Annotated in this window: 66 protein-coding genes and 1 pseudogene (1 of these 67 running past the window's edge); 21 read left to right on the top strand and 46 right to left on the bottom strand. The window is 62.8% G+C overall.

Annotated features, from left to right (window positions below):
* Nucleotides 1-1,630: the 5' portion of a DNA gyrase subunit A gene (gene gyrA / locus MAXJ12_RS19955; protein WP_008837780.1), read on the bottom strand. It extends 1,178 nt beyond the left edge of the window; the window shows 1,630 of its 2,808 coding nt (coding positions 1-1,630); it begins with the start codon at nt 1,628-1,630; its stop codon lies beyond the left edge, outside the window.
* Nucleotides 1,631-1,837: 207 nt separating this feature from the next.
* Nucleotides 1,838-2,689: a helix-turn-helix transcriptional regulator gene (locus MAXJ12_RS19950; RefSeq protein ID WP_008837779.1), complete on the bottom strand. Its 852-nt coding sequence runs from the start codon at nt 2,687-2,689 to the stop codon at nt 1,838-1,840.
* An 85-nt stretch (nt 2,690-2,774) separates the two neighbouring features.
* Here MAXJ12_RS19950 and MAXJ12_RS19945 point away from each other — a divergent pair, with 85 nt between their 5' ends.
* The 4 genes from MAXJ12_RS19945 to MAXJ12_RS19930 all read left to right on the top strand — a co-directional run bounded on the left by MAXJ12_RS19945 (nt 2,775) and on the right by MAXJ12_RS19930 (nt 6,240).
* Nucleotides 2,775-3,317 carry a hypothetical protein gene (locus MAXJ12_RS19945; protein WP_008837778.1) on the top strand — a complete coding sequence of 181 codons (543 nt, stop codon included), beginning with the start codon at nt 2,775-2,777 and terminating at the stop codon, nt 3,315-3,317.
* 14 nt (nt 3,318-3,331) lie between these two features.
* Nucleotides 3,332-3,709 carry a VOC family protein gene (locus MAXJ12_RS19940; RefSeq protein WP_008837777.1) on the top strand — a complete coding sequence of 126 codons (378 nt, stop codon included), beginning with the start codon at nt 3,332-3,334 and terminating at the stop codon, nt 3,707-3,709.
* A 91-nt stretch (nt 3,710-3,800) separates the two neighbouring features.
* Nucleotides 3,801-4,430: a MarC family protein gene (locus tag MAXJ12_RS19935; RefSeq protein ID WP_008837776.1), complete on the top strand. Its 630-nt coding sequence runs from the start codon at nt 3,801-3,803 to the stop codon at nt 4,428-4,430.
* A 70-nt stretch (nt 4,431-4,500) separates the two neighbouring features.
* On the top strand, nt 4,501-6,240 hold the full coding sequence (locus MAXJ12_RS19930) for an adenylate/guanylate cyclase domain-containing protein (protein WP_008837775.1): 1,740 nt from the start codon (nt 4,501-4,503) through the stop codon (nt 6,238-6,240).
* Between the two features lie 111 nt (nt 6,241-6,351).
* Here the strand turns inward: MAXJ12_RS19930 and MAXJ12_RS36895 are convergent, their stop codons facing one another.
* Nucleotides 6,352-6,654, bottom strand: coding sequence for a hypothetical protein (locus MAXJ12_RS36895; protein WP_139043957.1), 303 nt, complete (start codon nt 6,652-6,654; stop codon nt 6,352-6,354).
* Nucleotides 6,651-7,199: pseudogene (locus tag MAXJ12_RS19925) on the bottom strand (IS1 family transposase); the annotation flags it as partial. The pseudogene MAXJ12_RS19925 and the gene MAXJ12_RS36895, both read right to left, overlap by 4 nt.
* A gap of 287 nt (nt 7,200-7,486) precedes the next feature.
* Here MAXJ12_RS19925 and rnk point away from each other — a divergent pair.
* The 3 genes from rnk (at nt 7,487) to MAXJ12_RS19910 (ending at nt 8,935) form a co-directional block, all read left to right on the top strand.
* Entirely contained in the window at nt 7,487-7,927 is a 441-nt protein-coding gene (gene rnk, locus MAXJ12_RS19920; protein ID WP_008837773.1) for a nucleoside diphosphate kinase regulator, read from the top strand.
* Between the two features lie 121 nt (nt 7,928-8,048).
* Nucleotides 8,049-8,576 carry a MarR family transcriptional regulator gene (locus MAXJ12_RS19915; RefSeq protein ID WP_040586996.1) on the top strand — a complete coding sequence of 176 codons (528 nt, stop codon included), beginning with the start codon at nt 8,049-8,051 and terminating at the stop codon, nt 8,574-8,576.
* Nucleotides 8,577-8,605: 29 nt separating this feature from the next.
* Nucleotides 8,606-8,935 (top strand): YciI family protein, encoded by a 330-nt coding sequence (locus tag MAXJ12_RS19910; protein ID WP_008837771.1) that lies wholly within the window; start codon nt 8,606-8,608, stop codon nt 8,933-8,935.
* Nucleotides 8,936-9,091: 156 nt separating this feature from the next.
* On the opposite strand, the gene MAXJ12_RS19905 is transcribed toward MAXJ12_RS19910, so the two are convergent.
* Nucleotides 9,092-9,601: a single-stranded DNA-binding protein gene (locus tag MAXJ12_RS19905; RefSeq protein WP_008837769.1), complete on the bottom strand. Its 510-nt coding sequence runs from the start codon at nt 9,599-9,601 to the stop codon at nt 9,092-9,094.
* Between the two features lie 263 nt (nt 9,602-9,864).
* On the opposite strand from MAXJ12_RS19905, the gene MAXJ12_RS19900 reads away from it, so the two are divergent.
* Both MAXJ12_RS19900 and uvrA read left to right on the top strand, forming a co-directional pair.
* Nucleotides 9,865-10,137: a hypothetical protein gene (locus MAXJ12_RS19900; RefSeq protein ID WP_139043955.1), complete on the top strand. Its 273-nt coding sequence runs from the start codon at nt 9,865-9,867 to the stop codon at nt 10,135-10,137.
* Nucleotides 10,138-10,811: 674 nt separating this feature from the next.
* Nucleotides 10,812-13,733, top strand: coding sequence for an excinuclease ABC subunit UvrA (gene uvrA, locus MAXJ12_RS19895; protein WP_008837767.1), 2,922 nt, complete (start codon nt 10,812-10,814; stop codon nt 13,731-13,733).
* Nucleotides 13,734-13,757: 24 nt separating this feature from the next.
* Here the strand turns inward: uvrA and MAXJ12_RS19890 are convergent, their stop codons facing one another.
* A complete protein-coding gene (locus tag MAXJ12_RS19890; RefSeq protein WP_008837766.1) occupies nt 13,758-14,444 on the bottom strand; it encodes a hypothetical protein in 687 nt (228 codons plus the stop codon).
* A 202-nt stretch (nt 14,445-14,646) separates the two neighbouring features.
* Here MAXJ12_RS19890 and MAXJ12_RS19885 point away from each other — a divergent pair, with 202 nt between their 5' ends.
* On the top strand, nt 14,647-15,804 hold the full coding sequence (locus MAXJ12_RS19885; protein WP_008837765.1) for a Shedu immune nuclease family protein: 1,158 nt from the start codon (nt 14,647-14,649) through the stop codon (nt 15,802-15,804).
* 21 nt (nt 15,805-15,825) lie between these two features.
* On the opposite strand, the gene MAXJ12_RS19880 is transcribed toward MAXJ12_RS19885, so the two are convergent.
* The 3 genes from MAXJ12_RS19880 to MAXJ12_RS36885 form a co-directional block, all read right to left on the bottom strand.
* Nucleotides 15,826-16,122, bottom strand: a complete 297-nt coding sequence (locus MAXJ12_RS19880; protein ID WP_244421528.1) for a helix-turn-helix domain-containing protein — start codon at nt 16,120-16,122, stop codon at nt 15,826-15,828.
* Nucleotides 16,123-16,243: 121 nt separating this feature from the next.
* On the bottom strand, nt 16,244-16,510 hold the full coding sequence (locus MAXJ12_RS19875; RefSeq protein ID WP_008837763.1) for a type II toxin-antitoxin system VapC family toxin: 267 nt from the start codon (nt 16,508-16,510) through the stop codon (nt 16,244-16,246).
* 251 nt (nt 16,511-16,761) lie between these two features.
* Nucleotides 16,762-17,052, bottom strand: a complete 291-nt coding sequence (locus tag MAXJ12_RS36885) for a hypothetical protein (RefSeq protein WP_139043954.1) — start codon at nt 17,050-17,052, stop codon at nt 16,762-16,764.
* On the opposite strand from MAXJ12_RS36885, the gene MAXJ12_RS19870 reads away from it, so the two are divergent.
* The 4 genes from MAXJ12_RS19870 to MAXJ12_RS19855 all read left to right on the top strand — a co-directional run bounded on the left by MAXJ12_RS19870 (nt 17,051) and on the right by MAXJ12_RS19855 (nt 20,490).
* Nucleotides 17,051-17,677, top strand: coding sequence for a hypothetical protein (locus MAXJ12_RS19870; RefSeq protein WP_008837761.1), 627 nt, complete (start codon nt 17,051-17,053; stop codon nt 17,675-17,677). The genes MAXJ12_RS36885 and MAXJ12_RS19870 overlap by 2 nt on opposite strands.
* Before the next feature lie 234 nt (nt 17,678-17,911).
* Entirely contained in the window at nt 17,912-19,255 is a 1,344-nt protein-coding gene (locus tag MAXJ12_RS19865; RefSeq protein ID WP_008837760.1) for a S8 family serine peptidase, read from the top strand.
* A 34-nt stretch (nt 19,256-19,289) separates the two neighbouring features.
* Nucleotides 19,290-19,526, top strand: a complete 237-nt coding sequence (locus MAXJ12_RS19860; protein WP_040586993.1) for a hypothetical protein — start codon at nt 19,290-19,292, stop codon at nt 19,524-19,526.
* A gap of 157 nt (nt 19,527-19,683) precedes the next feature.
* Nucleotides 19,684-20,490 carry a DUF72 domain-containing protein gene (locus MAXJ12_RS19855; RefSeq protein ID WP_008837758.1) on the top strand — a complete coding sequence of 269 codons (807 nt, stop codon included), beginning with the start codon at nt 19,684-19,686 and terminating at the stop codon, nt 20,488-20,490.
* Nucleotides 20,491-20,505: 15 nt separating this feature from the next.
* On the opposite strand, the gene MAXJ12_RS19850 is transcribed toward MAXJ12_RS19855, so the two are convergent.
* The gene (locus MAXJ12_RS19850) at nt 20,506-21,156 is read right to left on the bottom strand and encodes a TetR/AcrR family transcriptional regulator (RefSeq protein WP_008837757.1); all 651 of its coding nucleotides are present in this window, start codon (nt 21,154-21,156) and stop codon (nt 20,506-20,508) included.
* A 77-nt stretch (nt 21,157-21,233) separates the two neighbouring features.
* Here MAXJ12_RS19850 and MAXJ12_RS19845 point away from each other — a divergent pair, with 77 nt between their 5' ends.
* Nucleotides 21,234-22,001 carry an SDR family NAD(P)-dependent oxidoreductase gene (locus MAXJ12_RS19845; protein WP_008837756.1) on the top strand — a complete coding sequence of 256 codons (768 nt, stop codon included), beginning with the start codon at nt 21,234-21,236 and terminating at the stop codon, nt 21,999-22,001.
* A gap of 36 nt (nt 22,002-22,037) precedes the next feature.
* Here MAXJ12_RS19845 and MAXJ12_RS19840 read toward each other — a convergent pair whose 3' ends face one another.
* Both MAXJ12_RS19840 and MAXJ12_RS19835 read right to left on the bottom strand, forming a co-directional pair.
* On the bottom strand, nt 22,038-23,987 hold the full coding sequence (locus tag MAXJ12_RS19840) for a hypothetical protein (RefSeq protein WP_008837755.1): 1,950 nt from the start codon (nt 23,985-23,987) through the stop codon (nt 22,038-22,040).
* Complete coding sequence (locus MAXJ12_RS19835; protein WP_008837754.1) at nt 23,984-25,513, bottom strand: bifunctional ADP-dependent NAD(P)H-hydrate dehydratase/NAD(P)H-hydrate epimerase; 1,530 nt, start codon at nt 25,511-25,513, stop codon at nt 23,984-23,986. The genes MAXJ12_RS19840 and MAXJ12_RS19835 overlap by 4 nt, the downstream gene beginning before the upstream one ends.
* Before the next feature lie 331 nt (nt 25,514-25,844).
* Between MAXJ12_RS19835 and MAXJ12_RS19830 the strand changes: the two genes are divergently transcribed.
* Together MAXJ12_RS19830 and glnA are read left to right on the top strand one after the other, a co-directional pair.
* Nucleotides 25,845-26,183, top strand: a complete 339-nt coding sequence (locus MAXJ12_RS19830; protein WP_008837753.1) for a P-II family nitrogen regulator — start codon at nt 25,845-25,847, stop codon at nt 26,181-26,183.
* A 52-nt stretch (nt 26,184-26,235) separates the two neighbouring features.
* On the top strand, nt 26,236-27,645 hold the full coding sequence (glnA, locus tag MAXJ12_RS19825) for a type I glutamate--ammonia ligase (protein ID WP_008837752.1): 1,410 nt from the start codon (nt 26,236-26,238) through the stop codon (nt 27,643-27,645).
* A 71-nt stretch (nt 27,646-27,716) separates the two neighbouring features.
* Here glnA and MAXJ12_RS19820 read toward each other — a convergent pair whose 3' ends face one another.
* The gene (locus MAXJ12_RS19820; RefSeq protein ID WP_008837751.1) at nt 27,717-28,382 is read right to left on the bottom strand and encodes a hypothetical protein; all 666 of its coding nucleotides are present in this window, start codon (nt 28,380-28,382) and stop codon (nt 27,717-27,719) included.
* Between the two features lie 164 nt (nt 28,383-28,546).
* Here MAXJ12_RS19820 and MAXJ12_RS19815 point away from each other — a divergent pair, with 164 nt between their 5' ends.
* From MAXJ12_RS19815 to MAXJ12_RS19805, 3 genes are all read left to right on the top strand, one after another.
* Complete coding sequence (locus MAXJ12_RS19815) at nt 28,547-28,810, top strand: DUF4212 domain-containing protein (RefSeq protein WP_008837750.1); 264 nt, start codon at nt 28,547-28,549, stop codon at nt 28,808-28,810.
* Nucleotides 28,811-28,822: 12 nt separating this feature from the next.
* The gene (locus MAXJ12_RS19810) at nt 28,823-30,640 is read left to right on the top strand and encodes a sodium:solute symporter family protein (protein WP_008837749.1); all 1,818 of its coding nucleotides are present in this window, start codon (nt 28,823-28,825) and stop codon (nt 30,638-30,640) included.
* Nucleotides 30,641-30,706: 66 nt separating this feature from the next.
* A complete protein-coding gene (locus tag MAXJ12_RS19805; protein WP_008837748.1) occupies nt 30,707-31,063 on the top strand; it encodes a YggT family protein in 357 nt (118 codons plus the stop codon).
* 20 nt (nt 31,064-31,083) lie between these two features.
* Here MAXJ12_RS19805 and MAXJ12_RS19800 read toward each other — a convergent pair whose 3' ends face one another.
* The 5 genes from MAXJ12_RS19800 to MAXJ12_RS19780 form a co-directional block, all read right to left on the bottom strand.
* Nucleotides 31,084-31,875 carry an ATP12 family chaperone protein gene (locus MAXJ12_RS19800; protein WP_008837747.1) on the bottom strand — a complete coding sequence of 264 codons (792 nt, stop codon included), beginning with the start codon at nt 31,873-31,875 and terminating at the stop codon, nt 31,084-31,086.
* 7 nt (nt 31,876-31,882) lie between these two features.
* Nucleotides 31,883-32,797: a DMT family transporter gene (locus MAXJ12_RS19795; RefSeq protein WP_008837746.1), complete on the bottom strand. Its 915-nt coding sequence runs from the start codon at nt 32,795-32,797 to the stop codon at nt 31,883-31,885.
* Complete coding sequence (locus tag MAXJ12_RS19790) at nt 32,794-33,780, bottom strand: RluA family pseudouridine synthase (RefSeq protein WP_008837745.1); 987 nt, start codon at nt 33,778-33,780, stop codon at nt 32,794-32,796. The genes MAXJ12_RS19795 and MAXJ12_RS19790 overlap by 4 nt, the downstream gene beginning before the upstream one ends.
* A 35-nt stretch (nt 33,781-33,815) precedes the next feature.
* A complete protein-coding gene (gene crcB / locus MAXJ12_RS19785; RefSeq protein ID WP_008837744.1) occupies nt 33,816-34,196 on the bottom strand; it encodes a fluoride efflux transporter CrcB in 381 nt (126 codons plus the stop codon).
* A gap of 117 nt (nt 34,197-34,313) precedes the next feature.
* Nucleotides 34,314-34,622, bottom strand: coding sequence for a DUF1236 domain-containing protein (locus tag MAXJ12_RS19780; RefSeq protein WP_008837743.1), 309 nt, complete (start codon nt 34,620-34,622; stop codon nt 34,314-34,316).
* Nucleotides 34,623-34,822: 200 nt separating this feature from the next.
* On the opposite strand from MAXJ12_RS19780, the gene MAXJ12_RS19775 reads away from it, so the two are divergent.
* On the top strand, nt 34,823-35,101 hold the full coding sequence (locus MAXJ12_RS19775) for a PilZ domain-containing protein (RefSeq protein ID WP_008837742.1): 279 nt from the start codon (nt 34,823-34,825) through the stop codon (nt 35,099-35,101).
* 40 nt (nt 35,102-35,141) lie between these two features.
* On the opposite strand, the gene MAXJ12_RS19770 is transcribed toward MAXJ12_RS19775, so the two are convergent.
* From MAXJ12_RS19770 to MAXJ12_RS19635, 28 genes are all read right to left on the bottom strand, one after another.
* Entirely contained in the window at nt 35,142-36,461 is a 1,320-nt protein-coding gene (locus tag MAXJ12_RS19770) for a replication-associated recombination protein A (protein ID WP_008837741.1), read from the bottom strand.
* Nucleotides 36,462-36,468: 7 nt separating this feature from the next.
* On the bottom strand, nt 36,469-38,022 hold the full coding sequence (locus MAXJ12_RS19765) for a DegQ family serine endoprotease (protein ID WP_008837740.1): 1,554 nt from the start codon (nt 38,020-38,022) through the stop codon (nt 36,469-36,471).
* A gap of 159 nt (nt 38,023-38,181) precedes the next feature.
* Entirely contained in the window at nt 38,182-38,799 is a 618-nt protein-coding gene (locus MAXJ12_RS19760) for a glutathione S-transferase family protein (protein WP_008837739.1), read from the bottom strand.
* A gap of 118 nt (nt 38,800-38,917) precedes the next feature.
* Entirely contained in the window at nt 38,918-39,349 is a 432-nt protein-coding gene (gene rplQ / locus MAXJ12_RS19755; RefSeq protein ID WP_008837738.1) for a 50S ribosomal protein L17, read from the bottom strand.
* An 88-nt stretch (nt 39,350-39,437) separates the two neighbouring features.
* Nucleotides 39,438-40,448, bottom strand: coding sequence for a DNA-directed RNA polymerase subunit alpha (locus tag MAXJ12_RS19750; protein WP_008837737.1), 1,011 nt, complete (start codon nt 40,446-40,448; stop codon nt 39,438-39,440).
* 100 nt (nt 40,449-40,548) lie between these two features.
* Nucleotides 40,549-40,938, bottom strand: a complete 390-nt coding sequence (gene rpsK, locus MAXJ12_RS19745) for a 30S ribosomal protein S11 (protein ID WP_008837736.1) — start codon at nt 40,936-40,938, stop codon at nt 40,549-40,551.
* 125 nt (nt 40,939-41,063) lie between these two features.
* Entirely contained in the window at nt 41,064-41,432 is a 369-nt protein-coding gene (rpsM, locus tag MAXJ12_RS19740; RefSeq protein ID WP_008837735.1) for a 30S ribosomal protein S13, read from the bottom strand.
* 180 nt (nt 41,433-41,612) lie between these two features.
* Entirely contained in the window at nt 41,613-42,206 is a 594-nt protein-coding gene (locus MAXJ12_RS19735) for an adenylate kinase (RefSeq protein WP_008837734.1), read from the bottom strand.
* The gene (secY, locus tag MAXJ12_RS19730) at nt 42,203-43,543 is read right to left on the bottom strand and encodes a preprotein translocase subunit SecY (protein WP_008837733.1); all 1,341 of its coding nucleotides are present in this window, start codon (nt 43,541-43,543) and stop codon (nt 42,203-42,205) included. Before secY ends, MAXJ12_RS19735 begins: the two co-directional genes overlap by 4 nt.
* Before the next feature lie 128 nt (nt 43,544-43,671).
* Complete coding sequence (gene rplO, locus MAXJ12_RS19725; RefSeq protein ID WP_008837732.1) at nt 43,672-44,148, bottom strand: 50S ribosomal protein L15; 477 nt, start codon at nt 44,146-44,148, stop codon at nt 43,672-43,674.
* A gap of 22 nt (nt 44,149-44,170) precedes the next feature.
* A complete protein-coding gene (rpmD, locus tag MAXJ12_RS19720; RefSeq protein WP_008837731.1) occupies nt 44,171-44,368 on the bottom strand; it encodes a 50S ribosomal protein L30 in 198 nt (65 codons plus the stop codon).
* Nucleotides 44,369-44,393: 25 nt separating this feature from the next.
* Nucleotides 44,394-44,960: a 30S ribosomal protein S5 gene (gene rpsE / locus MAXJ12_RS19715; RefSeq protein WP_008837730.1), complete on the bottom strand. Its 567-nt coding sequence runs from the start codon at nt 44,958-44,960 to the stop codon at nt 44,394-44,396.
* A 75-nt stretch (nt 44,961-45,035) separates the two neighbouring features.
* The gene (gene rplR, locus MAXJ12_RS19710) at nt 45,036-45,395 is read right to left on the bottom strand and encodes a 50S ribosomal protein L18 (RefSeq protein ID WP_008837729.1); all 360 of its coding nucleotides are present in this window, start codon (nt 45,393-45,395) and stop codon (nt 45,036-45,038) included.
* Nucleotides 45,396-45,475: 80 nt separating this feature from the next.
* Nucleotides 45,476-46,009 (bottom strand): 50S ribosomal protein L6, encoded by a 534-nt coding sequence (gene rplF / locus MAXJ12_RS19705; RefSeq protein ID WP_008837728.1) that lies wholly within the window; start codon nt 46,007-46,009, stop codon nt 45,476-45,478.
* 29 nt (nt 46,010-46,038) lie between these two features.
* The gene (rpsH, locus tag MAXJ12_RS19700) at nt 46,039-46,437 is read right to left on the bottom strand and encodes a 30S ribosomal protein S8 (RefSeq protein ID WP_008837727.1); all 399 of its coding nucleotides are present in this window, start codon (nt 46,435-46,437) and stop codon (nt 46,039-46,041) included.
* Between the two features lie 12 nt (nt 46,438-46,449).
* Nucleotides 46,450-46,755: a 30S ribosomal protein S14 gene (gene rpsN / locus MAXJ12_RS19695; RefSeq protein WP_008837726.1), complete on the bottom strand. Its 306-nt coding sequence runs from the start codon at nt 46,753-46,755 to the stop codon at nt 46,450-46,452.
* Nucleotides 46,756-46,781: 26 nt separating this feature from the next.
* Nucleotides 46,782-47,339, bottom strand: coding sequence for a 50S ribosomal protein L5 (gene rplE / locus MAXJ12_RS19690; protein ID WP_008837725.1), 558 nt, complete (start codon nt 47,337-47,339; stop codon nt 46,782-46,784).
* Nucleotides 47,332-47,643 carry a 50S ribosomal protein L24 gene (rplX, locus tag MAXJ12_RS19685; protein WP_008837724.1) on the bottom strand — a complete coding sequence of 104 codons (312 nt, stop codon included), beginning with the start codon at nt 47,641-47,643 and terminating at the stop codon, nt 47,332-47,334. The genes rplE and rplX overlap by 8 nt, the downstream gene beginning before the upstream one ends.
* Nucleotides 47,644-47,655: 12 nt before the next feature.
* Complete coding sequence (rplN, locus tag MAXJ12_RS19680; RefSeq protein ID WP_006205457.1) at nt 47,656-48,024, bottom strand: 50S ribosomal protein L14; 369 nt, start codon at nt 48,022-48,024, stop codon at nt 47,656-47,658.
* A 67-nt stretch (nt 48,025-48,091) separates the two neighbouring features.
* Nucleotides 48,092-48,334, bottom strand: a complete 243-nt coding sequence (gene rpsQ / locus MAXJ12_RS19675) for a 30S ribosomal protein S17 (protein ID WP_008837723.1) — start codon at nt 48,332-48,334, stop codon at nt 48,092-48,094.
* An 11-nt stretch (nt 48,335-48,345) separates the two neighbouring features.
* Nucleotides 48,346-48,546: a 50S ribosomal protein L29 gene (gene rpmC / locus MAXJ12_RS19670; protein WP_008837722.1), complete on the bottom strand. Its 201-nt coding sequence runs from the start codon at nt 48,544-48,546 to the stop codon at nt 48,346-48,348.
* A gap of 14 nt (nt 48,547-48,560) precedes the next feature.
* Nucleotides 48,561-48,974, bottom strand: coding sequence for a 50S ribosomal protein L16 (rplP, locus tag MAXJ12_RS19665; RefSeq protein WP_008837721.1), 414 nt, complete (start codon nt 48,972-48,974; stop codon nt 48,561-48,563).
* Between the two features lie 28 nt (nt 48,975-49,002).
* Entirely contained in the window at nt 49,003-49,725 is a 723-nt protein-coding gene (rpsC, locus tag MAXJ12_RS19660; RefSeq protein WP_008837720.1) for a 30S ribosomal protein S3, read from the bottom strand.
* On the bottom strand, nt 49,725-50,114 hold the full coding sequence (rplV, locus tag MAXJ12_RS19655; protein ID WP_008837719.1) for a 50S ribosomal protein L22: 390 nt from the start codon (nt 50,112-50,114) through the stop codon (nt 49,725-49,727). Before rplV ends, rpsC begins: the two co-directional genes overlap by 1 nt.
* A 1-nt stretch (nt 50,115) precedes the next feature.
* On the bottom strand, nt 50,116-50,394 hold the full coding sequence (gene rpsS, locus MAXJ12_RS19650) for a 30S ribosomal protein S19 (RefSeq protein ID WP_008837718.1): 279 nt from the start codon (nt 50,392-50,394) through the stop codon (nt 50,116-50,118).
* A 16-nt stretch (nt 50,395-50,410) separates the two neighbouring features.
* On the bottom strand, nt 50,411-51,244 hold the full coding sequence (gene rplB / locus MAXJ12_RS19645; protein WP_008837717.1) for a 50S ribosomal protein L2: 834 nt from the start codon (nt 51,242-51,244) through the stop codon (nt 50,411-50,413).
* A gap of 19 nt (nt 51,245-51,263) precedes the next feature.
* Nucleotides 51,264-51,557, bottom strand: coding sequence for a 50S ribosomal protein L23 (locus tag MAXJ12_RS19640; RefSeq protein WP_008837716.1), 294 nt, complete (start codon nt 51,555-51,557; stop codon nt 51,264-51,266).
* On the bottom strand, nt 51,554-51,935 hold a 382-nt coding region (locus MAXJ12_RS19635; RefSeq protein ID WP_008837715.1), incomplete at its 5' end, for a 50S ribosomal protein L4. The genes MAXJ12_RS19635 and MAXJ12_RS19640, both read right to left, overlap by 4 nt.

Raw genomic sequence — 51,935 nt, 5'->3', positions numbered from 1 at the left:
GCGTGACGGTGACGACCATGTCCTCGCGCTGGATCAGGTCCTCATCATCCATGTCCGCGCCGCCTTCGGCAAGCTCGGTGCGCCGCGGCGTGCCGAACTCGTCGCGCACGGCGGCAAGCTCGTCCTTGACGATCTGCTGGATACGCACGCGCGACGACAGGATGTCTAGATAGTCGGCGATTTCCGCGCCGATCGTGTTCAACTCGTCGGCGATCTCGTCGCGTCCGAGCGCGGTCAGGCGCTGCAGGCGCAATTCGAGGATGGCGCGCGCCTGCTCTTCAGAAAGATTGTAGGTGCCGTCCTCATTGATGCGGTGGCGCGGATCGTCGATCAGGAGGATCAGCGATTCCACGTCCTGCGCCGGCCAACGGCGCTCCATCAACTGCTCGCGCGCCGTCTGCGGATCGGGCGCCTGGCGGATCAGCTTGATGACTTCGTCGATATTGGCGACCGCGATCGCCAGGCCGACCAACACATGGGCGCGGTCGCGCACCTTGCGCAGCAGGAATTTCGTCCGCCGGCTGATGACCTCCTCACGGAAGGCGACGAACGCCCTCAGTATGTCGATCAGGTTCATCAGTTCCGGCTTGCCGCCGTTCAGCGCAACCATATTGACGCCGAAGGACGTCTGCAGCGGCGTGAAACGGTAGAGCTGGTTCAGGATGACGTCGGAATTGGCGTCGCGCTTCAATTCAATGACGACGCGGTAGCCCTGCCGGTCGCTCTCGTCGCGGATGTCGGAAATGCCCTCGATGCGCTTTTCGCGCACCAGATCGGCCATTTTCTCGATCATCGTCGCCTTGTTCACCTGATAGGGAACCTCGGTGATGATGATGGCTTCGCGGTCGTTGGCGCGCTCCTCGATGATGACGCGGCCGCGCATGACGACCGAGCCGCGCCCGCTCGAATAGGCATTGTAGATGCCGGAGCGGCCGAGAATGATGCCGCCGGTCGGGAAATCGGGACCGGGAATGATCTCCATCAACGCCGGCAGCTCGATCGCCGGGTTGTCGATCAGCGCGATGGCGCCGTTGCACACTTCGCCCAGATTGTGGGGCGGGATGTTGGTCGCCATGCCGACCGCGATGCCGCCGGAACCGTTGACCAAAAGGTTGGGAAAGCGCGCCGGCAGGACGCGCGGCTCCTGGCCGGACGCATCATAAGTGTCCTGGAAATCGACAGTGTCCTTGTCGATGTCCTCCAGCAGCTCGTGCGCGACCTTGGTGAGGCGCGATTCCGTGTAGCGCATGGCCGCCGGCATATCGCCGTCGATCGAGCCGAAATTGCCCTGCCCGTCGATGAGCGGCACGCGCATCGACCAGTGCTGCGCCATGCGCACCAATGCGTCGTAGATCGAGGCGTCGCCATGCGGGTGGTATTTACCCATCACGTCGGCGACCGGCCGCGCCGACTTCACATATTTGCGATTCCAGTGATAGCCGCTCTCATGCGCCGCAAACAGGATGCGCCGGTGCACCGGCTTCAGGCCGTCGCGCACGTCCGGCAACGCACGGCTCACGATGACGCTCATGGCATAATCGAGGAAGGAGCGCTCCATCTCCTCGATGATGGAAATCGGCTCGACGCCGGATGGGCCGTCGGGGCCGCGCGGAGTTTTGATGTCGGTCAAATCGGATCACGCAATATGGGGAATCACTTGCTCCTTATATAGGAAGTGACTGGCGATCTCCAACATTCGGACGCGAAATCCCGCCGATATCCAGAGTTGATTTTTCGATTTGAATCAAATGGATAGAAGCGGTTTTCGGAGGCTGCGACGAGATGTCTGCCGCGATACCGGGCGGCTGGCGTGAAAGTCTCCCGTTCCAGCGCCGGCTCAAAGGATTGAAGCGCCCGTGCCGCCGCTACGATGGCGGGCGCGGAATGCGCCGGGCGTCACGCCCATGATCCGCCTGAAACGCCGGTTGAAAGTGGAAAGGTCGTTGAAGCCGGCATCGAAGGCGATGGCCGAAATCGGCTCGTCCGACAGCCGCAGCCGCACCGCCGCCCGGTGCAGGCGGGTTCTCAGGACATATTGATGCGGCGTCATGCCGGTCATCCGGCGAAAGGAGCGCAGGAAATGGAACGGGCTGGTCGCCGTCTCGCCGGCCAGATCGGCGAGCGCGAGCGGTTCGTGCGCGGCCAGTTCGATGCGGCGGACAGCCTCGCTGACGCGGCGCTGGTCGAAACGGCTCGGCCGGCGCGGCTGATCCGCCGCCGTGCCGGCAAGCGTCGATGCGACGCCGCCGGCCAGCCGCAAGGCGATTTCACCCAAAGCCCCGGCGTCGCCGTCGTCCCGCGCGATCTCCGCCTCCGCCAACAGGCGCGCGAAATCTCTCAGCGGCGGCAGGCGCGGCGCGGCGAAGCCGAGTTTCCTCGCCCCCGGCGTCTCGGCCACGACTCCCTCCAGAAACTCCGGCGAATAGTGAAAAGACAGGCAGCGGTCGCCCGTCGCATGTTCGTGCCCGCATTCGAAGCAGGAGCCGGCATTGCCGAGCAGCATCGAGCCGGGCGTGAGCACCGCAGTTCCCTGCGTGGCGCTGTAGCGAAAGGTCCCGTCAGTCACGGCCGCGATGCAATAATCGCCATGCTGCTCCTCGAACGGACGGTCATGAACGCCGGCGCGGCAGATCAAATCGTGGACCCGCCAGCCCGGACCAGACGCACGTAGTTGGGCGGTCACTGTCATAGCCAAAAGATAGCAATTTTTCCCAAGCCGATGAAGCGGCCGGCCGGCATCATGGCCGCATCTGCTGACAATCGGGAGCCGTATCATGTCCCAGGCCAATTCCTTTGCCGAAGCCCTGCACTCCGCCGGCCCGGCGTCCGGCCACGCCGAAAAGCTGAACCTCTACAGCCGTTTCGTCGGCGCATGGTCGTTCGACGCAAAGCGCTTCCCGGAGAACGGCAAGGTGCTGACCGGCCGCGGCGAAATCCATTTCGGCTGGGTGCTCGAGGGCCGCGCGATCCAGGATGTCTGGATCTTGCCCGCCAGGGACGCCGGGCCGACGCCGTCGCTTGGAAACTGGACCTTCTACGGCACGACCTTGCGGGTCTACGACCCCGGCCTCGACGCCTGGCACATCATATGGAGCGACCCGCGCAGCCAGTATTACAGTCGCCAACTCGGCCGCGCGGAGGGCGACAACATCGTCCAGCAGGGCGCCGACGATACCGGCGCGACTGTCCGCTGGAGCTTCACCGACATCACCGACGACGCGTTCCGCTGGACAAGCGAACGCTCGCACGACAACGGCGCCACATGGCGGCTGGAAGTGGAGGTCCTCGCCCGCCGGGCCGCTGCCACTCAACGATAGCCATGGAGAAAAACATGCTCGACCATATCTCGATCGGCGTTCGCGACATCGCCGCGACAAAACGCTTCTACGACGCAGCACTCGCGCCGCTCGGCTATTCCTGCCTAAGCGCATCCGACAGTTCCCTCGGCTATGGCAAGAATGCCGTCGGCCTCTGGATCAGCCGCGTCGAAACTCCTGTACCCGATGACGCCGGCTCCGGCCTGCATATCTGCTTCACCGCGCCGTCGCGGCAAAGTGCCGACAGCTTCCACAGCGCCGCGCTTGCCGCCGGCGGCCGCGACAATGGCCGTCCCGGCCTGCGGACCGACTATGGCGAGGGCTACTACGCAGCCTACGTCGTCGATCCCGACGGCTATCGGCTGGAGGCCTATTGCGGCAAAACCGGGTGACCGGTCTGTCGAACTGACCTGAATGCGCATTGCTGGCGCTCCGCTTTGCCTTGTTCTATTACCGGATGGGTAGAGAGGCGGGGAGCTGGCAATGCCGAGTTACGACAGCGTCTTCAACGCCTTCGTCACGCTTCTGGTGACCATCGATCCGCCGGGCCTGGCGCCGCTCTTCCTCGCCGTCACGCGCGGCATGAACCGCGACGAGCGCCGGCAGGTCTCGGTTCGCGCCTCGATCATCGGTTTTTCGGTGATGGCGCTGTTTGCGCTGGCCGGCGCGCTGATCCTGTCGGTGCTCGGCATCACCCTTCCCGCCTTCCGGGTGGCGGGCGGCCTGCTCCTGTTCTTCATCGCCTTCGAGATGGTGTTCGAAAAGCGCCAGGATCGGAAAGAAAAAATATCCGATGTGGCGATCACCAGGGACCACATCCACAACATCGCGGCCTTCCCGCTGGCGATACCGCTGATCGCCGGCCCCGGCGCAATTTCGGCAACGGTGCTGCTTTCGGGTTCGTTCCAGGGTTTTGCCGCCCAGGCGGCGCTGGTCGGCATCATCGCCGTATGCCTGCTTTTGACCTATCTCGTCTTCATTCTCGCCGAGCGCATCGACGGGCTCCTCGGCCAGACCGGCCGCTCCATCCTGACCCGCCTGCTCGGCGTGATCCTCGCGGCGCTTGCCGTCCAGTTCGTCGCCGACGGCATCAGGGAACTGATGGCGGTTTGACGAGCACGCGCTCTTCCGCACTTACCTGCAGTGCTTTATGATCGATCGATCCTGCCCTGAGGGGGCTTGCATGGAGCGGAAGCTCGCGGCGATTCTCGCTGCCGACGTCGTTGGCTACTCGGCTCTCATGGAGCGCGACGAGGCGGGAACGTTCGACCGCCTGAAAGCCGGCCGCAAGGAGCTGTTCGAACCCGAAATCGAAAAGCGCCACGGCCGCATCTTCAAGCTCATGGGCGACGGGTTGCTCGCCGAATTCGGCAGCGTCGTGAACGCGGTGGAATGCGCCGTGTCGCTGCAGCGCGGATTGGCGGAACGCAACGCCAATGTCGCGGAAAACGAGCGCATCGAAGTTCGGATCGGCGTCAATCTCGGCGAGGTCATCATCGAGGGCGAGGACTGCTACGGCGAGGGCGTCAATGTCGCCGCGCGACTCGAGCAACTCGCCGAACCCGGCGGCATCTGCATCTCCGGCAAGGTCGCGCGCGAAGTCGAGAAGAAACTGGCTTTCACGTTCGAATCCATGGGGGATCAGCAGGTCAAGAACATCGCCGAGCCTGTACGCGCCTATCGCGTCATTATTGGTGGTTCGGCCCCGCCGATGTTGGCCAAGCCTCTTGCCCTGCCCAGCAAGCCCTCTGTCGCGGTGCTGCCTTTCACCAATATGAGCGGCGACCCGGAGCAGGAATACTTCGCCGACGGGCTGGTTGAAGATCTGATCACCAGCCTGTCAAAGATGCCCGGAATTTTCGTGATCGCCCGCAATTCCACCTTCGCCTACAAGGGGAAAGCGGCGGACATCCGCCAGGTCGCGAAGGAACTGGGGGTGCGCTACATCCTCGAAGGGAGCGTCCGCAAGGCCGCGAACCGTCTTCGCATCACCGGCCAGCTCGTCGAGGGAACGGACGCAACCCATGTCTGGGCAGACAAGTTCGAGGGCGCGATCGAAGACATCTTCGATCTGCAGGATCGGCTGACGGAGAGCATCGTCGGAGCGATCGAACCATCGATCCGGCGCGCCGAGATAGAGCGGGCTCGGCGCAAGCGTCCCGACAGCCTCGACGCCTACGACATCTATCTGCGGGCTCTGCCGCACGCCCATGCAAACACGCCGGCCAATACGGACGAAGCGCTACACCTTCTCAACGAGGCCTTGCTGCTCGACCCGAACTACGCGGTCGCGCACGGATATTTGGCGTGGAGTTACGAGCAGCGTTTTCTCCGCGGCGGTTTCCATCTTGACGACAGGGCGGCCGCGCTGAGACACGCCGGCCTCGCGCTGAGCATCGGCGCCGACGATCCGCAGGCGCTGTGCATCGGAGCGTTCGTCTACGCAAATATCAGTCACGACTATGAAAACGCCATCGGCGCGCTCGACCGGGCGCTGAAAATGAACCCCAATTCGGCACTCGGTTTCGGCTTCAGCGCACTGGTGCACATGTTTTGCGGACGCTACGAACGGTCGACCGATGACGCTCACAAGGCGTTGCGGCTCAGCCCGTTCGATCCGTTGAACTACCACCCCTATCTGGCGCTGGCTTGGGCCTCTCTGTTCACCCGCCGCTTCGAGGAAGCCGCCGTCTATTCCACCTTGGCAATCCAGTCCAATCCCGGCTTCAGCATACTCCACGCGACCCTGGTGGCCAGCCACGCCAGCCTCGACCGTCTCGATGCGGCTCGTGTCGCAGCCGCGCGGCTTCTGGAAGTCGCTCCCGGATGGACGATAGGCGGTTTCGTGAAGATGGATCTCGTGCGCCCGCATTTGATGGATGAGCTCGCCGGTGCGTTGCGGAAAGCAGGGCTGCCCGATTGAATTTCGGGAGCGACTTGCGGGGCCAGTTGGCAAAAACATATCCGTGCTCCGCCTGATTGTCCGCCCAGCGGGAACAGAACCGGTCAAATTCGCCGCCAGGGCGGTAGTGTCTCAGTTTGAAATTTCTGTCTCAGAGTCATCCCACGTGACGGGCGACCAAGGCTGAGCCAGGATCCAAGCCTTCACGGCTTCGATAGACATATGTTCTCCTGAATAAAACGGACGACACTCGTACAAGTAGCCGTCCAGCGTTTCCGGAATCGGTAAGCTCTCATCGTATTCTCCCGTGCTCTCCCCATCTTCGGCCAGCCGTGAAGCTGACAAGCGAGCTGGGAAAGCATGGATTTCAACGCGATGAGGCAGCAGGCCATCGTAATACCATGTGCCTGCTGCGACGACCTTTCTTTGGTTCATTCTGCTAAACTCTTCTTATAGGGACCGCGCTTCCCCGGCTTAGGCGCAACTTCGTCCATCATCTGGCAAAGATCGTCCATTGACCAGAGCGTCTTGGAAATGCCAGCGGCCATCGCGGGCGACATTTTCAGCGTCTTGTGAACGCGGATGAAGTTGTACCAGACCGTGTAGAGCGCGACCATGTGAACGTGGTTTTCGAACTTCTTTGAGAACGCGTTCGTCAACCGCGTGAAGCGGCGCATCTGCATACGCATGGTGAGGTTCTGGCGCTCGACATGCGACGTGCTGACGTGCGCCAGATCGGGTTCGCCTTCGATGCGGGTCTTCTTAGCGCCAGTGCAGACGGCGGGGCTGTAGCGGCGTTCCTGCGGCACTGCCTTGCCTTCCGGCTCGCCGTACATCTTGACCAGCATGGCGTAGCCAATGTCCGCTCCAAACACTTCCTCAACGGCGTTGAGGTATGCCTTGTGACCATCGGTCGTAAGCTGGACGCGGTGCGCAAGGCGGTCTTTCACGTCGTCCATAAAGGCCAGCGCATATTCGCCGGCCAGGGCGCTTGCCTTGACATCCCGCGCCGGGTCGCGGACAATCCCGTCCATGTTCCGTGCCGCCAAAATCGCTAGCGATTTTCCCTTCCGGGTTTGTCCCATCGCGGGATCTTAGCCCCCGGCTCGGCCTTTGCGCCCCCGAGCCGCGGGGGAAGGCACTTCACCCGTCCGTGACATCCTGACCCTGACCAGGGTCTGTCGGGCTGCGGCGCTGTTTCACCCGATTGCCCAGAGACAAAGGGCTGGACGATCCAAGGATCGCCGAAAGAACGACAGGTATCGAAATGCCGAAAAATGCCAAGGCCGGCCGCAAGCCGGTCATCACCGTCGCAAGGTCGGAACACGACCGGCTCCTCGCCTTCGCCAACACCATCGCCGCGCAAAATCCGGATGCGTCCGAGGAATTGCTGCTGGAACTGGAGCGCGCCCGCGTGGTGAACGACGACCGGGTTCCGGAAGACGTGGTGCGCATCGGTTCGAGCGTGACGTTTGAGCCGGACACAGGCGAAACGCGCACGGTCACGCTGGTCTATCCCGGCGAGGCCGACATTTCGGTCGGCAAGGTTTCGGTGCTGACGCCGATCGGCACGGCGCTGCTCGGCCTCGCGCCGGGCCAATCGATCGGCTGGACCGCGCGCGACGGTCGCCGGCATGAACTTCACATTCTCAGCGTCGCCGCCCCACCGGCCGAAAGCCGGCAACAGAGCTCCGGCGAGGCGGCATGACCGCCAGGCACCATCCTCTCGGCCGGCAAGGCCTTCCCGATGAGAGGCGCAGAATTCTGGCGGGCGCTTGATCCAAAAATACCATCCTTGATTATTTGCTTAACACAAGCAAATATTGGCTATGGATTCGGACGACCGCACGAACAATCTCCTCGGCGCACTCGTTGTCGCACTTGGCGATGCTATGCGAACGAATGTTGAGAGCGCGTCAGGTCACGGGGTGACGGCTGCTGCGGCACTGGCTACAGCATTTGCCTTCCCAGGGAGATCCGTGGACCATTTGCGCCAAATTGTGGGGCTTTCAGCAGCGGGAACGACACGTCTTGTCGACAAATTGCAGGCCGACGGGTTGATCGAACGGCGTGCAAGCCTGGCTGACGGCCGCTCGCGCGCCGTCACGTTGACCAAAGCCGGTAGCAAAAGCGCGGATGCGGTGCTGGAGGCCCGCCGCACGGTTTATGCACACGCTTTGGCGGTCCTTTCGGCGCGCGATCGAAAACAGCTGGCGCGGATGCTCGACGCCATGCTGACCGCGCTGACACCCGACCGTGCGACCTGCGAGTTGACCTGCCGGCTGTGCGACATTGCGGCCTGCCCGCAGGACATCTGCCCGGTCGAACTCGCTGCCCTTAACGCGGAGAAGAGCTGAACATTTCCTGTGCAGAAGGAGTAAGAGAGATGCCCACCTATCTACTCGCCTATCACGGCAGCAGCATTCCAAAGACCGAGGCGGAAAATGCTGAATTGATGACTGCATGGTTGGACTGGATGGATTCGCTCGGAAATTCACTTGAAGCCAACAACAATCCCGTCACCGCCACTAGAACGATCCACCCCGGCGGTGCGGTCAGCGACGATGGCGGGGCCAATCCGGTCGTCGGACTTAGCTTCATCACGGCCGACAACATCGACGCCGCTGTCGAAATGGCCAAAACCTGCCCGCATCTTGGCGCCGGCGGTTCGATCGAGGTAGCTCAACTCTTCAAGGTGAACCGCGACCGATCGTGACGGCATAGGCGCTGCGTGACGGCTTGCTTGTAGTGTTCGTTCTTGGCGGTGTCAGTGCCGCGTCGCACCTTCACCTCGCGCCACACGTCACAGCGCCTGAGGCGGCTGCTCGAGTGGGTTGTGGACATAAAATTACAACGTGCAAAGTACCGCACATTAGAACGGAATCTCATCGTCGAGATCGCGAGACGATCCGCCGCCGCCCCGGCTGCCGCCACCGCGCGAAACGTCGGTCGGCCCGGACTGGCCGAAATCGGAGCCGCCGCTGCGCCCCTGGCCGCCGCCATAGCCGACCTGGCCGCCCTCGCCGCCGCCGCGCGCGTCGAGCATCTGCAGCTCGCCGCGGAATTTCTGCAGCACGATCTCGGTCGTGTAGCGGTCTTGGCCGCTCTGGTCCTGCCATTTGCGGGTCTGCAGCTGACCCTCGACATAGACCTTCATGCCCTTCTTCAGATATTGCTCGGCGACCTTGGCGAGATTGTCGTTGAAGATCACGACATTATGCCATTCGGTCTTTTCCTTGCGCTCGCCGGAATTCTTGTCGCGCCAGCTTTCCGAGGTGGCGACGCGGATATTGACGACCGGATCGCCCGAGTTCAGCCGCCGGATTTCCGGGTCCGCGCCAAGATTACCAACCAGAATGACTTTATTGACGCTACCCGCCATGACACCGCTCCGCGCTCATCCGAAACCAACAACAAGGCCGCACTCTAGCCGATCGACGCCCGCACATGCGCCGCCCGCACCCAAAAAGGCTGGCTGTCCACAATTAGTTTTGTTCGCTCTTTGTTCCTAGCATGCCGCTCTGCGTCGTGCAAGTACAACGCAGATTCGAAGAAAACGTTCGTCATTCGACCTCGCCTGTCCGGAAATCCGATGCTCGCCACAGCACGCTTGGCGTTTGCCGGCCGCACCACTAGAATGTCGGAATGAACCGGAATCCACAGCGAAACCGTTACGCCCTGATGATTGCTGCTGCCGTCATGCTTCCGGTCGCCATTCCCGCACTCCAGGCGGAGGAACTTCCCGGCGTCGATGGCAAGGTCGCGGGCCAAACGCCCATCAGGCCTGTCGGCGAGCCCATTGTCGACACGCCCGAAACCGACGCCGACGGATTTGTCCGCGTAGGCGACTGGGACGTGAAAATATCGGGCAGCGTCACCGTCGATATCGGTACATTTGCGCCGCGCACGGGCCGCTAGTTCCTCCACAACGTTTCGCGGCAACCCGCCAAAAATTCGGCCCTGCCGCTTCGTCGGAAGCTCGCAGGGCCTTTTTTGGGTCTCTGCCCGTTTTCCCGGTCGTCCTCGACCGGTTTTCATTTCGGATGCAACGCGGCGTTCAGCCGACGATCCGACTAGTAGTCTCTGATTGTGAAGGGATCAGCGGGTCAAAGTCTGCCGAGCGAACTCAGGCACTTTTGCCTGCTGCGGCTCCACACCTTAGTGGAGCCTTTCGGAACTGTCCGGTGGAGTCATGCCTCACTCCTTTATCCGTTGATCCTGCGCCTGTCGGCGCGCCTATCCGCTTGTCTGCGGCGTCTCGCAGACGGGCCGAATGCCAGCGAAGAGCATCTCGAGGACGCTCGGCTCCGACTGACGAATGCCATCGTGCACCGCTCATTCCGTTGCGTCAACCATGAAGCAAGCCAATTACAGAAAATGTGATCGCAGGTCCCGCCATGGCACCCGCAACAACTTTGTCAGGAGCCTGTTTCCCGTTTGTTCTTTTCGCTTGCCCCCACCCGGCAAAGGCGGCTAAACCCTCCTGACACGAGGGAACTGGCTGCCCTCGAATGAGCGGCAAGAATACCTACATGACGGGATGGCCGGACAACCAGCCACTCCGAAACATTTGATTGAGGCGGCGGACCGGCATGGCCGATCACAAATTCCTTTCCATTCGCGGCGCGCGCGAACACAATCTGAAGAACGTCGACCTCGACCTGCCGCGCGACTCGCTGATCGTGATGACCGGCCTTTCGGGGTCCGGCAAATCCTCGCTCGCCTTCGACACGATCTACGCCGAGGGCCAGCGCCGCTATGTCGAGAGCCTCTCGGCCTATGCGCGCCAGTTCCTCGAGATGATGCAGAAGCCGGACGTCGACCAGATCGACGGCCTGTCGCCGGCGATCTCGATCGAGCAGAAGACCACGTCGCGCAATCCGCGCTCGACCGTCGGCACGGTCACCGAAATCTACGATTATATGCGCCTGCTTTTCGCGCGCGTCGGCATTCCCTATTCGCCGGCCACCGGCCTGCCGATCGAGAGCCAGACGGTCAGCCAGATGGTCGACCGGGTGCTGGCGCTGGAGGAAGGCACGCGGCTCTACATCATGGCGCCGATCGTGCGCGGACGCAAAGGCGAATACCGCAAGGAACTCGCCGAACTGCAGAAGAAGGGCTTTCAGCGCGTCAAGATCGACGGCCAGTTCTACGAGATCGCCGACGCGCCGGCCCTCGACAAGAAGTACAAGCACGACATCGATGTGGTGGTCGACCGCATCGTGGTGCGCGGCGACCTCGCCTCGCGGCTCGCAGATTCCATCGAGACGGCGCTGAAGCTGGCCGAAGGGCTTTGCGTGGCCGAATTCGCCGACAAGCCGCTGCCGGCCAGCGAGACTTCCGAAGACTCTGCCAACAAGTCGAAGAACGACACGCATGAGCGCCTGCTGTTCTCCGAAAAATTCGCCTGCCCTGTTTCCGGCTTCACCATCCCCGAGATCGAGCCGCGGCTGTTTTCGTTCAACAATCCGTTCGGCGCCTGCCCGGCTTGCGACGGGCTCGGCAGCCAGCGCGCCATAGACGCCAGCCTGGTCGTTCCCGACGAGAACGTCACGCTGCGCGACGGCGCGGTCAGCCCGTGGGCGAAATCGACCTCGCCCTATTACTCGCAGACGCTGGACGCGCTGGGCAAGGTCTACGGCTTCAAGCTCGGCGACAAGTTCAAGGATTTGACCGACGAGGCGAAGGACGCGGTGCTGAACGGCACCGGCGAGCGCCAGATCACCTTCAACTATGATGACGGCCTGCGCTCCTACAAGACGACGAAAACCTTCGAGGGCGTCATTCCCAATCTCGAGCGGCGCTGGAAGGAAACCGAATCCGCCTGGATGCGCGAGGAAATCGAGCGCTTCATGTCGGCCAGCCCCTGCCCGGCCTGCAACGGCTACCGCCTGAAGCCGGAAACGCTGGCGGTGAAGATCGCCGGCCTGCATATCGGCCAGGTTTCGGAAATGTCGATCCGCAAGGCCAATTCCTGGTTCGCCGAACTCCCCGCCGCGCTCAACGCCAAGCAGAACGAGATCGCGGTCCGCGTGCTCAAGGAGATCCGCGAGCGCCTGCGCTTCCTCAACGATGTCGGCCTCGACTATCTCACAATGTCGCGCAATTCCGGCTCGCTGTCGGGCGGCGAGAGCCAGCGCATCCGCCTGGCATCGCAGATCGGCTCCGGCCTGACCGGCGTGCTCTACGTGCTAGACGAGCCGTCGATCGGCCTGCACCAGCGCGACAATCAGCGCCTGCTCGATACGCTGAAGCACCTGCGCGACCTCGGCAACACCGTCATCGTCGTCGAGCATGACGAAGACGCGATCCTGACCGCTGACTATGTCGTGGACATCGGCCCGGCCGCCGGCATCCATGGCGGCGAGATCATCGCCCGGGGCACGCCGGCCGAGGTGATGTCCAACCCGAACTCGATCACCGGCAAATACCTGACCGGCGAGCTTGAAATTGCGACACCGCCCAAGCGGCGGGAATTGAAGAAGAACCGCCGGATAAAAATCGTCGGCGCGCGCGGCAACAATCTGAAGAACGTAACCGCCGAAATCCCGCTCGGCACGTTTACGGCCGTCACCGGCGTTTCGGGCGGCGGCAAGTCGACCTTCCTCATCGAGACGCTGTTCAAGGCCGCGTCGCGCCGCATCATGGGCAGCAGAGAGCATCCGGCCGACCACGACCGCATCGAAGGGCTCGAATTCCTCGACAAGGTCATCGACATCGACCAGTCGCCGATCGGCCGCACCCCGCGCTCGAACCCGGCGACCTATACCGGCGCGTTCACGCCGATCCGCGACTGGTTCGCGGGCCTGCCGGAAGCCAAGGCGCGCGGCTACCAGCCCGGCCGCTTCTCGTTCAACGTCAAGGGCGGGCGCTGCGAGGCCTGCCAGGGCGACGGCCTGATCAAGATCGAGATGCACTTCCTGCCGGACGTCTTCGTCACCTGCGACGTCTGCCACGGCAAGCGCTACAACCGCGAGACGCTGGACGTCACCTTCAAGGGCAAGTCGATCGCCGACGTGCTGGAAATGACGGTCGAGGAAGGCGTTGAGTTCTTCGCCGCCGTACCAGGCGTGCGCGACAAGCTGGAGACGCTGGCCAAGGTCGGCCTGGGCTACATCCATGTCGGGCAGCAGGCAAACACGCTCTCGGGCGGCGAGGCGCAGCGCATAAAGCTCGCCAAGGAGCTGTCGCGCAAGGCGACCGGCAAGACGCTCTACATCCTCGACGAGCCGACGACAGGCTTGCATTTCCACGATGTGGCGAAACTTCTTGAAGTGCTGCACGAACTCGTCGACCAGGGCAATACGGTCGTCGTCATCGAGCACAATCTGGAGGTGATCAAGACCGCCGACTGGGTGCTCGACCTCGGCCCCGAGGGCGGCGACGGCGGCGGCGAACTGGTCGCGGCCGGTACGCCGGAGGACATTGCCGCCGAGAAGCGCAGCTATACGGGGCAGTTTTTGAAGGAATTGCTGGGGCGCCGGCCGGGGAAGAAGGCGGAAGCGGCGGAGTAGTCCAAGGCGTGCCAGAATGGGTAGCTACATTGGCGGCAATTTGCCATCTAATACAGGAAAAGCAGCATAGACGCTTCTGGTGACTTCCTTGAGCTTTAATCTGGACGGATGGTCCACGAGCAACTCATGCGCTGCCCCCTTGTAAGTGAAACGGTAAGTCCGTCCATCCATATGCGGCAAGTGATAGGTAGTCCTGTCGACTGCATGGGACTTGAATTTTTCCGGTGATGCAATGTCTTCGCCGCGATGACCGGCGGCATGTCGGGCCAAGTCGTTTGGGAAGTCGCGAAGTAACGCCCTCCACGCGTCGCGTAGACAGGCTTGCCTGATGGACGCAGCCATTGTCGGAACGTGCGGCATACTCTTGCGTATGCCGTCTAATGTGTGCCTGTATTGATAAACTGTCATCGCAGCATCACGCCCTGCCATTTCTTGCCACAGTCGATTGGCGTGACGATTTTTAGTATAGGCCAGTTCTTCCTGCGTTTGGTCCAACAGAACCATCATTTCCAACTGGTCTACAAGTTCAAGAAGTGCAACCGCCGCTGCAAATTCGTTAACAAAGTCATTCAGACGAGTCAGGTTAAATAGCATTAGACCACTCTGCCCAACTTCATCGGCCGGTAGCGAATTTAGATAGTCCGACAGGATACCAATGTCATAAACGCCCTTCATCCCTACTGTGGGAAAATTGTTTATCCGATACGTCATATGATCCACCTCCTCGTAAAAGGCACATTTGGGGATGCCTCAGCGTGCTTCACCTGGTCTATGGGATTAAGATTCGAAGGACCCGAAGCAGATATCCATTGTACGTCGCGTAAGGCAAATCGCCGGCCACCGTTTCGGAAGGTGCTATCGTTGACAGCTCCCCGTCTACACCGAAGTATGGATTCTGCGAAGGGAGGGGGCCGTGTCTGAAGACGATGCCGAATACTTTAAGTTGCGCAAGGAGGGGAAAATCTATCTCTCCAAGGTGTTCACACACGGTGCTGTCAATGAACAGCGAAGGAGGTTCGCTCACGCCGTTTTTGAGGGGACAGAGCGTGCAGTTCTAGGCGAGACGGAGGGTGCACTTTGCCTTCGGCTTACGGGAGACCAGCGCAAAACGCAGGTGACGGCGCTGATTAGTCAGGACGACGCGGGGATACGGCGCGTAACGCTCCAAACGTTCAAATCACGTGCTGGCGGCTGGTACGAAGGCTACGAGAAGGAGGCTTTCACTTTCCGCTCTGACGAGTTTGAGCGGCTGTTGGAGTTCCTTCGCAGATTGAAATTCATCGACTTGTCCAATGAGGAACGTTTCCAGATTGAAGACCTCTCTGAAGCGGCGGGTCCGAAAATCATCACTGACGCTTTCGACCGTGCGCTAATCGGCAAAATCAAGAAGCTCGACGCTAACGAACGAGAGCGACTTTTCCGATCCCTCCACGACAACCTAACTCAGGAGGAAATCAACCTCTTGCTTGGCCGCCGACAGGCTTTGGAGCAATTCGACGCCACACTTTCGTCGGGCGCATGGTCGGAAACAGAATGGCAGGACTTCTTTGAGGTTCAAAATTGGGTTTTCGGATATGGCCTTGACTACAGGATCATGCGGCAGTTTGACCGGGAAATGGTTGTCGGCGCAGGTGGAACGGACAATCGTGAGAAGCCGACCGTCGATTTCTTGATGAACTTCACGGACTACACGGTGCTTGTGGAAATCAAGCGCCCCGACACGCCCATATTCCAAACTCAGAAGGCGGCGCGTGCTGGTACGTGGCGCTTCAGCACCGACTTCATGGATGCAATCTCCCAAGTCCTAGAACAAAAAGCCGAGTGGCTTAACGCGGCGCAGTCCGGCGAGCATTTCAACAAAGCGGGCACAAGCCGACTGGAGGCGCGTACCCGTGACGCCAAGACAATTCTTGTCATCGGAAACCGTGCCGAATTTGGTCGGTCTGGTAACGTGCGCGAAGCCAACATCAAGCGCGACACGTTCGAGCTATTTCGACGCGATACCCGTTCGCTAGAGATCATCACGTTTGACGAACTTCTTGAGCGGGCGAACTTCATCATCAAGGAATAATGGCGCTCGAAAACGCTCCCCTCACGCCACCGCCTTCGCCACCATCTCGGGATATTGCCCGATCACCTTCACATAAGCCACGGCAAAATCCGGAGGGCTTACCCGCGCCTGTTCCCAGTCGCGCAGCGTGCCCACCGGCACGCGAAAACGCCCGGTGAACTCGGTCTGCGACAGGCCGAGCGCGGTGCGTGTGGTGCGGATCAGTCGCGCCCGCTGGCCACGGTCCAGCGCTTCGGCCGTCGCGTCGAATTCCTCGGCGTCGGCGGGATCAGCCGGCAGTGCGTAGGCCTTTTCGTCACCGTCGTTGCTCCTTCTCACCGAGAATACGATCGCCAAGGGCGAGCGAGAGCTTGTGCTTACCCCGATTGGCAGCATCCTTGACCGAATCAAATCTGTCTTGCGGCACCGAAATGCATATACGGATTTTCCGTATAGGCAATTAATCGGTCGGGCGGGCTGTCAAAATCCACACCACCTCCGCCCCCATCCCCTTCAGCCACCTGTCATTCGACACCAGCGTTAGTCCTTCGACCATCGCCTGAGCCGCGAGCATCCGGTCGAACGGATCGCGATGCTCGGGACCATACGAACCCGCTCGTATCGCGTGCATGGCGGAAAGCGGCAGAAGGTCAAACCCCGCTGCTGCGATCACCTCGTCGAATGCGCTAACCAGAGATGACTTCTCATCCTGCCCATCAGCCGTCATCCTTCTTGAGACGCCGCCCCCTCACCCTTACCCTCTCCCCGCACGCGGGGAGAGGGGGCGCCAACGTTGATGACCCTCTCCCCGTTTTTTCACGGGGAGAGGGTAAGGGTGAGGGGCGATCTTGTCGCTGCCCGCGACCGTCTGTCAGCATTTGTCAGGAATCTTTTCCTACATCTGTTCACGCCTTCCCCAACCGCGTGATAATCCCGCCGCCTTGAAAGGAGGCGGCGATGGACGGGACGACGGCGATATCAGACAATCTCGAGGCGCTGAAGCGCGTCCTGGCCGGGCTGGTGAGCATGGCGAGACTCGCCGGAGCGGTTACCTCCCCCTTCAGGGGAGGTCGACGCGAAGCGTCGGGTAGCGGCGCCGAAAATACCCCCACCCGGCGGTCTGACGACCGCCGACCTCCCCTCAAGGGGGAGGTGAAACCTGCGCTCACCCTGCCGCGCCATCTCCGGCTCGCCATATTGCGGCTGCCCCCGTCCGGCCGAAGCCGCCGCGCGGCGGCTTATCATCGCGGCCGCGCGTGGTCTGGTCATGACCCTGCCGCCTACGCGAAAACGCGAGGCCAAGCCCGCGACCGCGGAGCCGCTCCTGCGCCGCTTCGGCATCGCCGTCGTGATGTCTCCCGCCGATCTTGCGCGCGCCGCCGCGGCCAGGCGAGCCGCCGCCATGCGTGCCGCCCGCCCGCGCGCCCTATGCCTGCCGCTTTTCGATCCGCCGCGCCGCTTCCCGAGCCAGCAGAAACGCCGCCATGTCCCTGCGCACGCCGCCCCGCGCATCCTGTTTCCCGGCGTCACCGAACCGTTTTTTCTCCCGCCGCCGCCGTCGCCCGATGACCCGATCGACGCCACGCAGCTCGGCCGGCGCCTCGCCGCACTGGCCACCGCGCTCGACGACCTGCCGGGACAGGCGAAACGCTTTGCCCGCTGGAAGGCGCGCAACACGCGTGAAAACACTTCCGGCCGGCCCCGGCGCATCTCGCCGCTGCGGAGAGGACGTCCGCCGGGCGGCCGTCTCACCCGTTTCGATCCATCCGCCTATCGCGACGCCGCAGGCGCGCAAAGAAGAAATGCACCCCGCAACGTCCGCGAGGTGGACGAAATCCTGGCTCACGCCCACGCGCTGGCCATCTACGCATTGGAGCGTCCCGACACGTCATGACCCAACCCCGCATGCTGCCGGGAAAAGCGGAACGCGGCATTGCATTGCCGCGCGCGCTTTCGCGCGTCACCCTCCTGCCCTGCTCCCTATTCGCTATTCGCTATTCCCTACTCCCTTCCACCTGTCAGGAGCCATCGACTACCGGGTGGACAAGCGTGCCCGGCGAACGCATTTTCGCCGGACGACTAGCCCGCGCCGTTCATCCCGATTGCACATTTTCTCCGGAGTGACCGAATGAACAATATCGCAGCGTCGCCGCCGCCCCAGCCGACAGGCAACATGCTGGTGATGTTCCAGCCGAACCGGAAGCCGAAGGAGATCGAAAGGCTGATCTCCAACGCCGTCGGCGCCAAGGTGGTGCATTCCCGCGATTTCCACGCCGCCGGGCCTGATGTCGCGGAAGCTTTCGCCGAGGCCGGCGCGCTCAGCCTCGATCGCCTCGGCATTGTCGTGATCAAGGCGCCCGAGGGCGACGGCATATCGGTCGCCGCAACCATGCTTCGCGCCCGCAAGGAGGTCGTCGAGGTGCGGCCGGAATTCTGGATGCATGTGCTGGCCGGGTGGGACGAGCGCTACGCTGCCTGGGTGCGCGACGGTCTCTCGCTGCTGGCGGATCCTGCCCTGCGCGCGCTCCTGCCGCCGGGCGGCATCGCCGCGCCGTCATTCGTCCCGGTCGCCGAGCAGATTTCGGCCACCTGGGGCCTCACCGCCACGGGCGTCGACCGCTCGACCTTTTCCGGCGCGGGCATCAAACTCGCGGTGCTGGATACCGGCCTCGACCTCCTCCATCCGGATTTCGCCGGGCGCAGCATCGTTTCCGCGAGCTTCGTGCCGGGCGAGGACGTGCAGGATGTCCAGGGCCATGGCACCCACGTCATCGGCACCGCCTGCGGGCCGCTGGCGCCGGCCGAGCAGGTCCGCTACGGCGTGGCCTACGAAGCGGAGATCCATGTCGGCAAGGTCCTGAACAATGCCGGTTCCGGCACCGAGCGCTGGATACTCGCCGGCATCGAATGGGCTGTCGAGAGCAAATGCGAGATCATTTCCCTATCGCTCGGCCGCGCCGTCCAGCCGGGCGAACCGCCCGACCCGTTCTATGAGCGCGCAGGCGAATACGCGCTCGAGAACGGCTCGCTGATCATAGCGGCGGCCGGCAATGAAAGCTGGCGGCAGTACAACTCCATCAGGCCCGTCACGTCGCCGGCCAACGCCGCCTCGATCATGGCGGTCGCGGCCGTGGACGCGAAGATGAAGGTGGCGAATTTTTCCTGCGGCGGCATCAATCCGGCCGGTGGCGAGGTGAACGTCGCCGGACCCGGGGTGGACGTGCTCTCATCCGTGCCGGTGCCGCGCAATTACGACCGGTTCTCCGGCACGTCGATGGCGACGCCGCATGTCGCCGGCATCGCGGCGTTGCTGGCGCAGTCGGACAAGAGCCTTCGCGGCAAGGCGCTGTGGACGGCGCTGGAGCGCGGCGCGCGCAATATCGGCCATCCCGCCCGCGACGTCGGCTCGGGGCTGGTGATGGCGCCGGGAACGGCAGTGTCGATGGACTTGCAGGCAGCCCAGCCTATATGATGGGGGCACTCGGCGACCGCGAGAGGACGCGAAAATGACGAAGAACGTTATGGTGCTTGTCGACGAACAGCACCGCCTCGATTCCGTGACCGCCGCGGTCGAAGCCTGCGGTGTCCGCGTCCAGCGCGTCATGCGCGGTATGAGAACCATCGTAGGCGCCGTCTCAGACGATGCGGCGATCGAACGGGTGCAGCAGATGGACGGCGTCGCGTCGGTGCGCGAGGAAAAGAGCTTTGCGGTGCCGCCCAACCACCGCGACATCCCGCAATAGGTCGGAGGTCAGGCTCCGCTACTGGCGAGTTTCCGTGCAGCAAGGCGCTGAAGCTCATCGTTACTGCGTTCAATTTCTTCGGCAGTCAGCGGCTTCATTCTTGCAATCGGCTTCCTACCGCGCATGATGATGACCTATGCAACTGAGAGTTTAGCACATGACAGAATCCGGAAAAATCCGCGCCGGCATGGGCGGCTGGACCTTCGAGCCCTGGGACATCTCCTTTTACCCCGAGAAACTGTCGAAGGCGAAGCAACTCCAGTTCGCGAGCCGCCAGGTGCCCACCATCGAGGTCAACGGCACTTATTATTCGACCTTCAAGCCTGCCACCTTCGCCAAATGGGCGAGCGAAGCGCCGGAAGGTTTTGTCTTTTCGCTGAAGGCGATCCGCTTTGCGACCAACCGCAGGGTGCTGGCGGAAGCCGGAGAATCGGTCGAACGGTTTCTCGGTTCGGGGGTTTCCGAACTCGGCGACAAGCTCGGCCCGATCCTCTGGCAGTTCGCGCCGACAAAAAAATTCGACGCCGACGATTTCGGCGCGTTCCTAAAGCTGCTGCCGGAAAAACAGGATGGAGTGCCGCTGCGCCATGCGGTGGAGGTCCGCAACCCGTCCTTCGTCGTGCCGGAATTCGTCGCCCTGCTGCGCGAGCACAACGTCGCGGTGGTCTATGCCGACCACGAAAAATATCCGGCGATCGCCGACGTCACCGGCGATTTCGTCTATGCCCGGCTGCAGACCGGCGAGGACGAGATAGAGACCTGCTACAGGCCGAGCGCCCTCGACGCATGGGCGGCGCGCGCAAAAATATGGGCCGAAGGCGGGACGCCGGCCGACCTGCCTCGCGCCGATCCCTCGAGCGAGGCTCCGGTCAAGCCGCGCGACGTGTTCATCTATTTCATCACGTCCGGCAAGGTGCGCGCACCGCACGGCGCGATTGCGCTGATGCAGCGGGTGAACGACTGACGTTTAGCCGCCGGCCTACCCCCCTACTCGCGCTGACGATTCCGCCGTCAGCGCATCCCAGGCGGCCATTGCGCCATCGGCCGCCGCAAGCAGCCTGGCGTGCGAAGCGCCGTCACGCGCCTGGATCGACATGCCCTGCTGGACCGTCACGTAGAACACCGCGATCGCCTCGCAATCGATGCCCGCCGGCAACTCCCCTTCCCGCACCGCGGCTTCCAATCGCGTCCTCAGTTCGGCGACGTTCGCCTCCCGCCTTTGCCGCAGATCCTCGCAGATGGCGGCGTTGTTGCCGTTGGCGTTGAGCGCGCCGAGCACGATCAGGCAGCCCGGCGGATCGCCGGCGCGCGAAAAGGCGGCCGCGGATTCGCGCAAAAAGCCCTCCACCGCCTGCCTTGCCGTGGCCGACTGGTGCAGGCTGCGCCAGATGTCGACGCCCTCGGTCTCGCTGTAGAGATCGGTCGCCTCGCGAAACAGCGCTTCCTTGCTGCCGAAGGCGGCGTAGAGGCTGGGCGGATTTATGCCCATGACCGCCGTAAGGTCCGCCAGCGAGGCGCCGTCGTAGCCTTTGGCCCAGAACAGCCGCATCGCCTGCCGCAGCGCCTCGGCGCGGTCGAAGCCGCGCGGCCGGCCTTTCGAGCTCGCCGAAATGTTTTCTGTCATGATCATTACATAAATCGCTTGACGGCGCACCGCAAGCCTGCCACCAATATGTGTATCGACTGTTACATAAATGGGTGAAAGCAATGCACGACAGCAATTCAGACAGAAATTCCGGCGAACTCCAGGGCAAGGCGGCGCTGGTGACCGGCGGCAGCCGCGGCATTGGCGCGGCGATCGCGCTCAGGCTGGCACGCGCCGGCGCGGACGTCGCGGTGACCTATGCGCGTTCGGCGGACAAGGCAGGCGCGGTGGTGAAAGAGATTGAAGCACTGGGCCGGCGCGGCTTCGCGATCAGGGCCGACAATCTCGATGCAGGCGCGGTCGAAGCGGCGGTCGCGGCGGCCGTCCGCGAATTCGGACGTCTCGACATCCTGGTCAACAGCGCCGGCATCTACCACGCCGGCCCGATCGAGACGATGACGCTCGAAGCCCTCGACGAGACGATGGCCGTCAATTTCCGAGCACCCTTCGTCGCCTCCAAGGCGGCTGCGGCCGTGATGGGCGAAGGCGGCCGGATCATCTCGATCGGCAGCAATCTAGCCGAGCGCGTGTCTGCTCCCGGCCCCAGCCTCTATTCCGCCAGCAAGGCCGCCTTGGTCGGCCTGACCAAGGGCCTTGCGCGCGATCTCGGCCCGCGCGGCATCACCGTCAATGTCGTGCATCCCGGGTCCACCGACACCGATATGAACCCGGCCGACGGCGAATATGCCGACGCCCAGCGCAGCCTGATGGCGATCCCGCAATTCGGCGCGCCGGACGATGTTGCCGGGTTGGTCACCTGGCTGGCTGGGCCGCAGGGCCGGTTCGTGACGGGCTCGGCCCTGACCATCGACGGCGGCGCAAATGCTTGATGTCAGATCACGAATGAAGTCAGCAGCACCGCACGCTCACCAAGGCGTGGTGTGGTTGTCGATGCGCATCTGGAAGATGAAATAGGTCGGCGAGCAGAAGCCGACGTCCTTGATCTTGGCGAGGCCCGGCGTGTCTGGCGGGAAAGCCTGGCACATATAGTCCTCCCGGCAAAAGCTGTCGGCCGAGCAACTCGGCCGATTGCCGCGCACCACGGCCCCGCCGAGGCACTGGTCGAAATTGTTGGTGGCCACGCAGACGTCGAACGCCTTGCCGCCGGCAAGCCCGCAGATCTCGCGCGGCATCGGCTTGCCCGGCTTGACGCCGGCGAAACTCCGGTCCTTGTCGTTGCAGCCGCGATAGGCGATTCCAGCCGGCACGCCGATCTTCGGCGGCCGGCAATTGTAGGTCTCGCGGTTGATCGCCGGGGCGAAAGCCGCGAACTGCCCGGTGATCCTGTAGCGATCGTTGAACGGCTGGGCGGCATTGGTCGCTATCGCGCCGGTCAGGCAGGGATGGCCGGAAAACATCTCCGCGCTATCTCTCGGCAGCAGGCACTGCGCGAGTTTCATCCGAGTGCCCGATGCGCTCGCGATAGGCGTGCAGACCGTGCCGCCGGCGCATCCCCAGCCTTCGCCGAAATGCGCTGCATCCTCAGGCATCATGCACGGCATTCCCGCCTGCGCCTCGGCATAATCCACGCCGTCGTCCGTCCATTTTGCTGGCGGCGCGGAAGACAGCGGCCGGAAGCGGTCGGGCTCGCGGTCGCCGGCGACCGCACCGACATAGGCCTCGCGACGCGCCAGTTCGGCGTGGAGATGCTGCGAGATGCCGACCTGCAGGCGGTTCAGCGGCGAGGTCGCCTTGTCGTCAAGGCCGATGAAATGAAAGCCGGCCGTCGATCCCGCCTGGTGGCAGCCCTGGCACGAGCCGTTGTCCAGCCGCTCGATCAGCGCCTCGGCGGAGCGCATGAGACGCATGCCGGAGAAGTCGAGTCCCGAAAACTCTTCCGGCTGGAACAGCGGCGCGAACGGGTGGTTCGCCTGGCGCACGCTGCCGAAAGTAGAGAAGGAAACGACCTTGCGGGCCAGGAACTCGTCTGGGATGCGATAGACACCCGCATCGATCGCCGCTGCATTTTCAATGACATAGCCAGCGAGTTTCGCCTTAAGCGTCGCGTCGCTTGTCAGTCTTGCCGCGTCGGGCGTGTTTTCCAGCGGCAGTTCGGTCACGGTCGCGCCATCAATGCCGAAAATCCGCATCAAATAGGCCGCCTGCCCGCCGAATTCGGTCTCCTGGCCGGACGGAAAGCGCACCACCTGCGCGTTGAGTTCGAGTTGGCGGAAGACGAGTTCCGAAGGATCGAGTGGCCCTCCGGCCAGCCAGCCGGCGTCGGCGGTCTCGTCGATCCCGGGCGTCCAGCGCAGCGCCACGCCGGTGCAGCCGCCATCGGCATCGGGCAGCACTGAATGCACGGCGTTGAAATTGAAGGGCATGCGCGAGGAAAGCTGCTTGCCCTTGCCGTTCTTGCGAAAACTGTAAGCCAGCCGATAGACGAACCTGATGTCACCGCAATCGGCCCTGCCGCGCAGCGCCGAAAAATCGCGGCGGTCGAGGCGGTTGACGATCCCCACCAACCGGAAGCGCGCGGCGTCCGTCTTCAACCAGCGCATATCCATGATGCGCCCGACATTGCCGTCGGTCACCTCATAGAGCGTTCGTCCGCCGGCTTTCATCTCGTCCCGCAGCGCCGCGACATCGGCGCCGATCATGTCGACTACGACGCGATAGGCCGGCGCGTCGCGGTAGAGCGTTTCGAGATCGCCCGCACCTTCGACATCGAACAGGCCGGCAAAGCCGTAGCCGCGCTGCTCCAGTGCGGAGAGAATGGCGGGATCTTCGACCATGAGGACCGGACCTTCGGCATGCGCTGCCGTCGCCGCAAGAACCGCGAAGAGCGCTAAAAGCCGCCTCAACCACCGGATCATGCCAGTCCCCCCGAACCGTCCGAATGCTCGGCTACAAGATCGCGGAGCACGGGAAGAAGCGCAAGCGGCAGGTCTTCGGCGATCAGGCCTGGCCCGAAACGCCGCGCCGCCTCGGCGTGCATCCAGACGGCTGCGCAGGCCGCTTCGAAAGCTGGCATGCCTTGCGCCAGAAGCGCGGCCACGATCCCCGACAGCACGTCGCCCGATCCGGCGGTGGCCAGCAGGGGCGTTCCGTTGCTGTTGATCGCCGCCCGCCCGTCCGGCGAGGCGATCACCGTGTCCGGCCCCTTGTACACGACGACGCCGTGCAAGCGCGCCGCCGCCTGCCGCGCCTTGTCGAGTTTCGACAGGGCGTCGTCCCCGGCGATACCGGGAAAGAGGCGCGCGAACTCGCCCACATGCGGCGTCAGCACGAGCGTTGCGGCACTCTCGACGCCCGCAGTTATGAAGAGCGAAGCGGGCGTATCCTCAAAGGAGGTGATGCCGTCGGCGTCCAGCACGAGCGAAGTCTCCGAGCCGGCTGTCTCCAGGATCGCGAAAACGAGTTCCCTCAGGGCTTCGCCGACGCCGAAGCCGGGTCCCAGCACGAATGCCGATGGTTTGCGGTCGGCGATGAAGGCGCGCGCATCGTCGGCGTCGTCGACACGCCTCAGCATGACGGAGGTCAGATGCACGGCGTTGACGGCCAACGCGTTGCCGGGCGACAGCAGGGTAACGGCCCCCGCCCCACCCCGCGCCGCGGCAAGTGCCGAGAGCCGCGCGGCGCCGGTCGAGGCCGCCCCGCCTGAAAAGACGGCGACGTGCCCGCGCCGGTATTTATGCGTGTCCGCCGCCGGCGTCGGAAATGAACCGCGCCACAGCGCGGGACCGTTCTCAAAACATTTCGATCCGATCGCGGCGACGGTGTCTGCTCCGATCCCGATATCCGCAACGACAAGCTCGCCGCAGGCATCTCGGCCGGGATGCAGGAGATGACCCGGCTTCTTGCGCGCGAAGGTGACGGTGACAGCGGCCCGGAACGCCTCCTTACCGACCGGGTGACCGGTTTCGCCAGAAATGCCCGACGGAAGATCGACTGCAACGACCGATATCCTCGCATCGCGGCATTTCTCGATCGCCGAAACCGCATTCGGCGAAAGCGGCTTCGACAGCCCTGCCCCATAGAGCGCATCTATGACTATATCGCCGCGTTCGGGCATGAAGCCGGAAATCGGCTGCGCCTCGATTGTGCATTCGGCCGCCGCCTGCGCCGCGTCGCTGCCGGCTTTCGGCCGGCCCTCGGCCCAGACCGAAGCGCGAACTCCTGCGTCGGCGAGAAGCCTGGCCACGACATAGCCGTCGCCGCCATTGTTGCCCGGCCCGCACAGCACATGAACACGGATCGCCGCCGGCCAGCGCCGCAGCACCTCCGCCGCAACCGCCGCACCGGCATTGCGCATGAGCTGGATACCGGTGAACGGCCCGGCGGCGATTGCCAGCCGGTCCGCCTCGGCCATTTCACGCGGCGTCAGGATTTCATTCGACATTGCCGACAGGCGCTCCACCTGCCGCAACGGGTAGCACATGAGAGGCGGCGCCTGAATAGGCGCGCCACCGAGCGACGCACGCGGTGATCGCGATGCCTGTTTTTTAGGCTCCGTGCCCAATATTTGACCTGCCGAAAAATTCATCACCGGTATCGCCTGCCGTCAACTTTGATTGAGACCCGGGCAATCGCGCCCCACACGCAAATTTTCGCGCATGGTTCCCGTCCGACGCTCATTAGTTGCAGCGGAGCGGGATTGGCATGGATCGTGCTTTTAGAGGCGCAAGCGGGGCGACAGCCCGTATTTGCCCTAGCGGAGGCCTACAACGTTCATGAAAAAGATCGAAGCGATCATCAAACCGTTCAAACTCGACGAAGTGAAGGAGGCTTTGCAGGAGGCAGGGCTGCAAGGCATCACCGTCACCGAGGCGAAAGGCTTTGGCCGCCAGAAGGGCCACACCGAGCTATACCGCGGCGCTGAATATGTCGTCGATTTCCTCCCCAAGGTGAAGATCGAGGTGGTGCTGGGCGACGAATCCGTCGAAGGCGCCATCGAGGCCATCCGCAAGGCCGCGCAGACCGGCCGCATCGGCGACGGCAAGATTTTCGTCTCCAACATCGAGGAAGTCGTGCGCATCCGCACCGGCGAGACCGGCATCGACGCGATCTGATCGCACCGCCTCATCCATTTTCGTTTCAACGTCATCACACAGGAAACATGATATGACGACAGCCTCTGACATTTTGAAGCAGATCAAGGACAATGACGTAAAGTTCGTCGATCTGCGCTTTACCGATCCGAAGGGCAAGCTGCAGCACGTGACGATGGATGTCGTCGAGGTCGAAGAGGACATGTTCGCCGACGGCGTCATGTTCGACGGCTCGTCGATCGCCGGCTGGAAGGCCATCAACGAATCCGACATGGTTCTGATGCCCGATGCCGAAACGGCCCATATGGACCCGTTCTTCGCACAGTCGACCATGGTCATCCTGTGCGACATCCTCGATCCGGTCTCGGGCGAAGCCTACAACCGCGACCCGCGCGGCACTGCCAAGAAGGCCGAAGCCTACATGAAGGCCGAAGGCATCGGCGACACCATCTATGTCGGCCCGGAAGCCGAGTTCTTCGTGTTCGACGACGTGAAGTACAAGGCCGATCCCTACAACACGGGCTTCAAACTCGATTCGACCGAACTGCCGTCCAATGACGACACCGACTACGAGACCGGCAATCTCGGCCACCGCCCGCGTATCAAGGGCGGCTACTTCCCGGTTCCGCCGGTCGATTCGGCCCATGACATGCGCTCGGAAATGCTGACCGTACTGACCGAGATGGGCGTGCGCGTCGAGAAGCACCACCACGAAGTGGCGGCCGCCCAGCACGAGCTCGGCATCAAGTTCGACACGCTGGTCCGCAACGCCGACAAGATGCTGATCTACAAATATGTCGTGCACCAGGTCGCCAACGCCTACGGCAAGACGGCAACCTTCATGCCGAAGCCTGTCTTCGGCGACAATGGCTCGGGCATGCACGTCCACCAGTCGATCTGGAAGGAAGGCAAGCCGACTTTCGCCGGCAATGAATATGCCGGGCTGTCGGAGACCTGCCTCTACTACATCGGCGGCATCATCAAGCACGCCAAGGCGATCAACGCCTTCACCAACCCGCTGACCAACTCCTACAAGCGGCTTGTGCCGGGCTACGAGGCTCCCGTGCTGCTCGCCTATTCGGCGCGCAACCGCTCGGCTTCCTGCCGCATTCCGTTCGGCTCTTCGCCGAAGTCGAAGCGCGTCGAGGTCCGCTTCCCCGATCCGGGCGCGAACCCCTATCTCGCCTTCGCCGCAATGCTGATGGCCGGCCTCGACGGCATCAAGAACAAGATCCACCCCGGCCAGCCGATGGACAAGGATCTCTACGACCTGCCGCCGAAGGAGCTGAAGAAGATCCCGACCGTCTGCGGTTCGCTGCGCGAAGCGCTGCAGAGCCTCGACAAGGACCGCGGCTTCCTGAAGGCCGGCGGGGTCTTCGACGACGACCAGATCGACAGCTATATCGAGCTGAAGATGGCCGAGGTGATGCGCTTCGAAATGACCCCGCATCCAGTCGAATACGACATGTACTATTCGGTCTGATCCTGCGGATCAGCGATACGAAAACCCCGGCCGCGAGCCGGGGTTTTCAATTCAGTATCCGCGCCTTCCGGTCAGCCGGAATTCGACGTCCAGTCGGCGGCGACGGCGGCGGGGTCGAGTCGTTTGCGAAAATCCTCTCGTATTTCATTCCAGGCGAAACGGATCGAATTCTCGACGATCTCGCGGTCGTACTTCTTGTATTCGTCGGAAATCGGCGCCCATTTTACCAAGGCCTTCGGACTTTCGGTGAAAGCGCTTGCGCCGGCGGCCACGTTCTCCCAGGACGTATCGTCCAGCCGCCTCTCGAAAGCCGCCAGCCACAAAGCCGGCGCCGCCCGGTCGGGAGCCTGTTCGGCATTTTCCGCAATGCCGAACTTATAGCATTCCACCGCCATTCGCCTAAGCTCCGAAGGGCCGAGCGCGGAGCCCGCGCCCACATGGGCTACCACATGAATGGTCAGGTCCGACAGCGACGCAGCGAACACATGCATGGTGGCGATGTGGATCGATCTCGCGAACAGCTCATCCTTGAACATCCTGGGATAGCTGGTCCCCATTCGCTCCTTCAGATAGCCATAGAGCTTTTTTTGCGTGATCAGAGCCGCCCGCGTCGCGGCGAAGGCGCATAGTCTGTCAACGGTCGCGATCGGCGCGTTGTCGCGGCGCACCGATAGCTTGGAGGCTACCTCCGCGAACCAGCTTGCCGCGTCTGAAATCTGTCTTGCCAGCGGTTTCATGCTGCTCCATTGGCCATTTGCCGCGCCTGTGGGAATGCTACGATAGAATAATTTCCGCAGCCTCATTCTCTCTGTAATCATCTAGGGCGTGCCGATTCTTTTTTCGGAATCACGATTCGATGATGCAGGCATCCCGCCGGCATTTTAATGGGGGAGGAAATTCAATGTCCAGCACCGCCGCCGCTGGCTCCAGGGACCGTCATTGGGAGAAGACCAGAAACCTCAACACGATCATCATGATCCTTTGGGTGATCTTCGCCATCATCATTCCCTGGATGGCCAGTTCATTGAACTCCATAACATTCATGGGCTTTCCGTTGGGCTACTACATGTGCGTCCAAGGTTCGCTCATCGCCTTCGTCGCAATGATCTGGATCCAGAACTGGCGCCAGGATCAGATTGACGACGAATTCGGCGTCGGCGACTGAGGGGGACCGGCAATGGCTATCGAAACCACGGGCAGAGCCCGCTTTATCGACAATCTCGGCAGGGTCTACGCGCTTTATACGCTCGGCTTCCTTGCCTTCTTCGCCTTCATGGCTGTCCTCGAGCAGTTGGGCATGGGTGCCCAGGCGATCGGCATCGGCTTCCTGATGTTCACGATCGCTATCTACGCGGTCATCGGCTGGCTTTCGCGCACGGCGGAAGTCGACGCCTACTACGTGGCGGGACGTGAAGTTCCGGCGCTCTACAACGGAATGGCCACCGCTGCGGACTGGATGTCCGGCGCGTCATTTGTCGCGCTGGCCGGCGGCGTCTATTTCGGCGGGTATCCCTATCTGGGCTTCATCGTCGGCTGGACCGGCGGCTATGTGCTCGTCAATTCATTGCTGGCGCCGTATCTGCGCAAGTTCGGCTGCTACACCGTGCCGGACTTTATCGGAACCCGTTACGGCGGCAACACGGCGCGCCTTTGCGCCGTCATCATTCTGGTCGTCGCGTCGTTCACTTATGTGACGGCGCAGATCGACGCCACCGGAACGATCGCGGCCCAGACGCTCGGCATTCCCTACGAGCTCGGCGTCTGGTTCGGACTGCTAGGCATCTTCATCTGCTCCATGCTGGGCGGCATGCGCGGCGTGACCTGGACCCAGGTGGCGCAGTACATCGTCCTGATCATCGCTTATCTGGTGCCGATCATCTGGATGTCCAACAAGCAGGGGTTCGGCATTATTCCGCACTTCTCCTACGGCGAAGCTCTCGGACGCATCGCCGAACTTGAGGCGTTGTACGGGCTGAAGCCGGCTCTCGAAGCTATTCCGGGCGTTTCCGTCCTGGTCAATCCGCAAAACGCGCCTGAAGGCAAGGGATGGGCCATGGTGTCGCTCGCCATCTGCATGATGGCCGGCACAGCGTCGCTGCCGCACATACTGATGCGTTACTTCACCACGCCTTCGGTCCGTTCGGCACGCCGTTCGGTCGGCTGGTCGCTGACGTTCATCTTCCTGCTGTACTTCTCGGCGCCGGCGCTCGCCACGCTGACGAAGCTGCAGCTGCTCGATCCCAACCTGGCGACGTCGGTTATCGGCAAGGCCGTCGAGGACGTGACGAACCTCGAATGGGTGAAACACTGGAGTGCTGTCGGCATGCTCGCCGTGGCCGATCAGAACGGCGATGGAATCGTGCAGTTGAACGAGTTCTTCATGCGGCCCGACATCGTCGTGCTCGCCACACCGGAAATCGCGGGCCTTCCCTATGTGATTTCCGGCCTGGTGGCTGCGGGCGGTCTCGCAGCCGCCATGTCGACCGCTGACGGGCTCCTGCTCGCCATCGCCAATGCCCTGTCGCATGATCTCTACTACAAGATCATCGATCCGAACGCGGATACCAGGCGCCGTCTGACCGTCGCGCGTGTGCTTCTGCTCTTCATAGGCGCTGGTGGCGCGCTCGTGGCGTCGCTCAAGTTGACCGGCATCCTGGGCGCGGTTGCCTGGGCGTTCGACTTCGCCTGTTCCGGCCTGTTCTTCCCGCTCGTTCTCGGCGTGTGGTGGAAACGGGCGAATACGGCGGGAGCCATCGCGGGCATGGTCGGCGGCTTCGTCGCCGGCTCCTGGTACCTCTATATGGTGTACAACGGCCTTATGGATCCCTGGTGGGGCATCGACCACATCCGCTTCGGCATCATTGGCATGCCTGTCAGCCTGGTCGCCATGGTCGTCGTCAGCCTGTTGACCCCTGCTCCAAGCCAGGAAATTCAGGATATGGTGGACGAAGTCCGCATACCGACTGGCAAACCGATCCTTGCCGCCGGCCACTGATCGGCGCTAGAGAAATGAAGAGGGCGGGACCTGGTCCCGCCCCCTTTTCTTTGAGAGGTATGCTCCTTGGAAGACCTGATTTTCATCCACCCGCTCTGGGTGATCGTGATCGACTATATCCTTGGCCTGATCATGTGGACCCTGATCGGCCGCGCGGCGATGAACATCTTCCTTCCGGAAAACTCCGAATTCTTCTTCATGCGCTTTTTCGTACTCGCGACAGACCCGATCTTGCGCGTCTTCAGGCCGATCACGCCTGGTTTTCTGATCGACCCGCTGGTGCCGATGTTCGTCGCGTGGTTCTTCTTCCTGTTCCGCTTCTACGTGATGCCGTGGCTGCTCGGCTATGACGTCATGGGCATGCTGTCGTTTCCGCTCGAGAGCGACATCGCGCATGTGCTCTATCAGATGTTCGGAGGCTGACGACAGCCGGCGCCGACCGATCAGCCGTCGAGCGCTTCCAGCAATTGCGCCGCGGCCATCATGTCGCGCTTGCGGTGGGCGCGACGCGCCATCGCCTCGGAATCCTGGCCCCATTGCTCCGCCTGCCAGTCCTCGTCGACATGGGCGGCCGACCATGCCGTTTCGGCGTCGATTTCGCCGGCTTCGACCGCGATCGCCAGAAGCGCCGAGCCTGTCAGCGAGGTCATGAGGTGCAGCGCGGCGAGCCGAAGCGGATCCTGGCGCAGCGCAAGATGTTCGCCGACGGCGTCCAAGGCCCGGCGCGGCTGTTCGACATGGATCACGCCTTCCGCAAGCAGGAGCCGCGCCCCGAGCGCCCGCTGCGCCCAGTCGAGAACCGGATCCCATGCCTTGGCCTGTCGTTCCACAAGGCCGACTGGCGCATCGGCCCGATAGCACAGCAGATCGGATGAGGCGAAGCGCGCGACATCGTCGCGCACGGCTGCCGGATCGGCCGCGACACCGTCGATCGCCGTATTGACGAGGCGATAGACCGGCATGGTCGACGGATCGATCTTTTCGCCCTGCGCGGCGAACTCTTCCGCCACCAGCGCGGCCGCCGCCTCAGTGGGCAGTGCCAGCACGGCCTTGCCCGGCGTTCGCACCGGCCGACCGTCGAGATAGACGCCAAATCCCTCGCCCGCCGGCGCGACCGAAACTTCATTGTAGAAGCGCTTCGGCAATTGCGTCTTCATCTGACTCTGCGCTCGCCGGATCGGGTCCGGGTCGGACAGGTATTTCTGAGCGTCGAGATCGTTCAGCAAATCGCGCATTGTAGCCTCATGAAATCCGGCGCGGCGGGCGGTTGACGATGACCAGCCCAGTGGCGATCAGGCCAAGGGCGGCGAATATTTTGATGCTCAGCGGTTCGCCAAGCAGCAGCCCGCCGCACAGGACGCCGAAGGCCGGCGTCAGGAAGGCGAAGCTCGACAGTCCGGCGGCGGGGTAGCGCCGCATCAGCCAGAACCACAGAATATAGGTGAAGGCGACGATATAGACAGCCTGGAACAGCAGCGCGCCGGTAGCGAGCGGCGAGATTTCTCGCAGGGCCGGGCCGGCCAGCGGCAAAAGCGGCAAAGTCATAACCGCGGAGACCGCCAGTTGGTAGAGGAGCAGCTTTTCGGCGCTGGTCCCGGCAAGTTTGCTTTTCTTGATGACCAGCGTGGTCGCGGCCCACAGAACCCCCGCCCCCAGGCTCATAATGTCGCCGGTGATCGCCTCCGGGCCAGGCAGGCTGAGCTTGTCGGAAAACACCAGCACGACGCCGGCGAAGGCCATGGCGAGACCGGCCCACTTGCGCAGCGTCATGTGTTCGCCAAGCAGGAAATGCGCGCCCACAAGAACCCAGAACGGCATCGTGTTGACCATCAGCGCGCTGCGCGCGACGGTGGTGAATTCGAGGCCGACGAAAATCAGCACGAATTCGGCCCCGAAAAGCAGGCCGGCCAGCAGTCCGGGCCAAAGCGTGCCGTCGCTGTCGAACAGCCGGATGCCGCGATAACGGCACCACAGGAGCACGACAAGGCCGGCGAGCGCCGAGCGCACCACGGAGACGAAGATCGGACTAAAGCCGGCATAGGAGATCTTCGCTGCAACGCCGTTCAGCCCCCATGAAAAGGTCAGGCCGATCATGATCGCCGCCGCGGCCAGGTCGACCGCGTCGCGCCGGTCGAAAACGCCGGCAGCGCCGCTCAATTGTCCTCTCCGCCGCTCGCCTCGTCGAAGCCGATCAGGTTCCAGCTCTGGCGCATATGAGGCGGCATCGGCGCGGTGACGTCGATCACACCCTTGTCGGGATGCGGGATGCGGATGCGCCTTGCGTGGAGGTGCAGCCGGTTCTGCACGCCGCCGGGAAAATCCCAATTGGTATCGGCCTCGAAATATTTCGGATCACCTATGATCGGGCAGCCAATATGGGCGGCGTGGACGCGCAGCTGGTGCGTGCGGCCGGTATGCGGCTCCATTTCCAGCCACGACATGGTTTGCCCGGCCTGTTCTAGGATACGGTAATAAGAAACGGCATGGTCCGCGCCCTTTTCGCCGTGCTGCGCCACCCGCACGCGGTCGCCGTCCGGCGTCGGCTCCTTGATCAGCCAGGTCGAGATCTTGTCCTCGCGCTTTTTCGGCACGCCCTTGACCAGCGCCCAGTAGGTCTTCTTGGCGTCGCGCCCGCGGAACGCCTCGGCGAGCTTCATCGCCGCAAGCCGGGTGCGCGCAACGACCAGCACACCCGAAGTGTCGCGATCGAGCCGATGCACCAGCCGCGGCTTCTCGCCCTTGGAACTGCGCCAGGCCTCCAGCATGTCGTCGACATGGCGCACCACGCCCGAACCGCCCTGTACCGCAAGTCCCGCAGGCTTGTTGAAGACGAAGACCTTGGGATCCTCGTAGAGCAGCATTTGCGAAAGAACGTCGCCATCATCCTGGTTGCGCATGGTTTTCGCGGTCAGCGGGCCAGCGCCCTTTTGATCGACCCCAAGCGGCGGGATGCGGATCATCTGGCCCGGCTCGACGCGGGTGTCGGCCTTGGCGCGGCCGCCATCCACCCTGATCTGGCCGGAGCGCAGCAGCTTCTGCAGATGGCCGAACCCCAGACCGGGAAAATGTGTCTTGAACCAGCGGTCGAGCCGCATGCCCATCTCGCCGGCCTCGACCTTGATCTGCTCTACGCCTGCCATCGTGCCTTATCCATTTCCAATCGGGCGCAATAGCATCAGCCGAGGCTCCTTACGAGCCATAAACCCAAAAACAGAGCCAAGATGGCGCCGACAACGCTGACGAGCACATAACCAAGAGCGTAGAGCGCGGCTCCCCTCTCCCACAGCACCGCGACATCCAGGGAGAAGGCGGAGAATGTGGTGAAGCCGCCGAGAATTCCGGTGGCGACGAACAGGCGCAGTTCGTTCGACGCGCCGCCGAAACGTCGCGCCAGCACCTCGATGAAGATGCCCATGGCAAGTGATCCGGCGATGTTGATCGCCATGGTTCCCCAGGGAAAACCGGGGCCAAGCAGGCGGAGTGCTGCGAGATTGCCGAGGTGGCGAAGCGATGCCCCAACGGCGCCGCCGACCGCTACAAGGAGGAGATGATACATCGCCGTTTCCTGCCTGCGGCGGCAGGGTTCGTCAACCGATGTCTTGAAGGAGGCCCAAGCAAACCGCCGGACCTTTCGATCCGGCGGTTCATGGAAGCACCACGATAAGTGGAAGACTTACTCCATAACGTGGACGATCTTGCGCGTGTCCGGCTCGACCAGGACGGTCCTTCCGTCGACGACGACATATTGATAATTCACGTCCGGAACGTCGAGCGTATGCAGCTCGACCGTCTCTGGCAGCGTTGCGCCGACAGTGACTTCCACGTCCGCAGGCAGTTCGACGGGGTCGACCTTCTGCGTCGTGACATATTCGCGGATGACCGTCTCCTGCTCGGGAGCGATGACGACAGCCTGCGCGACGGCGAAACTCGCGCCGCCAAGCAGCAGAAGTCCGGCAACAGCGCTGGTAAGATGGACTTTCATGGTGATCTCCGTTCTCCATTGGAATCGAAAGCCGCTCCAAACCGACGAAACGCCAAGACGTTCCCTCGCGCCGTGAAATAAGCCTGCCGTGAAGTTTCCAGTGCATTGGACGATAAGCGCTTGACCCCGTTCCGCCGATTGGCTTTGCTTTATAAGCAGGTTCAAAGATACCGATCGCCGCCGCCCTTCCCGGAGCAGACATGCCCCCATCCCACCAACCGGAACGCCGCAGCCAACCGCGGCCCGCCGTTCAGAAGAACGCGTTCATCCTGGTCGGCGACAATACCGGCATCCCCTGCATCGTCCGCAATATTCATTCCGGCGGCGCGGAACTGAATGTCGCTGCCGAAACCGAACTGCCGGTCCGATTCCTGCTGCACGTGCCATCCGACGGGCTGGCCTACCGGATCGTGGTGTGCTGGCGAAAGAGCGAGCGCGTCGGCGTCGAATTCAAGAGTTCGGAACCCTGGCAGGAATAGGGGCGCGCTGCTTCCTCAGTTCCCGTGAAGCGATCGGCTGTCAACCACTGTCCTTTGATCGCTCGGCCCTGAGCTTCGTCCAGTATTCCAGCCGCTTCCTGATCTCGCGCTCGAAGCCGCGCTCGGGCGGGTCGTAGAACGTCTGGCGGCCCATCTTCTCGGGAAAATAGTCCTGGCCGGAAAAGGCTTCTGGCGTATCGTGGTCGTATTCGTAGCCCTTGCCGTAGCTCTCTTCCTTCATCAGCGTGGTCGGCGCGTTCAGAATGTGCTTGGGCGGCAGCAGCGATCCGTTCTCCTTGGCCGCGCGCATCGCGCCCTTGAAGGCGGTATAGACGGCGTTGGATTTGGGTGCGGTGGCGAGATAGACGGTCGCTTCCGCGAAGGCGAGTTCGCCCTCCGGCGAGCCGAGATAATCGTAGGCGTCCTTGGCCGCATTGGCGACGACCAGCGCCTGCGGATCGGCAAGGCCGATATCCTCCATCGCCATGCGCACCAGCCGGCGGCCGAGATAGAGCGGGTCCTCGCCGGCGTCGAACATGCGAGCCAGATAATAAAGCGCAGCGTCGGGGTCGGAGCCGCGCACCGATTTGTGCAGCGCCGAGATCAGATTGTAGTGGCCGTCCTGGCCCTTGTCGTAGATCGGCGCACGTCGCTGCACTATGCGCTGCAGGCCCTCGGCGTCGAACACCTCCTTGGACTTGGCGGCGCGCCAGACTTCTTCCGCCAATGTCAGCGCGGCGCGCCCGTCGCCGTCCGACATGCGCACGAGCACCGCCCTCGCCTCTTCGTCCAGCGGCAGCCTTTTGCCCTCGGTCTCCTCGGCTCGGGCGAGCAATCTTTCGATGCTGTCCTCGCCCAGCGAATGAAATACCAGAACCCGCGCCCGCGACAGCAGAGCCGCATTGAGCTCGAAGGACGGGTTTTCAGTGGTCGCGCCGACCAGGATTACGGTGCCGTCCTCCATGACGGGAAGGAAAGAATCCTGCTGGGCGCGGTTGAAGCGGTGGATCTCGTCGACGAAAAGCAGCGTCTGGCGGCCCTGCGAGCGGCGTAGCCGCGCCATCTCGAACATCTTCTTCAGATCGGCAACGCCCGAAAAGATCGCCGAAAGCTGCTCGAAGGCAAGGCCGGTCTCTCCGGCCAGCAGCCTGGCGACCGTGGTCTTTCCCGTTCCCGGCGGTCCCCAGAAGATCATGGAGCCTAGCGAGCCCGAGCGGATCATGCGCGTCAGCGCGCCGTCCTCGCCGGTCAGGTGCTCCTGGCCGACCACTTCGGCAAGGCTCGCCGGGCGCAGCCGGTCGGCCAGCGGCCTTCCGGGAGGCGCTTTTTCCGGCTCGTCGGCCTTGAACAGGTCAGCCATAGTCCACTCAATACCGCAGCATCTGGCGCAGCATTTGCCCGTCTCGCTCCACCGTGAAGCGCCACCAGCGCGTCTGCTGCCCGGCGACCGCCGCCAGCTTGTCGGGCGTGTCGATCAGTTCGCCATTGACCTCACGCACGATGTCGCGCGGCTGGAAGCCGAAGCTGGCCGCCGGCGAGTTGCGGTCCACGTCGAGGATGGTCACGCCCTTGGTGTCGGTCCTCAAACGAAGGCGCTGCGCCAGGCGCGGCGAAAGCTCGGCGACCTTCGCTCCCGAAAACGGGCTGCGTCCCTTGATCACGACTTCCTTGGCCGATGCGCCCTCCGGCGCCCGCTCGAGGCTGATCTCGACCGTCTTTTCCTCGTTCTGGCTGAGCACCTTCAGGCTGGCCTTGCCGCCGACGGGCTTTGTCGCCAGACGATAGCCCAGTGCATCCACATGTTCGATAGCGACATCGTTCATGGCGAGGATGACGTCGCCCGGCCTCAGGCCGGCCCGCGCCGCCGGCCCTTCCGGGTCGAGCGCCGCAACAAGCGCGCCGGAAGGACGCGCCATGCCGAGAGCATCGGCGATCTGCGCGGTGACCGGCTCGAAAGTCGCACCGATGAACGGGCGTTCGAAGAAGTCGCGACCCTGCTTGGCGGCCTCGGTCACGGCGCGAACGATATTGGAGGGAATGGCGAAGCCGATGCCGATCGAGCCACCGCTGCGGCTGTAGATTGCGGTGTTGATGCCGACGAGCTGGCCGGTCATGTTGATCAGCGGACCGCCGGAATTTCCAGGATTGATCGCCGCGTCGGTCTGGATGAAGAAGCCGAAGTCGCTGACGCCGATATGCGTGCGGGCGAGTGCAGAGACGATGCCGCTGGTGGTGGTCTGGCCGACGCCGAACGGGTTGCCCATCGCCAGGACGAGATCGCCCACCTCCAGCGCGTCGGAATCGCCGATCGGGATCACCGGAAACGGCTCGTTGCTCTCGATCTTGAGCACGCCGAGGTCGAGCGATTCGTCCTTGAGCAGCACCTTGCTCTCGAACTCGCGGCCGTCGGCGGTTGCAACCTTCACCGCGTCGGCATCGCGGATGACGTGATAATTGGTAATGACGATGCCGCTCGGATCGACGAGAACGCCCGAACCGAGCGCCGATTGCGCGCGCGGCGGCGCCTGGCGACCGAAGAAGCGCTCGAAAAACGGATCGCCCTCGAAAGGCGAGCGCAGGCGCGCCTGCTGCGAAGCATAGACATTGACGACCGCCGGAGCCGTCTCCTTGACCAGCGGTGCGAAGGAAAGCTGGATCTCCGTTCGCCCGAACGGCAGCCGCCGGCCCTGGGGTGCTGGCGGCGGCAGCGGCTCCTCGCCGCCGCTCAGAAGCTCGTTCAGCACGTCCTTGAGGCCGGGATCTTCCTTCTGCGCCGGCTTGGCCGCAGGCGCATTCTCGGCAGCGGGAGCATTCTGGGCTGCCGGAGCGTCCTGCGCGTCCGCCGGAAGCACAAAAAACGCCGGCGCGGATGCGAGCCAGGTGGCGATCAGGACATGCGGCAATCTAGTCGCAAAAGACATGCGAATCCTCCGAAGAATGGTTGCGCGCATTGTCGTGAAGATTGTGCGGAATGAAAGGCTTTGCGTGATCTTATAGCGCTCGGATTGAGCGCAAAAACCCTGAAACATTGCGGCGCGCCGGGGACAGGCGCGCCGAGGCCGGCCCGATTTCCAGCAGCCTCAGTCCTGTGTCTCTCCCGCAAGGGTCGTAGCTGCCATTGACGGGCGCCTGGAGAAACTGTCGTACCACGACGAAAGCCGGGGCCTTCCGGCCCCGAAGGAATAGACGTCACGAAACGCAATCCAGCTAAGCGTCGTCGCCAATGCGATCTCGCCAATATCCGGCGATTCCTTGAGCTCAACCTCCTGCTCGACGAAGTCGCAGGCTTCGGCAATCTTCTGCAATTGCGCATCTCGCATGGTCGGCCACCGCAGCGCCTCAGGCCGCCTCTCGGCTTCCCACCGGACCGCAATGCCGGAATCGGCCATCCCCTGCGCAAGCGCCTGAAGCCTCAGTGCAAGCCAGCGCGCCTTGCCGCTTGCCGGGATCAGTTTTTGACCTTCGTGCATGCCGTCCAGATATTCGCAGATGACGGTGGAGTCGAAAAGCACGAGACCGTCATCGCAGATCAACACCGGCACCTTGCCGAGAGGATTTAGCGAAATGACATCCTCATTGCGCCGGGTCGGACTCGTCTCCTGATGAACAACTTCCAATTTGTCGGCGAGACCGACCTCATGGGCGGCTACGAGAACCTTACGGGCATAGGGGGAGTGTGTCTGATAGAGAAGTTTCATCGGAAGACTCCTGGGGTCCGCGTGCGCGCCTTGACGATCGGCTCTCGTATCCAGATGTCCAGAAATGCAAAAGGGGCCACGTAGGCCCCTTTTGTTGGATCTCTTGAAAGCTGCCAGCTTATGCCGCTTCGGCTTCCGAATTGGCCTCTTCGGCCTCGACGCGGGCGCGGTCGGCGGCGCCCTTTGCGGAGGTGTCGCGATCGACGAACTCGATGACGGCCAGCGGGGCGTTGTCGCCATGGCGGAAGCCGGCCTTCATGATGCGCAGATAGCCGCCATTGCGGGTGGCGTAGCGCGGGGCGATCGTGTCGAACAGGCGCTTGACGACGCCTTCATTGCCGATCTGCGCGATCACCTGACGGCGGGCGTGCAGGTCGCCGCGCTTGCCGAGCGTGACGAGCTTCTCGACGATCGGACGCAGATCCTTCGCCTTGGGCAGCGTCGTGACGATCTGCTCATGCTCGATCAGCGAGACCGCGAGGTTGGCGAACATCGCGCTGCGATGGCTTGCACTGCGGCCCAGCCGGCGGCCGGTAAATCCATGGCGCATGGCTCTTCTCCTTCAATCCTGGTTCGAGGCCATGGCCTCTGATTTCATCAGAGCATGTCCGGGAGGCTAAACCCTCCCGGGATCAGGCTCAATACTGGTCTTCGTAACGCTTGGCGAGATCTTCGATGTTTTCCGGCGGCCAGTCGGCCACTTCCATGCCGAGATGGAGACCCATCGCGGCAAGCACTTCCTTGATCTCGTTCAGCGACTTGCGGCCGAAGTTCGGGGTGCGCAGCATCTCGGCTTCGGTCTTCTGGATCAGGTCGCCGATATAGACGATGTTGTCGTTCTTCAGGCAGTTGGCCGAACGCACCGAAAGCTCGAGCTCGTCGACCTTCTTCAAGAGCGCAGGGTTGAACGCCAGTTCGGTCACGGCCTCTTCCGGCTGCACCTTGTGCGGCTCCTCGAAATTGACGAACAGGCCGAGTTGGTCCTGCAGGATGCGCGCGGCGAAAGCGACCGCGTCCTCGCCGGTGATCGAGCCGTCGGTCTCGATGGTCATGGTCAGCTTGTCGTAGTCGAGAACCTGGCCCTCGCGGGTGTTCTCGACCTTGTAGGAGACCTTCTTGACCGGCGAATAGAGGCTGTCGACCGGGATAAGACCGATCGGCGCGTCTTCGGCGCGGTTGCGGTCTGCGGGAACATAGCCCTTGCCGGTGTCGACGGTGAATTCCATGCGGATCTCGGCGCCCTCGTCCAGCGTGCAGATCACGTGGTCGGGGTTGAGGATCTCGACGTCGCCCACGGTCTGGATGTCGCCGGCCAGCACTGCGCCCGGTCCCTGCTTGCGCACGACCATGCGCTTGGGGCCGTCGCCTTCCATCTTGATGGCGATTTCCTTGATGTTCAGCACGATGTCGGTCACGTCCTCGCGGACGCCGGCGATCGAGGAGAACTCGTGCAGCACGCCGTCGATCTGCACCGCCGTCACAGCAGCGCCGCGCAGCGACGACAGCAACACGCGGCGAAGCGCATTGCCGAGCGTCAGGCCGAAGCCACGCTCGAGCGGCTCGGCGACCAGCGTGGTCAGGGTCTTCTTCTTCGACGAGAACTCGATCTTGTTGGGCTTGATCAGTTCCTGCCAGTTTTTCTGGATCATTTTATCTTCCTTCCGATATCCTGCCACCATCCAATCGTGGCAGGCGATATGGAAAGCCGCGCAGGCGCCCGAAGACGCTCACGCGGCGGTTAAGCAATAATCAGACGCGGCGCTTCTTGCGCGGGCGGCAGCCATTGTGCGGGATCGGCGTAACATCGCGGATCGAGGTGATCGTGAAGCCGCCGGCCTGCAGCGCGCGCAGCGCCGATTCACGGCCTGAACCCGGACCGCAGACCTCCACCTCGAGCATGCGCATGCCATGCTCCTGGGCCTTCTTGCTCACGTCCTCGGCAGCCATCTGCGCGGCGAACGGGGTCGACTTGCGCGAGCCCTTAAAGCCCTGGGCTCCAGCCGACGACCAGGCAATCGTATTGCCCTGCGCGTCGGTGATGGTGATCATCGTGTTGTTGAAGGTCGAATTGACGTGGGCTACGCCCGACGAAATGTTCTTGCGTTCACGACGGCGAATACGCCCGGCTTCCTTGGCCATGATGGTCCTTTCAGTTGATCTCTACACCGCCGTAATGCCAGCGGCTCCACCTGGAGGCAGTAGGGGTTAGGCAGTAGGCAGTCGGATTTCCCTACTGCCCATTGCCTACTGCCCAATGCCTCAAATTACTTCTTCTTGCCGGCAATCGCCTTGGCCGGGCCCTTGCGGGTGCGCGCATTGGTATGCGTGCGCTGACCGCGGACCGGCAGCGAGCGGCGATGGCGCAGGCCGCGATACGAGCCGAGATCCATGAGCCGCTTGATGTTCATCGACACTTCGCGGCGCAGGTCACCCTCGACCTGATAGTCGCGGTCGATCGCCTCGCGGATGGCCAGGACTTCGGCGTCGGTCAGCTGGTTGACGCGGCGCTCGGCCGGAATGCCGACCTTCTCGACGATCTCGGAAGCGAACTTCTTGCCGATGCCGTGAATGTACTGAAGCGCGATGACGACGCGCTTGTTGGTCGGAATGTTGACGCCTGCTATACGGGCCATCTTCTTCTCCATGTGGGCCGGTCGAGCCGGCGTTTGGGTTGACCCGCGTCCGGTGGAGGCCGGCCCGTGCGGGAGTTCCTATTCAATAGACCGTCAAGTCCTCGCGGACCGGCCGTTTCATGCCTGAATGGGAGACGGGCTGCCATAGTCCAGAACGGATTGCTCGTCAAGTGCGGTCGGCTACGTTTTGTGCGTTCCGGCCAGAACCGCCTCGATCTGCTTCGTCACCGCGTCTATATCGGCCATGCCATCGACCGATTTCAGCATGCCCTTGGCGTAGTAGTAGCCGATCAGCGGCGCCGTCTTCTTATAATATTCCCGCAGCCGCTCGTCGAACACCTCCGGATTGTCGTCCTTGCGCACCGGCTGGCCGGCGGCCCGGGTCTCCTCGGCGCGCTTGACGATCCGGCCGACCAGTGCCTTGTCGTCGACGACGAGTTCTATGACCGCGTCGAGAACCAGGCCGCGATCCTCGAGCATCGTCTGGACAGCGTCGGCCTGCACCAGGGTGCGCGGGTATCCGTCAAGGATGAAGCCTCGGGCCGCATCCGGCTGGTCGAGGCGTTCGGCGACGATGGCATTGACGATGGCGTCCGAAACCAATTCGCCGGCATCCATTACGGCCTTGGCGCGCTTGCCGACATCGGTGCCGGCCTGCACCGCCGCACGCAGCATGTCACCCGTGGAGAGCTGAGGGATGCCGTGTTTTTCGACCAGTCTCTGTGCTTGCGTCCCCTTGCCCGCCCCCGGCGGCCCAAGCAATATCAACCTCATCTGCCTCTCTTGCCCCCGCGCAGCTTCGACTTCTTGATCAGTCCCTCATACTGGTGGGCAATCAGGTGACCCTGGATCTGCGCAACCGTATCCAGCGTTACACTGACAACGATCAGAAGCGAAGTGCCACCAAGGTAGAACGGCACGCCAGTCGCCGAGATCAGGAATTCGGGCAGCAGGCAGACGAGAACGAGGTAGATGGCGCCGACAACGGTGATGCGCGTCAGCACGTAGTCGATGTATTCGGCGGTGCGCTCGCCCGGGCGGTAGCCGGGGATGAAGCCGGAATGCTTCTTCAACTGGTCGGCCGTATCCTTCGGATTGAACACGATCGCCGTGTAGAAGAAGGCGAAGAACGCGATCATGGCCGCGTAAAGCAGCATGTAGAGCGGCTGCCCATGTCCAAGGGCTGCCAGGGCGGTGCTTGCCCAGCCGGGCATAGTCGTCGTTGCCGAAAAGCCTGCAACCGTCGCCGGCAGGAGCAGCAGAGACGAGGCGAAGATCGGCGGAATGACGCCGGCGGTGTTGAGCTTCAGCGGCAGGTGCGACGTATCGCCCTGGAACATGCGGTTGCCGACCTGGCGCTTGGGATACTGGATCAAAAGCCGGCGCTGGGCGCGCTCGAAGAAGACGATGATCGCGATGACGGCGATGGCCAGCACGATGATCGCGAGAATCAGCCCGGTCGACAGCGCGCCGGTGCGGCCGAGTTCCAGTGTGCCGCTGATCGCCGACGGCAGGCCGGCTACGATGCCGGCGAAGATGATCAGCGAAATGCCGTTGCCGATGCCGCGCGCGGTGATCTGCTCGCCGAGCCACATCAGGAACATGGTGCCGCCGACCAGCGTGATGACGGTGGTGGCGCGGAAGAACATGCCGGGATCGGTGACGATGCCCGCGCCGCTCTCGAGCCCGACCGAGATGCCGTAGGCCTGGACGATGGCGAGCAGCACGGTGCCGTAGCGCGTATACTGGTTGATGACCTTGCGGCCCTGCTCGCCTTCCTTCTTCAAGGCTTCGAGCGTGGGGATGACCGAAGTCATCAGCTGCATGATGATCGAGGCGGAGATGTAGGGCATGATGCCGAGCGCAAACAGCGCCATGCGCTCGACCGCGCCGCCGGCAAACATGTTGAACATGCCGAGCACGCCGCCGGACTGCTGCGTGAAAGCCTGCGCGAACGCGTCGGGATTGATGCCTGGAAGCGGGATGTAGGTGCCGAGCCGGTAGACCAGGAGCGCGCCCAGGGTGAACCAGATGCGCTTCTTCAGGTCTTCGGCCTTGGCGAAGGCTGCGAAATTCAGATTGGATGCAAGTTGTTCAGCAGCCGATGCCATATGGAAGTCTCCGCTTCGTCACGCTTGAAAGCCCGCAGCGGGCGGCATTGTCGACGAAGCTCCGAGATAGGCTTCGGACGGCAAAGATGCAAGCGGCGGCCGCCGGGACCGCCGCTTGAAAAGTGCAATTATTCCGACGCGTCGGCCTTCTCGGGAACCTTTACGGTCCCGCCGGCCTTCTCGACCTTCTCGATTGCGGCCTTCGATGCGCCGGCGACGTCAAAGCTGAGCTTCGACTTCAGTTCGCCGTCGCTGAGCAGGCGCACGCCATCCTTGGCGCGGCGGATGACGCCGGCCTTGACGAGAGCCTCGGCGTTCACGGTCGCCTTGGCGTCGAGCTTCTTGGCGTCGAGCGCAATCTGGATGCGGGCCAGCGACACGGTCACATAATCCTTGCGGAAGATGTTGTTGAAGCCGCGCTTCGGCAGGCGCCGGTAGAGCGGCATCTGGCCGCCCTCGAAGCCGTTGATGGCGACGCCGGAGCGCGCCTTCTGGCCTTTCACGCCGCGGCCGGCCGTCTTGCCGGAACCCGAGCCGATGCCGCGCCCGAGGCGCTTCTTCGAATGGGTCGCGCCTTCATTATCGCGCAGATCGTTGAGTTTCATTGTCTTTCTCCTGCGCCCGGGCCTACTTCTCGTCGACGACGCGGACGAGATGCTGTACCGCCGCGATCATGCCGCGCACCGAAGGAGTGTCTTCGAGCGTGCGGCGGCGATGCATCTTGTTCAGGCCGAGGCCGACCAGCGTCGCGCGCTGCTCCTTCGGACGGCGGATCGGGCTGCCGATCTGCTCGACCGTTACGGTCTTGGTTGCTTTCTTTGCCATGGTCGTGATCCCTGAGCTCGAACGACTATTCCTCGGCCGCTACGGCGGTGCCGCGGCGCGCCTGGAGCGTCGAGTACTTGATGCCGCGCTGGGCCGCCACATCCTTGGGATGCATCTGGCTCTTCAGCGCATCGAACGTCGCGCGCACCATGTTGTACGGGTTCGACGAACCCATCGACTTGGCAACGACATCGTGCATGCCCAGCGTCTCGAAAACGGCGCGCATCGGACCGCCGGCGATGATGCCGGTACCGGCCTTGGCGGCGCGCAGCAGCACCTTGCCGGCGCCGTGACGGCCTTCGACGTCGTGGTGCAGCGTGCGGCCCGAACGGAGCGGCACGAAGATCAACTCGCGCTTGGCGGCCTCGGTCGCCTTGCGGATTGCCTCAGGCACTTCGCGAGCCTTGCCGTGGCCGAAGCCGACGCGGCCCTTCTGGTCGCCGACGACGACGAGGGCTGCAAAGCCGAAGCGCCGGCCGCCCTTGACGACCTTGGCGACGCGGTTGATGTGGACGAGCTTGTCGACAAACTCGCTGTCGCGCTCTTCGCGGTCACGACCGCCGCGGCGGTCATCCCTACGTTCTTGTGCCATTATCCTGTTCCTTATTCTTTTCCGGAAGCACGGTTTCTACAAAGATCCAGCGCCACATTCGGACGCCGGGGCGAATTAGAAAGTGAGGCCAGCCTCGCGGGCGGCATCGGCCAGCGCCTTGATGCGGCCATGATAGATGTACGGTCCGCGGTCGAAGACGACTTCCTTGACGCCGGCCTTCGTGGCGCGTTCGGCAAGCAGCTTGCCGACAGCAGCGGCGGCCGCGACGTCGGCGCCGGTCTTCAGCGAGCCCTTCAGATCCTTCTCGAGCGTCGAAGCGGCGGCCACGGTGTGGCCCTTCGAATCGTCGATGATCTGCGCGTGGATGTTCTTCGACGAGCGATAGACCGAAAGGCGCAGGCGATCGCCCGAGACCTTCTTGATCTGACGCCGTACGCGCATCGCGCGCCGCTGGGTGGATTCCTTGGAAGCCATGGTACTTATTCCCTGCCTTGTGAAACGGGCGCGGCCATATGCGGTAGGCGTAATGCCTCCCGCGACCGCGCACCGTGGCCTTATTTCTTCTTGCCTTCTTTGCGGACGATCTTCTCACCGGCGTATTTCACGCCCTTGCCCTTGTAGGGCTCGGGTCCGCGATACTTCCGGATTTCCGCAGCAACCTGGCCGACCGCCTGCTTGTCGATGCCTGCGACCACGATTTCGGTCGGCTTCGGCACGGTGATCGTGATGCCTTCGGGCGTCTGATAGACGACATCGTGGCTGAAGCCAAGCGCGAGCTGCAGGTTCTTGCCCTGAAGCGCCGCACGATAGCCGACGCCGCTGATCTCGAGCCGCTTTTCGAAGCCCTGCTTCACGCCCTCGACGATGTTGACGATCTGCGTGCGCGACATGCCCCACTTGGAGCGCGAGACCTTGGTCTGGTCGCGAGGCTGAACGGCGATCTCGCCATTCTCCATCTTGACCAGGACTTCGTCGTTGACCACGAACTTCAGCTCGCCCTTCGGACCCTTCGCGGTGACGGTCTGGCCGTCGACGGTAGCGGTCACGCCTTGCGGCAGCGGAACGGGTTTTTTGCCAATACGAGACATTTTCTTGTCCTTACTTCACGCCGGCCAGATCAGAAAATCTGGCAGAGGATTTCCCCGCCGACATTCTGCTCGCGCGCTTCATGGTCGGCCATCACGCCCTTCGGGGTCGAAAGGATCGAGATGCCGAGGCCGTTGGCGACCTGCGGGATCGACTTGACCGACACGTAGACGCGGCGGCCGGGCTTCGAAACGCGGGCGATCTCGCGAATGACTGGGGCGCCGTCGAAATACTTCAGCTCGATCTCGATCTCGGACTTGCCGTTGTCGAAGTCGGTCTGCGTGTAGTCGCGGATATAGCCTTCATTCTTCAGAACGTCGAGAACGCGGGCGCGCAGACGCGAGGCCGGCGTCGAAACCTTCGACTTCTTGCGGCCATAGGCGTTGCGGATGCGGGTCAGCATATCGCCGAGAGGATCACTCAATGACATGTTATGTCCTCCTTACCAGCTCGACTTGACGAGACCGGGCACTGCGCCCAGCGAGCCAAGTTCACGAAGCGCGATGCGCGACATCTTCAGTTTGCGATAATAGGCGCGCGGACGGCCGGTGACTTCGCAGCGATTGCGGATACGGGTCTTGGCCGAGTTGCGCGGCATTGCCGCGAGCTTCAGCTGGGCCCGGAAACGCTCTTCGATCGGGACGTTCTTGTCCATGATCGTCGCCTTGAGAGCCTTGCGCTTCGCGGCCTTCTGGTCGACGAGCCGGCGGCGCCTGTTGTTCTTCTCGACTGAGCTGGTCTTTGCCATTTCAGATTTTCCTTTTCTCGCTGCCGTTACTGGCGGAAGGGGAAGTTGAAAGCCTTGAGCAGCGCCCGGGCTTCGTCGTCCGTCTTCGCAGTCGTACAAACGATGATGTCCATGCCCCAGATCTGATCAACCTTGTCGTAGTTGATCTCCGGAAACACGATGTGTTCCTTGATGCCCATGGCATAGTTGCCCCGGCCATCGAAGCTCTTGGGGTTCAGGCCGCGGAAGTCGCGAACGCGCGGAAGCGCGATGTTGACCAGGCGATCCAGGAACTCGTACATGCGCTCCTTGCGGAGCGTCACCTTGGTGCCGATCGGCATCTTTTCGCGGACCTTGAAGCCGGCGATCGAGTTGCGGGCATAGGTGATGACCGGCTTCTGGCCGGCGATCAGCGCCAGGTCGGCAGCCGCAACCGACGGCTTCTTGGAATCCGCGGTCGCCTCGCCGACGCCCATGTTGAGCACGATCTTGTCGAGGCGCGGGACCTCCATCTCGTTCTCATACTTGAACTCTTCGAGCAGCGCCTTGCGGATGGTCTCGTTGTAGACCGTCTTCAGGCGGGCCTGATATTCTGCCTTAGCCATTGATCACTTCTCCCGAGCGCTTTGCCACGCGCACCTTCTTGCCGTCCTGGACCTGGAAGCCGACGCGGGTCGGCTTTCCGTCCTTGGGGTCGGCCAGCGCGATGTTCGACAAATGGATCGACGCTTCCTTCGTAATGATCCCGCCCTCTTGGGACTGGGACTGTTTCTGGTGGCGGCGCACCAGGTTGACGCCGCGAACGATGGCCTTGTCGTCCTTCGGTGCTACGCTGAGCACTTCGCCGGTACGGCCCTTGTCCTTGCCGGCCAGGACGACGACCTTGTCGCCTTTGCGAATCTTCTGCATTTTTCCGGCTCCTTACAGCACTTCAGGCGCGAGCGAGATGATCTTCATGTGGTTCTTGGCGCGCAGTTCGCGCGGAACCGGGCCGAAGATGCGCGTGCCGATGGGCTCTTTCTTGTTGTCGACGAGAACGGCCGCGTTCTTGTCGAAACGGATCACGCTGCCGTCCGGGCGGCGGATGTCCTTGGCCGTGCGAACCACGACCGCCTTCATCACATCGCCCTTCTTGACGCGGCCGCGCGGGATGGCTTCCTTGATCGACACCACGATGATGTCGCCGACGGAAGCGTATTTCCGCTTCGAGCCGCCCAGCACCTTGATGCACATGACACGACGGGCGCCGGAATTATCCGCGACGTCGAGGTTTGTTTGCATCTGAATCATGACTGGCCGCCTTCTTTATTCGTGGACAGTGGCGTCATGCGCCCTGCCCGGCTTGTCCAAAATTTCGTTACTGAGCCTGGGCTTCGGTGATGACGACCCAGCGCTTGTCCTTGGAGATCGGAGCCGACTCCTGGATGAAGACCTGATCGCCGACCTTGCAGGCGTTGTTCTCGTCATGCGCCTTGTATTTCTTGGTCTGGCGCACGGTCTTCTTCATCACGGGATGCGTGAAGCGCCGTTCGACCTTGACGACGACCGTCTTCTCGTTCTTGTCGCTGACGACGGTGCCCTGCAGAATGCGCTTTGGCATGTTTTTCGTCCTTAAGCCTTCTTGCCGGCCGATTTTTCGGCGGCGATGGTCTTGATGCGCGCAATGTCCCTGCGGACCTGCTTGACGCGCGCGGTCTTCTCGAGCTGGCCGGTCGCCTTCTGGAAGCGCAGGTTGAACTGCTCCTTCTTAAGCGAGGCCAGTTCGTCGTTGAGCTGGTCCTGGGTCTTCACCCTGACGTCAGAGGCTTTCATGATCAGCCCTTCCCTTATTCTGCGATGCGCTGAACGAAGCGCGTCTTGACCGAGAGCTTGGCCGCGCCGAGACGCAGCGCCTCGCGGGCGATTTCCTCGGAGACGCCGTCGATCTCGAACATGATGCGGCCCGGCTTGACCCGGCATGCCCAGAAATCCACCGCGCCCTTGCCCTTGCCCATGCGGACTTCGGTCGGCTTGGAGGTCACCGGCACGTCCGGGAACACGCGGATCCAGACGCGGCCCTGGCGCTTCATCTCGCGGGTGATCGCGCGGCGAGCCGCCTCGATCTGACGCGCGGTGACGCGGTCCGGCTCCATCGCCTTCAGACCAAAGCCGCCGAAATCCAGGTTCGTGCCGCCCTTGGCAATCCCGTGGATGCGTCCCTTGAACTGCTTGCGGAACTTTGTGCGCTTTGGCTGCAGCATCGTTCTTTACTCCAAATCCTAATGCTTATCAGGCGTTTTCGCGGCGGCGGCTGCGCTCGCCCCGGTCGCCTGCATGCGAATGATCGCCTTCGGTGGCGCGGCGCTCCGAAGCCATCGGGTCGTGCTCGAGGATCTCGCCCTTGAACACCCAGACCTTGACGCCGCAGATGCCGTAGGCGGTCTGCGCTTCGGCCGTGCCGTAATCGACATCGGCGCGCAGCGTGTGCAGCGGCACGCGGCCTTCGCGGTACCACTCCATGCGCGCGATTTCAGCGCCGCCGAGACGGCCCGAGCAGTTGATGCGGATGCCTTCGGCGCCGAGACGCATGGCCGACTGCACGGCGCGCTTCATGGCGCGGCGGAACGCGATGCGGCGCTCGAGCTGCTGCGCGATGGACTGCGCGACCAGAATGGCGTCGATCTCGGGCTTGCGCACCTCGACGATGTTCAGGTGCGTCTCCGACTTCGTCATCTCCATCAGCTTCTTGCGAAGCTTCTCGATGTCCGCGCCCTTCTTGCCGATGATCAGGCCAGGACGGGCGGCATGGATGGTGACGCGGCACTTCTTGTGCGGACGCTCGATGACGACCTTCGAGATCGCGGCCTGCTTCAGCTCGTTCTTCAGGTATTCGCGAATCTTGATGTCTTCATGCAGCAGCTTGCCGTACTCGCCGGTGTTTGCGTACCAGCGCGAGTCCCAGGTGCGGTTGATGCCGAGGCGGAAACCGATCGGATTGATTTTCTGACCCATCAGGCGGCCTCCCCTTTCTCTTCGACTTCACGAACGACGATCGTGAGGTGCGAAAACGGCTTCTCGATCCGGCTGGCGCGGCCGCGGCCACGTGCATGGAAACGCTTCATGACAATCGACTTTCCGACATAGGCTTCGGCCACCACGAGGGCGTCGACGTCGAGGTCGTGATTGTTCTCGGCATTGGCGATCGCCGATTCCAGCGTCTTCTTGACGGTGCCGGAAATGCGCTTGCGCGAAAATTCGAGATCCGACAGCGCAGTCGCCACCTTCTTGCCGCGGATGAGCGCGGCAACGAGGTTCAGCTTCTGCGGGCTGATGCGGATGGTGCGGAGAACCGCGCGCGCCTCGTTGTCAGCAAGCCTGCGCGGAGCTTTGGCCTTGCCCATGTTACTTCCTCTTCGCTTTCTTGTCCGCGCCGTGACCGTAATAGGTCCGGGTCGGGGCGAATTCGCCGAACTTGTGGCCGACCATGTCTTCCGACACGGAGACCGGGATGTGCTTCTGGCCGTTGTAGACGCCGAAGGTAAGGCCGACGAACTGGGGCAGAATGGTAGAGCGGCGGCTCCACATCTTGATCACTTCGCTACGGCCGCCTTCGCGCACCTTCTCGGCTTTCTTCAAGAGAAAGCCGTCGATGAACGGGCCTTTCCAAACTGAACGGGTCACGTCGGACTACCTCTCTTTAGCTCTTGCGCTGATGACGCGAGCGCAGGATGAACTTGTCGGTCGCCTTGTTGGACCGCGTCTTCTTGCCCTTGGTCGGCTTGCCCCACGGCGACACCGGATTGCGTCCGCCCGAGGTACGGCCTTCGCCGCCGCCATGCGGGTGATCGACCGGGTTCATGGTCACGCCGCGATTGTGCGGGCGCTTGCCGAGCCAGACCTTGCGGCCGGCCTTGCCGAGGTTGATGTTGGCGTGGTCCGGATTGGAGACCGCGCCGACGGTGGCGATGCACAGGCCGCTGACGACGCGCTGCTCGCCCGAGTTGAGGCGCAGGATCGCCATGCCCTGGTCGCGGCCGACGAGCTGTGCGTAGGAACCGGCCGAACGCGCGATCTGGCCGCCCTTGCCGGGCTTCAGCTCGACATTGTGGACGATGGTGCCGACCGGCATGGCCGAAAGCGGCATCGCATTGCCCGGCTTCACGTCGACCGCCTCGCCGGCGATGATCTTGTCGCCGACGGCCAGACGCTGCGGCGCCAGGATGTAGTTCAGCTCGCCGTCGTCATACTTGACCAGCGCGATGAAGGCGGTGCGGTTCGGGTCGTACTCGATCCGCTCGACCGTCGCCTGCATATCGAACTTGCGGCGCTTGAAGTCGATGATGCGATACGAACGCTTGTGGCCGCCGCCGATGAAGCGGGCGGTGATGCGGCCGTAATTATTGCGGCCGCCCGACTTGGTCAGGCCTTCCGTCAGGCCCTTGACCGGCTTGCCCTTGTAGAGAGCCGAGCGGTCGACGAGAACCAGCTGACGAAGGCTGGGCGTTACCGGTTTGAAATTCTTCAATGCCATTTTACTGTCCTCGCGCCTCTCAGAGACCCGTAGCGACGTCGATCGACTGGCCCTCGGCCAGCGTCACAATCGCCTTCTTCACATCGCTCTGCCGGCCTGCCGTGCCGCGGAAACGCTTCACCTTGCCCTTGCGGATCAGGGTGTTGACCGCCGTCACCTTGACGCTGAACAGCGCCTCGATGGCAGCCTTGATTTCCGGCTTCGTCGCCTTCCTGGCGACGTTGAACACGACCTGGTTCTGTTCGGAAGCCATGGTCGACTTTTCGGTGATCGCCGGGCTGACGATCACGTCGTAGTGGCGGAGATCCGTCATTTGAAGCGCTCCTCGAGGGCCTCGACGGCGGCCTTGGAAAGGACCAGCGTGCCGCGGCGCAGAATGTCGTAGACGTTGATGCCCTGGATCGGCAGCACGTCGATGTTCGGGATGTTCGTGGCCGCGCGCTTGAAGTTCACGTCAAGCTCGGCGCCGCCGATCATCAGTGCGTTGGTCAGGCCGAGCTTTTCGAAGTTCGCGATCAGCGCCTTCGTCTTGGCTTCGGTCAGCTTCAGATCATCGATGATGATCAGGCTGGACGACTTGGCCTTGGCCGACAGCGCATGCTTCAGGCCGAGAGCGCGGACCTTCTTGGGAAGGTCATGCTCATGGCTGCGAACGACCGGGCCGTGCGCCTTGCCGCCGCCGCGAAACTGC

Source organism: Mesorhizobium alhagi CCNWXJ12-2 (genome assembly GCF_000236565.1).
GTDB lineage: Bacteria > Pseudomonadota > Alphaproteobacteria > Rhizobiales > Rhizobiaceae > Allomesorhizobium > Allomesorhizobium alhagi.
The sequence above is the reverse complement of the archived record's forward strand: the minus strand, read 5'-3'. Positions and strand labels throughout refer to the sequence as shown.

Coding starts and splice junctions, on each gene's coding strand:
- MAXJ12_RS19950 (WP_008837779.1), bottom strand. CDS start 2,689: ATGACAGTGACCGCCCAACTACGTGCGTCTGGTCCGGGCTGGCGGGTC.
- MAXJ12_RS19945 (WP_008837778.1), top strand. CDS start 2,775: ATGTCCCAGGCCAATTCCTTTGCCGAAGCCCTGCACTCCGCCGGCCCG.
- MAXJ12_RS19940 (WP_008837777.1), top strand. CDS start 3,332: ATGCTCGACCATATCTCGATCGGCGTTCGCGACATCGCCGCGACAAAA.
- MAXJ12_RS19935 (WP_008837776.1), top strand. CDS start 3,801: ATGCCGAGTTACGACAGCGTCTTCAACGCCTTCGTCACGCTTCTGGTG.
- MAXJ12_RS19930 (WP_008837775.1), top strand. CDS start 4,501: ATGGAGCGGAAGCTCGCGGCGATTCTCGCTGCCGACGTCGTTGGCTAC.
- MAXJ12_RS36895 (WP_139043957.1), bottom strand. CDS start 6,654: ATGAACCAAAGAAAGGTCGTCGCAGCAGGCACATGGTATTACGATGGC.
- rnk (WP_008837773.1), top strand. CDS start 7,487: ATGCCGAAAAATGCCAAGGCCGGCCGCAAGCCGGTCATCACCGTCGCA.
- MAXJ12_RS19915 (WP_040586996.1), top strand. CDS start 8,049: ATGGATTCGGACGACCGCACGAACAATCTCCTCGGCGCACTCGTTGTC.
- MAXJ12_RS19910 (WP_008837771.1), top strand. CDS start 8,606: ATGCCCACCTATCTACTCGCCTATCACGGCAGCAGCATTCCAAAGACC.
- MAXJ12_RS19905 (WP_008837769.1), bottom strand. CDS start 9,601: ATGGCGGGTAGCGTCAATAAAGTCATTCTGGTTGGTAATCTTGGCGCG.
- MAXJ12_RS19900 (WP_139043955.1), top strand. CDS start 9,865: ATGAACCGGAATCCACAGCGAAACCGTTACGCCCTGATGATTGCTGCT.
- uvrA (WP_008837767.1), top strand. CDS start 10,812: ATGGCCGATCACAAATTCCTTTCCATTCGCGGCGCGCGCGAACACAAT.
- MAXJ12_RS19890 (WP_008837766.1), bottom strand. CDS start 14,444: ATGACGTATCGGATAAACAATTTTCCCACAGTAGGGATGAAGGGCGTT.
- MAXJ12_RS19875 (WP_008837763.1), bottom strand. CDS start 16,510: ATGACGGCTGATGGGCAGGATGAGAAGTCATCTCTGGTTAGCGCATTC.
- MAXJ12_RS19870 (WP_008837761.1), top strand. CDS start 17,051: ATGACCCTGCCGCCTACGCGAAAACGCGAGGCCAAGCCCGCGACCGCG.
- MAXJ12_RS36885 (WP_139043954.1), bottom strand. CDS start 17,052: ATGACCAGACCACGCGCGGCCGCGATGATAAGCCGCCGCGCGGCGGCT.
- MAXJ12_RS19865 (WP_008837760.1), top strand. CDS start 17,912: ATGAACAATATCGCAGCGTCGCCGCCGCCCCAGCCGACAGGCAACATG.
- MAXJ12_RS19860 (WP_040586993.1), top strand. CDS start 19,290: ATGACGAAGAACGTTATGGTGCTTGTCGACGAACAGCACCGCCTCGAT.
- MAXJ12_RS19855 (WP_008837758.1), top strand. CDS start 19,684: ATGACAGAATCCGGAAAAATCCGCGCCGGCATGGGCGGCTGGACCTTC.
- MAXJ12_RS19850 (WP_008837757.1), bottom strand. CDS start 21,156: ATGATCATGACAGAAAACATTTCGGCGAGCTCGAAAGGCCGGCCGCGC.
- MAXJ12_RS19845 (WP_008837756.1), top strand. CDS start 21,234: ATGCACGACAGCAATTCAGACAGAAATTCCGGCGAACTCCAGGGCAAG.
- MAXJ12_RS19840 (WP_008837755.1), bottom strand. CDS start 23,987: ATGATCCGGTGGTTGAGGCGGCTTTTAGCGCTCTTCGCGGTTCTTGCG.
- MAXJ12_RS19835 (WP_008837754.1), bottom strand. CDS start 25,513: ATGTCGAATGAAATCCTGACGCCGCGTGAAATGGCCGAGGCGGACCGG.
- MAXJ12_RS19830 (WP_008837753.1), top strand. CDS start 25,845: ATGAAAAAGATCGAAGCGATCATCAAACCGTTCAAACTCGACGAAGTG.
- glnA (WP_008837752.1), top strand. CDS start 26,236: ATGACGACAGCCTCTGACATTTTGAAGCAGATCAAGGACAATGACGTA.
- MAXJ12_RS19820 (WP_008837751.1), bottom strand. CDS start 28,382: ATGAAACCGCTGGCAAGACAGATTTCAGACGCGGCAAGCTGGTTCGCG.
- MAXJ12_RS19815 (WP_008837750.1), top strand. CDS start 28,547: ATGTCCAGCACCGCCGCCGCTGGCTCCAGGGACCGTCATTGGGAGAAG.
- MAXJ12_RS19810 (WP_008837749.1), top strand. CDS start 28,823: ATGGCTATCGAAACCACGGGCAGAGCCCGCTTTATCGACAATCTCGGC.
- MAXJ12_RS19800 (WP_008837747.1), bottom strand. CDS start 31,875: ATGCGCGATTTGCTGAACGATCTCGACGCTCAGAAATACCTGTCCGAC.
- MAXJ12_RS19790 (WP_008837745.1), bottom strand. CDS start 33,780: ATGGCAGGCGTAGAGCAGATCAAGGTCGAGGCCGGCGAGATGGGCATG.
- crcB (WP_008837744.1), bottom strand. CDS start 34,196: ATGTATCATCTCCTCCTTGTAGCGGTCGGCGGCGCCGTTGGGGCATCG.
- MAXJ12_RS19780 (WP_008837743.1), bottom strand. CDS start 34,622: ATGAAAGTCCATCTTACCAGCGCTGTTGCCGGACTTCTGCTGCTTGGC.
- MAXJ12_RS19775 (WP_008837742.1), top strand. CDS start 34,823: ATGCCCCCATCCCACCAACCGGAACGCCGCAGCCAACCGCGGCCCGCC.
- MAXJ12_RS19770 (WP_008837741.1), bottom strand. CDS start 36,461: ATGGCTGACCTGTTCAAGGCCGACGAGCCGGAAAAAGCGCCTCCCGGA.
- MAXJ12_RS19765 (WP_008837740.1), bottom strand. CDS start 38,022: ATGTCTTTTGCGACTAGATTGCCGCATGTCCTGATCGCCACCTGGCTC.
- MAXJ12_RS19760 (WP_008837739.1), bottom strand. CDS start 38,799: ATGAAACTTCTCTATCAGACACACTCCCCCTATGCCCGTAAGGTTCTC.
- rplQ (WP_008837738.1), bottom strand. CDS start 39,349: ATGCGCCATGGATTTACCGGCCGCCGGCTGGGCCGCAGTGCAAGCCAT.
- MAXJ12_RS19750 (WP_008837737.1), bottom strand. CDS start 40,448: ATGATCCAGAAAAACTGGCAGGAACTGATCAAGCCCAACAAGATCGAG.
- rpsK (WP_008837736.1), bottom strand. CDS start 40,938: ATGGCCAAGGAAGCCGGGCGTATTCGCCGTCGTGAACGCAAGAACATT.
- rpsM (WP_008837735.1), bottom strand. CDS start 41,432: ATGGCCCGTATAGCAGGCGTCAACATTCCGACCAACAAGCGCGTCGTC.
- MAXJ12_RS19735 (WP_008837734.1), bottom strand. CDS start 42,206: ATGAGGTTGATATTGCTTGGGCCGCCGGGGGCGGGCAAGGGGACGCAA.
- secY (WP_008837733.1), bottom strand. CDS start 43,543: ATGGCATCGGCTGCTGAACAACTTGCATCCAATCTGAATTTCGCAGCC.
- rplO (WP_008837732.1), bottom strand. CDS start 44,148: ATGAAACTCAACGATCTGCGCGATAATGAAGGCGCGACCCATTCGAAG.
- rpmD (WP_008837731.1), bottom strand. CDS start 44,368: ATGGCAAAGAAAGCAACCAAGACCGTAACGGTCGAGCAGATCGGCAGC.
- rpsE (WP_008837730.1), bottom strand. CDS start 44,960: ATGGCACAAGAACGTAGGGATGACCGCCGCGGCGGTCGTGACCGCGAA.
- rplR (WP_008837729.1), bottom strand. CDS start 45,395: ATGGCTTCCAAGGAATCCACCCAGCGGCGCGCGATGCGCGTACGGCGT.
- rplF (WP_008837728.1), bottom strand. CDS start 46,009: ATGTCTCGTATTGGCAAAAAACCCGTTCCGCTGCCGCAAGGCGTGACC.
- rpsH (WP_008837727.1), bottom strand. CDS start 46,437: ATGTCATTGAGTGATCCTCTCGGCGATATGCTGACCCGCATCCGCAAC.
- rpsN (WP_008837726.1), bottom strand. CDS start 46,755: ATGGCAAAGACCAGCTCAGTCGAGAAGAACAACAGGCGCCGCCGGCTC.
- rplE (WP_008837725.1), bottom strand. CDS start 47,339: ATGGCTAAGGCAGAATATCAGGCCCGCCTGAAGACGGTCTACAACGAG.
- rplX (WP_008837724.1), bottom strand. CDS start 47,643: ATGCAGAAGATTCGCAAAGGCGACAAGGTCGTCGTCCTGGCCGGCAAG.
- rplN (WP_006205457.1), bottom strand. CDS start 48,024: ATGATTCAGATGCAAACAAACCTCGACGTCGCGGATAATTCCGGCGCC.
- rpsQ (WP_008837723.1), bottom strand. CDS start 48,334: ATGCCAAAGCGCATTCTGCAGGGCACCGTCGTCAGCGACAAGAACGAG.
- rpmC (WP_008837722.1), bottom strand. CDS start 48,546: ATGAAAGCCTCTGACGTCAGGGTGAAGACCCAGGACCAGCTCAACGAC.
- rplP (WP_008837721.1), bottom strand. CDS start 48,974: ATGCTGCAGCCAAAGCGCACAAAGTTCCGCAAGCAGTTCAAGGGACGC.
- rpsC (WP_008837720.1), bottom strand. CDS start 49,725: ATGGGTCAGAAAATCAATCCGATCGGTTTCCGCCTCGGCATCAACCGC.
- rplV (WP_008837719.1), bottom strand. CDS start 50,114: ATGGGCAAGGCCAAAGCTCCGCGCAGGCTTGCTGACAACGAGGCGCGC.
- rplB (WP_008837717.1), bottom strand. CDS start 51,244: ATGGCATTGAAGAATTTCAAACCGGTAACGCCCAGCCTTCGTCAGCTG.
- MAXJ12_RS19640 (WP_008837716.1), bottom strand. CDS start 51,557: ATGACGGATCTCCGCCACTACGACGTGATCGTCAGCCCGGCGATCACC.